This is a genomic window from Ruegeria sp. O6, assembly GCF_056535045.1.
In genome coordinates this window covers 112544-158880 of the sequence record NZ_JBQERM010000010.1, presented here as the reverse complement: position 1 = coordinate 158880, position 46337 = coordinate 112544, and the positions used below count along the sequence as shown (strand labels likewise).

Annotated in this window: 34 protein-coding genes and 1 pseudogene (1 of these 35 cut by a window edge); 27 read left to right on the top strand and 8 right to left on the bottom strand. The window is 59.4% G+C overall.

Annotated elements, in window-relative coordinates:
- Positions 1-94 precede the first annotated feature (94 nt).
- From ACR0DY_RS14125 to ACR0DY_RS14100, 6 genes and pseudogenes are all read left to right on the top strand, one after another.
- Positions 95-817, top strand: a pseudogene (locus tag ACR0DY_RS14125) (type IV secretory system conjugative DNA transfer family protein); the annotation flags it as partial.
- A gap of 10 nt (positions 818-827) precedes the next feature.
- Positions 828-1262, top strand: coding sequence for a CopG family transcriptional regulator (locus tag ACR0DY_RS14120; protein ID WP_480545322.1), 435 nt, complete (start codon positions 828-830; stop codon positions 1260-1262).
- Positions 1263-1466: 204 nt separating this feature from the next.
- Complete coding sequence (locus tag ACR0DY_RS14115) at positions 1467-3959, top strand: N-6 DNA methylase (RefSeq protein WP_480898527.1); 2493 nt, start codon at positions 1467-1469, stop codon at positions 3957-3959.
- Entirely contained in the window at positions 3950-5254 is a 1305-nt protein-coding gene (locus ACR0DY_RS14110; RefSeq protein WP_480898525.1) for a restriction endonuclease subunit S, read from the top strand. The genes ACR0DY_RS14115 and ACR0DY_RS14110 overlap by 10 nt, the downstream gene beginning before the upstream one ends.
- A complete protein-coding gene (locus tag ACR0DY_RS14105) occupies positions 5247-8342 on the top strand; it encodes a type I restriction endonuclease subunit R (protein WP_480898522.1) in 3096 nt (1031 codons plus the stop codon). The genes ACR0DY_RS14110 and ACR0DY_RS14105 overlap by 8 nt, the downstream gene beginning before the upstream one ends.
- Complete coding sequence (locus ACR0DY_RS14100) at positions 8342-9046, top strand: M48 family metallopeptidase (protein ID WP_480545330.1); 705 nt, start codon at positions 8342-8344, stop codon at positions 9044-9046. The genes ACR0DY_RS14105 and ACR0DY_RS14100 overlap by 1 nt, the downstream gene beginning before the upstream one ends.
- Before the next feature lie 8 nt (positions 9047-9054).
- Here ACR0DY_RS14100 and ACR0DY_RS14095 read toward each other — a convergent pair whose 3' ends face one another.
- Together ACR0DY_RS14095 and ACR0DY_RS14090 are read right to left on the bottom strand one after the other, a co-directional pair.
- Entirely contained in the window at positions 9055-9744 is a 690-nt protein-coding gene (locus tag ACR0DY_RS14095; protein WP_480545332.1) for an RES family NAD+ phosphorylase, read from the bottom strand.
- Positions 9741-10154, bottom strand: a complete 414-nt coding sequence (locus ACR0DY_RS14090) for an antitoxin Xre/MbcA/ParS toxin-binding domain-containing protein (protein ID WP_480545334.1) — start codon at positions 10152-10154, stop codon at positions 9741-9743. Before ACR0DY_RS14090 ends, ACR0DY_RS14095 begins: the two co-directional genes overlap by 4 nt.
- 262 nt (positions 10155-10416) lie before the next feature.
- Between ACR0DY_RS14090 and trbB the strand changes: the two genes are divergently transcribed.
- From trbB to ACR0DY_RS14030, 12 genes are all read left to right on the top strand, one after another.
- Positions 10417-11367: a P-type conjugative transfer ATPase TrbB gene (trbB, locus tag ACR0DY_RS14085; protein WP_480545801.1), complete on the top strand. Its 951-nt coding sequence runs from the start codon at positions 10417-10419 to the stop codon at positions 11365-11367.
- A complete protein-coding gene (locus tag ACR0DY_RS14080; protein WP_480545336.1) occupies positions 11364-11696 on the top strand; it encodes a TrbC/VirB2 family type IV secretion system protein in 333 nt (110 codons plus the stop codon). The genes trbB and ACR0DY_RS14080 overlap by 4 nt, the downstream gene beginning before the upstream one ends.
- Positions 11696-11977 (top strand): VirB3 family type IV secretion system protein, encoded by a 282-nt coding sequence (locus ACR0DY_RS14075; protein ID WP_480545338.1) that lies wholly within the window; start codon positions 11696-11698, stop codon positions 11975-11977. Before ACR0DY_RS14080 ends, ACR0DY_RS14075 begins: the two co-directional genes overlap by 1 nt.
- A 9-nt stretch (positions 11978-11986) precedes the next feature.
- The gene (gene trbE, locus ACR0DY_RS14070) at positions 11987-14482 is read left to right on the top strand and encodes a conjugal transfer protein TrbE (RefSeq protein ID WP_480898516.1); all 2496 of its coding nucleotides are present in this window, start codon (positions 11987-11989) and stop codon (positions 14480-14482) included.
- Positions 14479-15267 carry a P-type conjugative transfer protein TrbJ gene (gene trbJ, locus ACR0DY_RS14065; protein WP_480545342.1) on the top strand — a complete coding sequence of 263 codons (789 nt, stop codon included), beginning with the start codon at positions 14479-14481 and terminating at the stop codon, positions 15265-15267. Before trbE ends, trbJ begins: the two co-directional genes overlap by 4 nt.
- A 13-nt stretch (positions 15268-15280) precedes the next feature.
- On the top strand, positions 15281-15553 hold the full coding sequence (trbK-alt, locus tag ACR0DY_RS14060) for a putative entry exclusion protein TrbK-alt (RefSeq protein ID WP_480545344.1): 273 nt from the start codon (positions 15281-15283) through the stop codon (positions 15551-15553).
- A gap of 3 nt (positions 15554-15556) precedes the next feature.
- Positions 15557-16906 (top strand): P-type conjugative transfer protein TrbL, encoded by a 1350-nt coding sequence (trbL, locus tag ACR0DY_RS14055; RefSeq protein ID WP_480898512.1) that lies wholly within the window; start codon positions 15557-15559, stop codon positions 16904-16906.
- A complete protein-coding gene (trbF, locus tag ACR0DY_RS14050) occupies positions 16903-17592 on the top strand; it encodes a conjugal transfer protein TrbF (protein ID WP_480545348.1) in 690 nt (229 codons plus the stop codon). Before trbL ends, trbF begins: the two co-directional genes overlap by 4 nt.
- Positions 17589-18563 (top strand): P-type conjugative transfer protein TrbG, encoded by a 975-nt coding sequence (trbG, locus tag ACR0DY_RS14045; RefSeq protein ID WP_480898510.1) that lies wholly within the window; start codon positions 17589-17591, stop codon positions 18561-18563. Before trbF ends, trbG begins: the two co-directional genes overlap by 4 nt.
- A complete protein-coding gene (locus tag ACR0DY_RS14040) occupies positions 18560-19696 on the top strand; it encodes a TraB/TrbI/VirB10 family type IV secretion system protein (RefSeq protein WP_480480261.1) in 1137 nt (378 codons plus the stop codon). Before trbG ends, ACR0DY_RS14040 begins: the two co-directional genes overlap by 4 nt.
- A gap of 1 nt (position 19697) precedes the next feature.
- On the top strand, positions 19698-19922 hold the full coding sequence (locus ACR0DY_RS14035) for a DUF2274 domain-containing protein (protein WP_480898508.1): 225 nt from the start codon (positions 19698-19700) through the stop codon (positions 19920-19922).
- 426 nt (positions 19923-20348) lie between these two features.
- A complete protein-coding gene (locus ACR0DY_RS14030) occupies positions 20349-22346 on the top strand; it encodes an ankyrin repeat domain-containing protein (RefSeq protein ID WP_480480265.1) in 1998 nt (665 codons plus the stop codon).
- A 109-nt stretch (positions 22347-22455) separates the two neighbouring features.
- Here the strand turns inward: ACR0DY_RS14030 and ACR0DY_RS14025 are convergent, their stop codons facing one another.
- On the bottom strand, positions 22456-24657 hold the full coding sequence (locus ACR0DY_RS14025; RefSeq protein ID WP_480514487.1) for a toll/interleukin-1 receptor domain-containing protein: 2202 nt from the start codon (positions 24655-24657) through the stop codon (positions 22456-22458).
- Between the two features lie 135 nt (positions 24658-24792).
- On the opposite strand from ACR0DY_RS14025, the gene ACR0DY_RS14020 reads away from it, so the two are divergent.
- The 4 genes from ACR0DY_RS14020 (at position 24793) to ACR0DY_RS14005 (ending at position 31176) form a co-directional block, all read left to right on the top strand.
- Positions 24793-27486, top strand: a complete 2694-nt coding sequence (locus tag ACR0DY_RS14020; protein WP_480514488.1) for a S8 family serine peptidase — start codon at positions 24793-24795, stop codon at positions 27484-27486.
- A gap of 20 nt (positions 27487-27506) precedes the next feature.
- Complete coding sequence (locus ACR0DY_RS14015; RefSeq protein ID WP_480480271.1) at positions 27507-29171, top strand: trypsin-like peptidase domain-containing protein; 1665 nt, start codon at positions 27507-27509, stop codon at positions 29169-29171.
- 120 nt (positions 29172-29291) lie between these two features.
- Complete coding sequence (locus ACR0DY_RS14010) at positions 29292-30383, top strand: hypothetical protein (protein ID WP_480480273.1); 1092 nt, start codon at positions 29292-29294, stop codon at positions 30381-30383.
- Positions 30384-30486: 103 nt separating this feature from the next.
- Complete coding sequence (locus tag ACR0DY_RS14005; RefSeq protein ID WP_480480275.1) at positions 30487-31176, top strand: toll/interleukin-1 receptor domain-containing protein; 690 nt, start codon at positions 30487-30489, stop codon at positions 31174-31176.
- 132 nt (positions 31177-31308) lie between these two features.
- Here the strand turns inward: ACR0DY_RS14005 and ACR0DY_RS14000 are convergent, their stop codons facing one another.
- Positions 31309-32817, bottom strand: a complete 1509-nt coding sequence (locus ACR0DY_RS14000; protein WP_480480277.1) for a DUF4062 domain-containing protein — start codon at positions 32815-32817, stop codon at positions 31309-31311.
- A 180-nt stretch (positions 32818-32997) separates the two neighbouring features.
- Here ACR0DY_RS14000 and ACR0DY_RS13995 point away from each other — a divergent pair, with 180 nt between their 5' ends.
- Positions 32998-36315: a hypothetical protein gene (locus ACR0DY_RS13995; RefSeq protein ID WP_480898506.1), complete on the top strand. Its 3318-nt coding sequence runs from the start codon at positions 32998-33000 to the stop codon at positions 36313-36315.
- Between the two features lie 100 nt (positions 36316-36415).
- On the opposite strand, the gene ACR0DY_RS13990 is transcribed toward ACR0DY_RS13995, so the two are convergent.
- Together ACR0DY_RS13990 and ACR0DY_RS13985 are read right to left on the bottom strand one after the other, a co-directional pair.
- Positions 36416-39556, bottom strand: coding sequence for a toll/interleukin-1 receptor domain-containing protein (locus ACR0DY_RS13990; RefSeq protein WP_480545356.1), 3141 nt, complete (start codon positions 39554-39556; stop codon positions 36416-36418).
- Positions 39557-40474: 918 nt separating this feature from the next.
- Positions 40475-41650 (bottom strand): tyrosine-type recombinase/integrase, encoded by a 1176-nt coding sequence (locus tag ACR0DY_RS13985; RefSeq protein WP_480480283.1) that lies wholly within the window; start codon positions 41648-41650, stop codon positions 40475-40477.
- Positions 41651-41758: 108 nt separating this feature from the next.
- Between ACR0DY_RS13985 and dusA the strand changes: the two genes are divergently transcribed.
- From dusA to ACR0DY_RS13965, 4 genes are read left to right on the top strand one after another with little or no spacing between them, the layout of a single operon-like run.
- Positions 41759-42769 (top strand): tRNA dihydrouridine(20/20a) synthase DusA, encoded by a 1011-nt coding sequence (gene dusA / locus ACR0DY_RS13980; protein ID WP_480545358.1) that lies wholly within the window; start codon positions 41759-41761, stop codon positions 42767-42769.
- A 17-nt stretch (positions 42770-42786) separates the two neighbouring features.
- Entirely contained in the window at positions 42787-43611 is an 825-nt protein-coding gene (locus tag ACR0DY_RS13975; protein WP_480545360.1) for a sulfite exporter TauE/SafE family protein, read from the top strand.
- A complete protein-coding gene (locus tag ACR0DY_RS13970; protein WP_480545361.1) occupies positions 43608-44390 on the top strand; it encodes a hypothetical protein in 783 nt (260 codons plus the stop codon). The genes ACR0DY_RS13975 and ACR0DY_RS13970 overlap by 4 nt, the downstream gene beginning before the upstream one ends.
- A 36-nt stretch (positions 44391-44426) precedes the next feature.
- On the top strand, positions 44427-45155 hold the full coding sequence (locus ACR0DY_RS13965; RefSeq protein WP_480485222.1) for a SpoIIAA family protein: 729 nt from the start codon (positions 44427-44429) through the stop codon (positions 45153-45155).
- 623 nt (positions 45156-45778) lie between these two features.
- Here ACR0DY_RS13965 and ACR0DY_RS13960 read toward each other — a convergent pair.
- Positions 45779-46012, bottom strand: a complete 234-nt coding sequence (locus ACR0DY_RS13960; RefSeq protein WP_480898503.1) for a DUF1289 domain-containing protein — start codon at positions 46010-46012, stop codon at positions 45779-45781.
- 18 nt (positions 46013-46030) lie between these two features.
- Positions 46031-46337, bottom strand: partial view of a Holliday junction resolvase RuvX gene (ruvX, locus tag ACR0DY_RS13955; protein WP_480517551.1) — the 3' portion only. 158 nt of this gene lie beyond the right edge of the window; only the last 307 of its 465 coding nucleotides appear in the window; its start codon lies off the right edge, out of view; the stop codon is at positions 46031-46033.

The window sequence follows — 46337 nt, the reverse complement described above, 5'->3', positions numbered from 1 at the left end:
AGAAACGCCGCTTGCTGCATCATCAGAACGCGGCGTAGATTGAAACTGCGGCGAGCCTGATCCTCCTAAGCCAATCAAACGCTCGTGTTCCAAATCATTCGATGACGGACACGGGATCAAGAGCTTCCTGATCGCGCAGTCGCTCAACCAGATCGAGAAGGCCTATGGCCAGAACAACGCCATCCTCGACAACTGCCATGTCCGCGTGAGCTTCGCGACCAATGACGAACGGACCGCCAAGCGTGTCTCGGATGCCCTCGGCACGGCAACCGAGATGAAGGCGATGCGCAACTACGCCGGGCACCGGCTGGCGCCTTGGCTGGGCCACCTTATGGTCTCGCGCTCTGGGACCGCGCGCCAGTTGCTGACGCCGGGCGAGATCATGCAGCTGCCACCGGACGACGAGATCGTCATGGTCGCAGGCTCCCCGCCGATCCGGGCGAAGAAGGCGCGATACTTTGAGGACAGGCGGTTCGTGGATCGTATGATGCCGCCACCAGATCCGAAGCAAGGCAAGCCGATGATGCAGGATGATCCATGGTCATCTCTCCCGGCCATCGAAGCCGATACGTCAGTGGGGGCCTTGACGCCTTTGACCAATGCGGATGAAGCGAACGCAGGCCTGCGTCGGGAACCAGACTTGCCCGAGCATCTGGCCGCCGCCGCGGTAAAGACGGCTGAACCGGCGCGTGAGTTCGAGATGATACTCGACGACGAACCGGAAGAGGCTGCACGGCAACGGCAGGCCCTGCGCAAGCAGATGGGGCAGGTGGCCCGGCAGGCCTCGATGGACCGCAATGACGGTATCGATCTTTGAGGACTGATTCATGCGCGACCGCCTCAACCTTTCTCTGCCAGCCGATCTCATCGGCCGGATCAATGACATCGCCGACCGGAAACGGGTGACCCGCTCCGCCATCGTCGAAGCGGCCGTCGAGTCCTTCCTCTCGCCCGACCATGCCGACATGCAGGAGGCCGCCCTTACGCGCCGCCTTGACCGCCTCACACGACAGGTCGCCCGTCTCGAACGTGATCAGCGGATCACGACCGAAACCCTCGCACTCTTCGTCCGCTTCTGGCTCACCATCACCCCGCCGATTGCGCCGGAGCAGCAGGCCGCATCACAAGCCAAGGGCCGCGAGCGGTTCGACGGGTTCGTCGAGACGCTGGGCAAGCGGGTGCAAAAGGGGCGGTGGTTTGCGGATGAGCTTCCTGGGGATACAGGAAACGAAACGTCACAGGACTTCCGCGAAGACCGGTGAGAGCGGCTGCGCAGCGCGAGCATCGCCCTTTTGGCGGCATTTGGGCAGGGGCCGGTCTACAGGTACGATCCCGAGCAAGCCAAACGCGAATCTTCGGCAAGTCACCCAAGCGGGCTGGTAGCATGCCGCGCTCTTGACTAGAGTAAGGTTAAGTCAGGCACCGGAACCGTCCCTAATTCAGCGGGCCAACAAGAAACGGACAAAATGGCAGTCAAGAAATCAGATCTCTATTCATCACTTTGGGCATCGTGCGATGAACTCCGTGGCGGAATGGATGCGAGTCAATACAAAGACTACGTCCTGTTCATGTTGTTCATCAAATATGTCTCCGACAAATACGGCGATAGCGATGACTTAGAGCCGCCAATCATCATTCCAAAGGGCGCGAGCTTTAATGACATGGCGGCCCTCACAGGCAACCCGAATATTGGGGATCTGATCAATACGCAGGTCATTCAGCCGCTGGTTGATGCCAACGAAATGCTGGCACGGACGGACTTTCCGGATTTCAACGATCCGAACAAACTTGGTGAAGGCAATGATCGTGTCGACAGGCTTGGTCGGCTGATTTCCATTTTCTCGAGCCCGGATCTGAATTTCGCGAAGAACCGCGCGGACCATGACGATATTCTGGGCGACGCCTATGAATACCTCATGCGCCACTTCGCGACCGAAAGCGGCAAGAGCAAAGGGCAGTTCTACACCCCGTCGGAGGTCAGCCGGATCATCGCCAAGGTGATCGGTATCTCACCCAAGAATACCGTTGCCGGAACCACCGCATACGACCCGACATGCGGATCGGGCTCTCTGCTCCTCAAGGTTGCGGCCGAGGCCGGGAAACGGATCACCCTCGAAGGCCAGGAGAAGGACGTGACCACCGCCGGTCTCGCCCGGATGAACATGATCCTGCACGACTTCCCGACCGCCAAGATCGTCGCGGGCAACACCCTCACGACTCCCAAGTTCCTTGAGGGTGAGCGCCTTCGCACATACGACTATGTCGTCGCCAATCCGCCGTTCTCGGACAAGGCGTGGAGCACCGGCTTCACCTATGACGACAAAGGCGCGATTTCGGACAAGCACAACCGGTTCGAATGGGGCGCGCCGCCCAAGAAGCAGGGCGATTATGCCTATCTGCTGCACATCATCCGCACCATGAAAAGTGCGGGCAAGGCCGCATGCATCCTTCCCCATGGCGTCCTGTTCCGCGGCAATGCCGAGGCCGATCTGCGCGAGGCACTGATCAGGTCGGGCTATCTCAAGGGGATCATCGGCCTGCCGCCGAACCTCTTTTACGGCACCGGCATTCCGGCCTGCATCGTCGTCCTCGACAAGGAAAACGCCACGGCCCGGCGCGGGATCTTCATGATCGACGCGTCCAAGGGCTTCCGCAAGGACGGCGCCAAGAACCGACTGCGCGAGCAGGACATCCACCGCATCGTGGACACTTTCCGCAAGGGCGCCGACGTGCCGGGCTATGCTCGCATGGTGCCGTTCGACGAAATCGCCGATCCGCGAAATGCCTTCAACCTGAACCTGGCCCGCTACATCGACACCTCGGAAGCCGAGGACATCCACGACATCGACGCGCACCTGCAGGGCGGCATCCCGAAACGGGACATCGACGCGCTGGACAGCTGGTGGAAGGTCATGCCGTCGCTTCGGGGTGAGCTCTTCGAAGACCTCCGGCCGGGATACCTCTCGCTGACCCGCCCGATCGCCGAGGTGAAATCGGCCATCGAGGAACATGCGGAATTCCGGACCTTCACCGCCTCCGCCGCCGCGACCTTCACGGAGTGGCGGGGCCGGGCGGATGCGGGATGCCGCGCCTTCGCTCCGGGCGACCAGCCGAAGGAACTGATCGAGGCGATTTCGGAGGACCTGCTGGCCGCCTTCCAATCCGTCCCGCTCGTCGATCCCTACGATGTGTACCAGCACCTGATGGACTACTGGGCCGAGGCGCTGCAGGACGATTCCTATGTCATCGCCGCGACCGGTTGGGTGGCGGGCTCGCAACCGCGCGAGATCGTCAAGCGCAAGGGCAAAAGCGGCAAGCTCGAGTGGCCCGAACCGGGCGACTACATGCTCGGGCGTCGCCGGTTCACCTCGGACCTGATCCCGTCGCGCCTGATCGTTGCGCGGTACTTCGCGACCGAGCAGGCCGAGATCGATGCCTTCGACGTGCGGATCGCAGAACTGGAGCAGGACCTCGCCGAGAAGCTCGAAGAGGGCGCGGGCGAGGACGGGCTGCTGGCCGAGGTGATCGAGGGCGAAGGCGACAAGCAGAAGATCACCGCGAAGGCGCTGAAGGCCCGGCTGAAGGAAATCGGCCGTGATCCGGACTTGGCCGACGAGCGGCAGGCGCTCGAAGCCTACCAGAAGGGGATGACTGCGCTCGACGCCACGAAGAAGAAGCGCAAGGCGGCGGACGAGGCCCTGTGGAAGAAGGTGCACGACCGCTATGGCAAACTGACCGAGGACGAGGCCAAGACGCTGGTGGTCGCGGACAAATGGCTCGACACCATCGAGGCCCGCGTGACCGGTGAGGTCGCGCATGTGGCGCAAGCCCTGTCCACCCGTGTCAAGGGGCTGGCGGAGCGCTATGCCATGCCGCTGCCCAAGCTGGAGGAAGAGGTCGATGTGCTGGCCGCCCGTGTCGCAACCCATCTGAGGGCGATGGGGGCCGCATGGACCTGAGGCCCGGCTACAAAAAGACTGATGGCGGCATCATCCCAGAAGACTGGGACTACCGCCCTATCGCTGAGTACGCGCGTCTTGAGAGTGGCCATACTCCCAGCAAGAAGTTCGCGACCTATTGGAATGGTTCCATCCCGTGGGTCTCGCTGCATGATACCGATCTGCTGGATCGAAATTTCATCGACGACACATCACTGAAGATCACCGAGCTCGGTCTTGCGAATTCTTCCGCGAGACTCCTTCCTGCTGGTACGGTTGTCTTTTCGCGTACAGCTACGGTCGGAAAGGCATCAATAATCACCCAGCCGATGGCAACCAGCCAGGACTTTGCAAATTACATTTGCGGCCCCCGATTGTTCAATGAGTACTTGGGCTATTTGTTCAGGGCTATGCAACCAGTCTGGAAGAGCTTGATGGCTGGGAGCACCCACAACACAATTTATATGCCCGCGTTCGAGCGGCTAAAGATTGTTGTGCCACCGATAGGTGAGCAATATTCGATTGTAGAAGCACTTACAGACGTCGACGAAGAAATTGACGGCATCTCTCGCCTCATATTCAAGAAGCGAGACTTGAGAATTGGCACGATGCGTCGTTTGCTTGCAGGCGGCACTCGCCTTCCAGGTTTTTCAATACCGTGGAATGAAACGCTGCTAGGCAACCATGTTTCATTCCTCAAGAACGGTATCCACTCCCGTGCACAGCTCACCGTCGATGACCCAATTCGCTACCTGCACTATGGCGACATTCACGTCGCAACCGGCTTGCGACTCGATCTTCGCAAAGTAGAGATGCCACGTTTGCCGGAGTTGGAAGCCGCTCGACTAACGCGCTTAGAAGACGGCGACTTGGTCTTTGTCGATGCATCAGAAGACCTTGCAGGCGTCGGCAAATCGCTGGAGATCGCGGGTGCCAAGGGCATCGAAGCCGTCGCAGGCCAACACACCATTGCGGCCCGCTTCGACAAGGACGTTCTCGCGGACGGCTTCAAGTGCTACCTGCAGCACATTCCGGCTTTCACGACCCATCTTCGCAGGCTGGCCGCTGGCACGAAGGTCTACGCCACCAATCGCAAACACATTGCCAGCGCGGAAATCCTGCTACCGGAACCAGACGAGCAGCGGGCCATCGTCCGCGTCCTTTCTGACATGGATGCTGAAATCACCGCGCTCGAGGCCCGTCTTGAGAAGACCCGGGCGCTCAAGCAGGGGATGATGCAGGCCTTGCTTACCGGCCGCGTGCGCCTGCCGGTCCAGGGCGAGCCGTTGGACGCGTTGGAGGTGGCCCATGCCTGAACGTCCCCGCAGCGAGCGCGTCACGCAGGACCGCCTCGCGGCCCACATCACCACGCCGGAGGACAAGGGCGGCCTCGGCTACCGGAACCTCGGCGACTGGTCGGGCCGCCCGAGCAACCGTTGCGTCGAGCCCGACCTGCTGCGCGCCAACCTCTCCGCCCGCGGCTATTCCGACGACGAGATCAACGCCGCCCTGACGCGCCTGATGCAGGCGATCGAGGTGACCGGCACCACGCTCTATCAGGCCAACCTGCGCACCTACACGCTTCTGCGCTACGGCGTTGACGTGCAGACCTCGGTCGCCACCCCGCACAAGACGGTGCACCTGATCGACTGGGACAACCCCGCCGCCAACGACTTCGCCCTCGCCGAGGAGGTGACCCTGAAGGGCGGCCACGAACGGCGCCCCGATCTGGTCGTCTACCTCAACGGCCTCGCCGTCGCGGTGATCGAACTGAAACGCTCCTCCGTCGAGATCGGCGACGGCATCCGGCAGTTGATTTCCAACCAGGACGAGATTTTTAACGCCCCGTTCTTCGCCACCGCGCAGCTTCTGCTGGCAGGCAGCGATGCGCAGCGCCTGCGCTATGGCACGGTTGGAACGCCCGAAACGCTGTTCGTGGATTGGCGGGATGAAGACCCGCCCGCCGGAGACCTGCCCGCCGGCGCTCTTCTCGACCGTCCGGTCGGGCAGATGCTGCGTAAGGATCGGCTGCTCGACCTGATCCGGAACTTCGTGATCTTCGACGCGGGCATCAAGAAGGTTCCCCGGCAACACCAGTTCGTTGGCGTAAAGCTGGCGCAGGAGCGGCTTGCGAAGCGCGAGGGCGGCGTCATCTGGCACACCCAAGGGTCCGGCAAGAGCATCCTGATGGTGCTGCTGGCCAAATGGATCCTCGAACGCGAACCGGATGCCCGCGTGCTGGTCATCACCGACCGCGACGAGCTCGACAAGCAGATCGAGGGCGTGATGCGCAACGCGGGCGTCGTCGCGGCCGATGCGCCATCGCCTCGGGTGACGCGCCGCGATGAGTTCGTGAGCTGGCTGGGCGCACCATCGCCCCGGCTGATCTGCGCACTGATTCACAAGTTCGACACGACCGATCTGTCCGGGCCACCTCCGAACGTCACCGGCCGCTTCTACGTGTTCGTGGACGAGTGCCATCGCACCCAGGGCGGCGACATGAACAAGCAGATGAAGCGCTGGCTCGAGGGCGCCATCTTCGTCGGCTTCACCGGAACCCCGTTGCTGCGGAAGGACCGGCAAACCACGCGCGAGGTCTTCGGCACCTACATCCACACCTACAAGTTCCAGGAAGCGGTCCGGGACAAGGTCGTGCTCGACCTGAAATACGAAGCGCGCGACGTGCCGCAACGCATGACGAGCCCGGTTGCAATTGACGCCTGGTTTGAGAAGAAGACGAAGAACCTCAACAACTTCCAGAAGGCCGTTCTGCGGAAGCGCTGGGCCAACATGGAGGAGCTGCTCAGCGCGACCGAACGAAAACGCCGGATCGTTGCCGAGATCGTGCAGGACTTCGATCTGAAGCCGCGGCTGAGCGACGACAGAGGCACCGCGATCCTGGTCGCGGCCTCGATCCGCGACGCCTGCGAGTTCTACCGCGAGTTCCAGAGCACCAGGCTCGGGCCGCATGTGGGTATCGTCACGTCCTTCGAGCCGAACCACAATGCAATCTCGCGCGAGCCCGCCAACAGCGACGAACGGTACAAGTACGACACGTATACGAAGTTCGTGCTGAAAGGCGGCCAGAGCACGACAGCCTATGAGACCGAGGTCAAGCGGCGCTTCATCGAAGAGCCGGCCAACATGAAACTGCTGATCGTGGTGTCGAAGCTACTCACCGGCTTCGACGCGCCGAGCTGCAGCTACATCTACCTTGACGACAAGCTTCGGGACCACACGCTGTTCCAGGCGATCTGCCGGACCAACCGGATCGACGGCGATGACAAGGATTACGGTCACATCGTCGATTTCAAGGAGCTCTTCGGCGACGTCCAGCACGCGATAGCAGTCTACAGCTCGGATGAACTCGATCTGGATGCGGGCAGCGGCGGCGACAACAATGTCGAGATCAAGAACTGGATCGAAGAGGGGAAGGCGCGCCTCGACGCGGCGCGCGAAGCGCTCCACTATCTCGGCGCCCCGGTGCCCCCGCCGAGAGAGGTTGAGCAGTTCCTGCGGTACTTCTGCGGTGATGCCGCCGATCCGAATGCCCTGACCGAGACCGAGGCGCTGAGGATCTCGTTTTACAAATCCGTGGCGTCGTTCGTTCGGGCCTATGCCGCCATCGCGCAGAACTTGGACGACGCAGGGTATTCCTCCTCCGAACAGAACGACATCCAGCGGGATGTCGATTTCTACAGTGATCTCAGGGCCGCCATCAAAAAGCATTCGGGCGAAGAACTCGATATCAAGCCTTATGAAGCCGACATGCGGCATCTCCTGAACACCTACATTCAGGCAGATCCTGCCCAAGCATTGGGTGCGTTGTCCAACGTGTCGCTTACCCAGGCCATCATCGAAACCGGAATCCACAATGCGATCGCCAAGCAGCTGAACGAAAAAGGGAAGCTGTCGAAGAACGCGGTGGCCGAAGGCATCATCAATAATATCCGGAAAACCATCATACGCGATCAGCTGACAGACCCTCGCTTCTATGACGAGATGTCCAAGCTCCTTGAGGATCTGATCCAGCAAAGCCGCGACAGTGCGAAGGCCTATGAGGACTTCCTGAAGAAGGCCGAGGACCTGGTCCGCAAGATGGCGGCGCGGGATGCGGGTCCTGACCTGCCTGCGAGCCTTTCGGGCAATCGCGAAGCCGTCGTGATCTACAACAACCTTCCAGACCTACCTGCGACAGGGTTCGTTGTCCCCGCCGACGACGACCAAAGAGCGGATCTGGCGCTGGAAATCGACCGCACCGTACGAGAACACGCCCCTGCGGGCTGGAAGGGTGACCCAGTCCGCGAACGGGAGGTCAAGAACGTCCTTTTCCCGCTCTTCAATCGAGATCGCGACGCGACGCTTGCTATGTTCGAAATCATCAAGAACCAATCGGGGTATTGATGGTAGAAGTGATCGAAATTGGCGATCTGGCCATCGACGTGACCCGGAAGGACGTCAAGAACGTCCATCTGTCGGTCCATCCCCCCGATGGGCGCGTTACACTCGTTGCTCCGACGTCCACCAGGATCGACGTCGCCCGCGCCTATGCGATCACCAAGATCGGCTGGATTCGTCAGCAGCAAGGAAAGCTCGCACAGCAGGCTCGCGAGGCACCACGACAATTCGTCGGGCGCGAAACTCACTATCTATGGGGCCGCCGACATCTTCTTCGGGTGACGGAATGTGAGGGCAAGCCTGCAGTGCGCCTGGATCATCGAACGATTCATCTTCAAGTGCGCCCTGAAAGCACTCTAGAGACCCGTGCGAAGGTGGTACACAATTGGCACCTCAAGCTTCTTCACGCCGCGGTTCCCCCCTTGATCAAGAAGTGGGAAAGCCGGATTGGTGTCGAAGTCCAAGGCTATTTCCTTCAGCGCATGAAGACCAAATGGGGAAGCTGCAACGCGGAACAGCGGACCATTCGTCTGAATTCGGAGTTAGTCAAGAAACCCCGAGATTTGCTGGATTACGTCGTGGTTCACGAGATGATCCACATACTCGCACCGACCCATAGCCCAAGCTTCTTCGGTCTCCTGTCAACGCACTATCCGAGCTGGTCCGAGGCGCGCACTGAATTGAACGAGTTGCCTATCCCGGCACTTTGAGCGGTCCGTTACGACACCCGCCACACCTCTCCATCGTCTAAACGCTTGACGTAGTCGACGCGCTCCCCATTCCAGTGATACGCGAAATGAGCCCCTTGGCTCGGGATCGGGACCACGTCGGGCCAGAAGACGGCGATGCATTGACCCTCGGGAAAGCGCACGCTGGGCCAGGTGAGGCCGTTCGATCCGGCCGCACGCCGCTCCGCTCCGAAGAGTTGCGAGGGACGGTAGTCGTCCGGATCCAGCAGATCGGCGCGGCCCGTGGCGTCGTCGAGATCGGCGTCGATCGATCCGATCAGCTCGCGGAACTGCGAGGTCCAGCCCGGGGCCTCGTCCGTGGCGCGCATGAAGCGGGCGTGGTGATGGATGGTCTCGGCGATCGCCACCTCGGTGCGGTCGCCCGCATAGTAAAGGCCGAAACTGCCATCCGAGAACCGCCCGGGCCTGAGCGGCGAGCAATGCACGAAGGGCGCCATGACCCAGCTGGCGCCGGGACCGGTCACGCGGCGGGCGACCGGGACCTTGGAGAGATCGCCGATGCTTTCGCGGATGCGCGGGTTGAACTTGGCCTCGGCCGAGGCCAGCGCCTCCCAGTCGGCCGGATCGGCGATGTCCTCGAAGAGGTCGATGGGCGGGTGGATCGAGCGGATGATGCGAACCGTGCGCGACCAGGTCACGCGCCGGATAGGCACATTCACCAGGCACCCCGTTCGGCATCGAGATAGGCGCGCAGATCGATCAAATCGGTGATCTCTCCCCGGAGCATGACGTCCAGCGCGCTCCGGCCCGCGAAAGCGGCGTTCGGCTTGCGGATCCAGGCATAGCCCCGGGTCGGGTCGGTGAAGAGGTAGCGCAGCGCCTTGTGGATCCCCATCAGGATCGCCATGCGCGCGCGCAGGTCGCGGTCGATCCGGCCGATATCGCCGGCCTTCCAGCGGGCCCAGGTGCGTTGCGCCATGTCGCCCAGCAACGTGCGGGCTTCGGCATCCGTCAGCTCCCAGGCCCGGAACAGGTTGATCGTTGTGCGTGCCAGCGCCGCCGCTTCCTCGTCGGTGATGACGGGAAGATCGATGCGGGCGAGGACAGGCTGGACCGGGGCGAACTGCATGGTCATCTCCTTTGGCATCAATATAGAGAATGCGTGCCAAAAGGCAAGATGGGTCGTGCGGTGCAGGTTTGGTCGCCTCCGGCCTTTTTCCCTGTCTTTGTGCGCCAGAGCCCTACGCCCCTTGAAGACCTGTTGAGCGCCGCCGGGTTCTGGTTTTCTTGATGGACCCGATCCAGGGCCGCCCGTCGGTGGCCACTCACGGAACGGGGACAGCATGGCAGAGGCAGCTCGGAAACCGGAAGCGATGGCCCGCGGCGCGCGGATGCTGCGCACGGCGCTAGGACCCGCCATCGCCGGGTTTCTGGAAGACCCGATGACCGTCGAGGTCATGCTCAATCCCGACGGGCGGCTCTGGATCGACCGGCTCTCCGAGGGGCTCTCCGATACCGGTGCCACCCTGTCGCCCGCCGATGGTGAGCGGATCGTGCGGCTCGTCGCCCATCACGTCGGGGCCGAAGTGCATGCCGCGCGGCCGCGCGTCTCGGCCGAGTTGCCAGAAACCGGGGAACGCTTCGAAGGACTCCTGCCGCCCGTGGTCACCGCACCCTGTTTCGCGATCCGCAAGCCCGCCGTCGCGGTCTTCACGCTCGCCGACTATGTCGCTTCCGGGATCATGTCCGAGACCCAGGCGGCGTTGTTGCGCGAGGGCGTTGCCGCGAGGGCCAATATCCTCGTGGCGGGAGGCACCTCGACCGGCAAGACGACGCTGACCAACGCGCTCCTGGCGGAAGTGGCCGGATCGTCCGACCGCGTCGTGATCATCGAGGACACGCGCGAGCTGCAATGCACAGCACCCAACCTCGTCGCCCTGCGCACCAAGGACGGCGTCGCCTCGCTCTCCGATCTCGTCCGCTCCTCGCTCCGCTTGCGCCCGGACCGCATTCCCATCGGCGAGGTGCGCGGGGCCGAGGCGCTGGACCTCTTGAAGGCCTGGGGCACCGGCCATCCGGGCGGGATCGGCACCATCCATGCAGGCTCTGCCCTCGGGGCTCTGCGCCGGATGGAACAACTCATCCAGGAGGCGGTGGTCACCGTGCCGCGCGCCCTCATCGCCGAGACCATCGATCTCATCGCCGTCCTCTCCGGACGCGGGGCCAGCCGTCACCTCGCCGAACTCGCCCGCGTCGACGGGCTGGGACCGGACGGCGATTACCGCATTACCCCGGCGGCGCTGCCGACCGGGATGGATACCAAGACAGGAGACCCTTCATGACCCGAAACCTGCACCGTCTGCGCGCGCAGGTCGCGCATGCCGTCATCTACGCCACCGTCACCCTGATGCTGGCCGGACCCGCCCGGGCCGCAGGCTCCTCCATGCCCTGGGAGGCGCCGCTACAATCGATCCTCGAGTCGATCGAGGGGCCGGTCGCCAAGATCATCGCCGTGATCATCATCATCGTCACCGGCCTGACGCTGGCCTTCGGCGACACCTCCGGGGGCTTTCGCCGCCTGATCCAGATCGTCTTCGGCATCTCCATCGCCTTCGCGGCGAGTTCCTTCTTCCTGAGCTTCTTCAGCTTCGGCGGCGGGGCATTGATCTGATGGACGGCATGTTCGAGCAGCTGGCGGACGTGCCGGGCTTCACCGTCCCGGTGCATCGTGCGCTGACCGAGCCGATCCTGCTGGCCGGTGCGCCGCGGGCCTTCGCGATCCTGAACGGCACGCTGGCCGGGGCCATCGGGCTCGGGCTGCAGCTCTGGGTCGCCGGGATCGTCATCGGCCTTCTGGGTCACCTGGTCGCGGTCTGGGCCGCCCGACGCGATCCGCTCTTCGTCGAGGTCGGGCGTCGGCATTTGCGGCTTCCCGGTCATCTCGAGGTCTGAGGCGCGCCCATGATGAACCTCGCGGAATATCGCCGGAAAGGGACGCGGCTCGCGGATTACCTGCCCTGGGCGGCGCTGGTGGCCCCCGGCGTGGTGCTGAACAAGGATGGCAGCCTGCAACGCTCGGCCCGGTTCCGCGGCCCCGATCTCGATAGCGCCGTCGCGGCGGAACTCGTGGCCGTGGCAGGCCGCATCAACAACGCCTTCCGTCACCTCGGCTCCGGCTGGGCGATCTTCGTCGAGGCGCAGCGTTTCCCGGCGGCGGAGTATCCCGACAGCCTTTTTCCTGATCCGGCCTCGGCGCTTGTCGATGCCGAGCGCCGCGCGGGGTTCGCCGAGCAGGGGGCGCACTTCCAGTCCGAGTACTTTCTGTCCTTCCTCTACCTGCCGCCCGCCGAGGAGGCCGCGCGGGCCGAGACCTGGCTCTACGAAGGCCGCGACAAGACCGGCGTCGATGCGGGCGAGGTGCTGCGCGGGTTTATCGACCGGACCGACCGGGTGCTGGCGCTCTTCGACGGCATCATGCCCGAATGCCGCTGGATGGATGACAGCGAGACGCTGACTTATCTGCATTCCACGATCTCGACGCAGGCCCACCGGGTCCGCGTACCGGAAACCTCGGCCTATCTCGACGCGCTTCTCGCTGATCAGCCGCTGACCGGCGGGCTCGAGCCCCGGCTGGGGACCGCCCATCTGCGCGTCGCGACCCTCTCGGGCTTCCCGACCGCCACCACGCCCGGGATCCTCGACGATCTCAACCGGCTGGCCTTTCCCTATCGCTGGGCGACCCGCGCGATCCTGATGGACAAGATGGAGGCCGCGCGGATGGTCGCGCGAATCCGCCGCCAATGGTTCGCCAAGCGCAAATCCATCGCCGCGATCCTGAAGGAGGTGATGACCAACGAGCAATCGGCGCTGCTCGACACGGATGCCGCCAACAAGGCCGCCGATGCCGACATGGCCCTGCAGGAGCTCGGCGCCGATATCGCGGGCGAGGCCTATGTCACGGCGACGCTCATCGTCTGGGACGAGGACCCGCGCCGCGCCGACGAGAAACTACGCCTTGTCGAGAAGGTCGTGCAGGGCCGGGACTTCACCGCCATGGTCGAGACGGCCAACGCCGTCGATGCCTGGCTCGGCTCCCTGCCGGGGCAAGCCTACGCCAATGTCCGCCAGCCGCCGATCTCCACCCTGAACCTCGCCCATATGAACCCCCTCTCCGCCGTCTGGGCGGGGGAGGAGCGGGACACGCATTTCGACGGCCCGCCGCTGCTCTACGGCAAGACCGAGGGCGCGACGCCGTTCCGGCTCTCGCTCCATGTCGGCGATGTCGGCCATACGCTTGTCGTGGGTCCCACCGGAGCGGGCAAATCCGTGCTGCTCGCGCTCATGGCGCTGCAGTTCCGCCGCTACCCGGGCGCACAGGTCTTCGCCTTCGATCTCGGGGGATCGATCCGGGCTGCCACGCTCGCCATGGGCGGCGACTGGCATGATCTCGGCGGCGAGCTGACCGAGGGTGCGGATGCGACGGTCTCCCTCCAGCCGCTCGCCCGGATCGACGATCCGGCCGAACGCAGCTGGGCCGCGGGCTGGATCGGTGCGATCCTCGCCCGCGAGGGCATCGCGTTCACCCCGGAGATGAAGGAGCATCTCTGGTCCGCTCTGACCTCGCTGGCCTCGGCCCCGGTGGGCGAGCGCACAATCACCGGTCTCGTAGTCTTGCTGCAATCCGCCGACCTGAAACAGGCCCTGCGCCCCTATTGCCTGGGCGGTTCCCATGGAAGGCTGCTCGATGCCGAGATCGAAGAGCTTGGTGCGGCCTCGGTCCAGGCTTTCGAGATCGAAGGGCTCGTCGGCACCGCCGCGGCGCCCGCGGTCCTTTCCTATCTCTTCCACCGCATCGGCGACCGGCTCGACGGGCGGCCGACGCTCCTGATTATCGACGAGGGTTGGCTCGCGCTCGATGACGAGGGCTTCGCGGGACAGCTCCGCGAATGGCTGAAGACGCTGCGCAAAAAAAACGCCTCGGTGATCTTCGCGACCCAGTCGCTCAGCGACATCGACGCCTCGGCCATCGCGCCCGCGATCATCGAAAGCTGCCCGACCCGGCTGCTCCTGCCCAACGAACGCGCCATCGAGCCCCAGATCACCGCGATCTACCGCCGTTTCGGCCTCAATGACCGGCAGATCGAGATCCTCGCGCGCGCCACGCCCAAGCGCGACTACTATTGCCAGTCGCGGCGCGGCAACCGGCTTTTCGAACTGGGCCTCTCCGAGGTCGGTCTTGCCCTCTGCGCCGCCTCGGCCAAGTCCGACCAGGCTCTGATCTCGGAGATCCTCGCCGAACGCGGGCGCGAGGGCTTCCTCGCCGCCTGGCTCGAGGCCCGCGGTGTCGGCTGGGCCGCCGAGCTGATCCCGGAGCTGACCAATCTCGCGCCGGAGCCTGAGGCGCCGGACGCCCCGATCCCCCAAGCGCCTGAACCCGAAAAGGAGACCGCCCCATGACCTTTGCCGCCCATCAACTGTCTCGTCTCGCCAGCGCCTCCGCCTTGGCCTTGGCGCTCGCCGCCCCCATCGGCCTTTCGCCGATCCTCGCCACGCCCGCCCAGGCCTTCCTCTTCGGTGGGGGCGGGCGCATCGTCTACGACCCGCGCAATCACGCCGAGAACATCCTTTCCGCAGCCCGGGCGCTCGAGCAGATCAACAACCAGATCACCCAGCTGCAGAACGAAGCGCAGATGCTGATGAACCAGGCCCGCAACCTCGCGAGCCTGCCCTATTCCTCGCTGCAGGCGCTGCAGCAGAATGTCGACCGGACCCGGCAGCTCCTGTCCCAGGCGCAGAATATCGCCTTCGACGTCGCCCAGATCGACCAGGTCTTCCAGCAGGACTACGCCAATATCCCCATGTCCGCGCCCGAGGCGCAACTTCTGGCCGATGCGCGCTCCCGCTGGGAAAACACCGTCGGCGGGCTGCAGGACGCCCTGCGCGTGCAGGCCGGCGTCGTCGGCAATCTCGACGGCCAGCGCGCCGAGCTCTCCGCCCTCGTCGGCGAAAGCCAATCCGCCGTGGGCGCCCTGCAGGCGACCCAGGCCGGCAACCAGCTCCTGGCGCTGCAAGCCCAGCAGATCGCCGACCTAATCGCGGTCGTCGCCGCCAATGGCCGCGCGACCGCGCTGGTCGAGGCCGAGCGGTCCGCGGCAGCCGAACAGGGCCGGGTCCAGCGCGAGCGCTTCCTCACGCCGAGCGCGGGCTACCAGCCCGGCAATGCCCGGATGTTCAACAACTGAAGGAGCCAGGCCCATGGAGGGATCGGTCCTCGCGCGCATCGCTGCCGTCGTCTTCGTCGCCATCGCGGTCACCGCGGCGGTGGTGGAGATGGGCCGGGACGAGGCGGGGCAGGCGGTGCCTCCGGCGGCGCCCCTCATGCCGGAGACCGATCCCTTGCGGGCTGAACAGAGGAGCTGCCAGGAACTGGGCGAGGCCGCGGCCTCCGATCCCGACTGCCTCGCCGTCTGGGCCGAGACCCGCGACCGCTTTCTCGGGCGGGCGCGCTACCGGGCCGGGGGTGAGTGAGCCATGGGCGGCACCGGCGTCATCGACACCTTCCTCGGGGTCTTCACCTCCTATATCGACAGCGGTTTCGGGCTGCTGGGCGGCGAGGTCGCCTTCATCGCCAGCACGCTCATCGTGATCGACGTGACGCTGGCGGCCCTCTTCTGGGCCTGGGGCGCCGATGATGACATCATCGCCCGCCTCGTGAAAAAGACCCTCTTCGTCGGCGTCTTCGCCTGGCTCATCTCCAACTGGAACAGCCTCGCCGCCATCGTCTTCGACAGTTTCGCGGGGCTGGGTCTCCTGGCCTCCGGCACCGGCTTTTCGCCTGCCGATCTCCTGCGCCCCGGCCGGGTGGCCCAGACCGGTCTCGATGCCGGGCGCCCGCTTCTGGAATCGACCGCCGATCTCATGGGCTTCGTCGCCTTCTTCGAGAACTTCATCCAGATCGCCTGCCTGCTCTTCGCCTGGGCGCTCGTGCTTCTGGCCTTCTTCCTCCTCGCCGTGCAGCTCTTCGTGACGCTGATCGAGTTCAAGCTGACGACGCTCGCGGGCTTCGTGCTGATCCCCTTCGGCCTCTTCGGCAAGACCGCCTTCATGGCCGAGCGGGTGCTGGGCAATGTCGTCTCCTCGGGCATCAAGGTGCTGGTGCTGGCGGTGATCATCGGCATCGGCTCAACGCTCTTCGGCCAGTTCACCGCCGGTTTTGGCGGCGTGACGCCCACCATCGACGAGGCCATGGCGATCGTGCTGGCCGCGCTCTCGCTGCTCGGTCTCGGCATCTTCGGCCCCGGCATCGCCACCGGCCTCGTCTCGGGCGGCCCACAATTGGGCGCGGGGGCCGCCGTTGGCACCGGGCTGGCGGTCGGTGGGGCTGCCGTCGCGGCGGGTGGCGGGGCCCTGCTCGGCGCCCGCGGAGCCGGGGCGCTCGCCTCGGGCGGGGCAGCCGCGACGCGTGGGGCTGCTGCCGCCACCGGGGCCGCGTCCACCGCCTACAGCCTCGGGTCGATAGGCCAGACCGGGGCCGCCGGCGTGGCCTCCGGACTTGGCGGCGTGGCCCGAGCCGCGGGATCCGTTGCTACATCGCCCCTGCGCCGCGCCGCCGCCTCGGCTTCCGACGCCGTCAAGGCAAGCCATGCAGACGGTGCCCGCGCTGGCTTCGCCGCCACCGGCGGCTTGTCCTCGCTCGGCAGCGGGACAGGCACGTCGACCGCCATGTCCGCCCCCGCAGGCAGCCCCCCGGCCTGGGCACGCTCCATGCGCCGCAGCCAGGCCATGAGCCATGGCGTTTCCGTCGCCTCCCATGCGCTGCGCGCCGGGGACAGCCCCGGCTCCGGTACCTCCGTTTCCCTCTCCGAAAGCGACCGCCCATGAGCCTCTTCAAACGCGCCGCCGCGCATTACGGCAAGACCCCGGAACCCGAGACCCCTTACCAGAAGGCCGCCCAGGTCTGGGACGAGCGCATCGGCTCCGCCCGGGTGCAGGCGAAGAGCTGGCGTTTCATGGCCTTCGGCTGCCTGATCCTCGCGGGCGGCTTCGCGACCGCGCTGGTCTGGCAATCGGCGCGCGGCACCGTGGTGCCCTATGTCGTCGAAATCGATCGCCATGGCGAGGCGCGCGCCGTCGAAGCGGCCAACGCCGGCTATCGCCCGAGCGATCCGCAGATCGCCTGGCATCTCGCCCGGTTCATCGAGGAGATTCGGGGGTTGCCCGCCGACCCGATCGTCGTCCGCCAGAATTGGCTCCGCGCCTATGAGTTCACCACCGACCGCGGCGCGCTGGCGCTGAACGATCATGCCCGGGCCAACGATCCCTTCACGCGGGTCGGCGAGGACCAGGTCTCGGTCGAGGTCTCGAGCGTGATCCGCGCCTCGCCGGACAGTTTCCGGGTGGCCTGGTCCGAGCGGCACTACGAGAACGGCCAACTCGCGCGCTCCGAACGCTGGACCGCGATCCTCACCATCGTGATCGACCCGCCGCGCACGGCGGACCGCCTGCGCGCCAACCCTCTCGGAATCTATGTGAACGCGATCAACTGGTCGCGGGAGATGAGCCAATGACCCGACCGATCCTGCCCACCGTTCTCCTGGCCACCACGCTTCTGGCCGGCTGCGCCAACGACCGCCCGCCCGACTTCGCCTATGACGACGCGGTTCCGCCCTTGCCGTCACCCCCCGTGACCGCTCCCGATGACCGGCCGCGTCCGCTCCATGTCCCGCCCGCCTGGACCCCGAGCCGGGGCGGGGAGGCCGCCGCGACACCCGTCGCTCAGGTCGGCAATGCCAATCAGGCCGCGCGTGTCGAACCGCGGCAGGCGGGGTATTTCAACGCGATCCAGATCTATCCCTGGTCCGAGGGCGCGCTCTATCAGGTCTACGCCGCCCCGGGTCAGATCACGACCATCGCGCTCGAACCCGGCGAACGCCTGGCCGGCAGCGGCCCGATCGCGGCGGGCGACACCGCGCGCTGGATCATCGGCGACACCGAGAGCGGCGCGGGCCGCGACACCCGCGTCCTCGTTCTCGTGAAACCCACCCGCCCAGATATCAGCACGAACCTCTTGATCTCGACCGACCGGCGCACCTACCTGATCGAGCTCAACGCCAGCGAAGAGACCTGGATGCCGGCCATCTCTTGGGCCTATCCGCGCGCGCCCGACGCCCCACGCGTCGCGCCGACCACGCCGCGCATCCCGCCGGCGCAGGCCCGCAACCACCGCTACGGCTTGCAGGGCGACAGCCCACCCTGGCGGCCGGTCTCGGTCTTCGATGACGGGCGCCGGGTCTATGTTGTCTTTCCGCGCGGCATTGCCCAGGGCGAGATGCCGCCGCTTTTCGTGCTGGGCTCCGATGGCGAACTGGAAATCGTCAACTCCCGCATCCACGGCAATGTGCTGATCGTCGACCGGCTCTTCGGTGCGGCAGAGCTGCGCCTTGGGCGAGGTCCCCGGCAGGAGGTGGTCCGCATCCTGCGGATCGAGCCCCAGACCGAAGCGACCGTGGTGCGGCACGATGCGGAGCGCGGGACATGAGCGCAACGCCGACTGATACCGCCGCCGCCATGCGCCTGCGCGCCGATCCGCCCCGGGTGACGCGGATTTCCCGAAAGGTGATCGTTGGGCTTGGCGTCGTTGCGGGCCTCGGCATCGGTGCCGCGCTGATCTACGGCCTGCAACGCCCAGACCAAACGGCTGCGCCGGCGGAACCGATCACGACGGATCGCCGCCAACCCGCCGATGGTCTCCGCGATCTGCCGGGCAGCTATGACGCCATTCCCCGGCTCGGGCCGCCCCTGCCGGGCGACCTCGGTGGCGGTATTCTCGACGCGCAGCAACGGGGCCAGCCCGTCGCCGCCCCAAGCCTCGCGCCGCCTACTATGGACGCGGCCGAGCAGCAGCGGCTGGCGGAACTGGAGGCCGCCCGGGTTAGTGACCTGTTCTTCCAGACACGGCCCGGAGCGCCCGTATCCACCGGGTTACAGATGCCAGCAGCTGCCCCGGGGAGCGGTTTGGTCACTACCCCCGAAACCGATCCTCGTCAGGCCTTTCTGACCGGGCCGATCGACCGGCGCACGGTCGCCCCCGACCGCTTGCAGCCACCGGCCTCGCCCTGGCTCCTGCAGGCCGGCTCCGTTATCCCGGCCGCGCTGATCACCGGCATTCGCTCCGACCTGCCAGGCCAGATCACCGCGCAGGTCACCCAGAATGTCTATGACAGCTCCACGGGCAGCCTGCTCCTTATCCCGCAAGGCACGCGTCTGATCGGCGCTTATGACGACAGCGTCACCGTCGGCCAGCGTCGCGTGCTCCTCGTCTGGACCCGGCTGATCTTCCCCGATGGGCGATCTCTCGTGCTAGAACGCCAGCCTGGCGCGGATGCCGCGGGCTATGCCGGTCTCGAGGACCGCGTCGACAATCATTGGGTCAGCTTCCTGCGCGCGGCGGGGCTTTCGACCTTGCTCGCCGTCGGCGCGGAACTCTCCCTCGACGAGGAAGACCGCCTCGCCCGTGCCCTCCGCGACGGCGCCTTCGACACGATCAACGAGGCCGGGCAGCGCATCGTTCAACGCCAGCTGGAGGTCCCGCCGACGTTGATGATCCGTCCGGGCTTCCCCGTCCGCGTGATCGTCACGCGCGATCTCGTCTTCGCGCCGTATGGAGGCTGACATGACCAAGTTGAAACTTGGACCGATCCCGGACGACAAACCGGTGAAGTTGACCGTGCAACTGCCCGCAGAGCTGCATCGCGACTTGATCGCCTATGGTGAAATACTGGGCCGAGAGGCCGGACGGGGGCCGATCGAACCGAAGAAGCTGATTGTTCCCATGCTGGAGCGGTTCATCGCGACGGATCGCGGGTTTGCGAAGGCGCGGCGATCGCCAAGTCGCTAAATGGTCCAGAGATGGCGAAGCATAGATCTTTGTTGGTGGCTCCACGCTCCTAACCGAAACGAGCTGGGGCGCCCGAAGGACGAAAACATCGGTCTGGTGGTGGATGTTGAATCTTCAAATAGGGGTCAAAGGCTTTGCGAAATTCATATGTAGCGCACTTTTGTATTTCGATCAGATGACATGATAGAGCTTCGCGACGTTCTCTATGTTAGCTGATATTTTAGGCAAATTCGCTTCAGTCGAAATTAGAAATTGCGAGCAGAACCGTTGCGAGATCCCAAGGTGCGTATTTGCATAGTTATGCACGTAGCGCCTGCGGGAGAACATTGGCCGAAATACGTATACTTCCGCGGATGGCGAGTTCATGGTATGCATACTCCAGACAATGGAAATTGACTGGCATCTGCAGCCATAAGTGTTAATGCAATGAAGTTGTTAGAACTTTCGAACTGTTGCGGTACGGGCCATATGCCGCCGAGCAGCGTTCCGGGGGATCGCCTCAATCTACCTTGCTGCGACGGTCAAACGCTGTTGGGGAATGCCGCCGATCGCGGGGATGTTGCACGGATAAGAGAACTCATCGCCCGGGGAGCTGATCCTAACGGCATTGATCTTCATGGCCAGCCACCTTTGATTGTCGCAACCTTGAACGCAAAAGGCGCGAGCGTGCGTGAGTTGCTTGAGCATGGGGCCAGCCCCGATGCGCCGGATAACAACGGTAGAACGGCTCTTATGTATGCACTGTACTTTGGACATCTCGACGTTGCCGAAACGCTAAAATCGAGCGGAGCTAGTCAGTCGGCCCACGACTTGGATGGTCGAACGGCTGCGGACTATGCCGGCCATAAAGCTGCCGGCAAGGACATGAAGTCCACAATCGAGTTCGTCAAAGGCCTAGGCGTCGATCCCAAGACGGTCAAAGCTAAACTTTCGCCGATGAGATCGGATCCTGATTTTGTAACCTTGGAGTATGTTAAGCGATTGAGCTTTCTGCAATTACTACGCTTGGCTATTTTCATGTGGATCGGTTTGGCGGGACTTGCGCAGATAGGCGGGTTGTTGCGGTACGGAGAATTTCATTACGTCTTGGTTTCTATCCTAGAAACTTTTCCGCAGTGGACTTTGTATCCAGTTTTCTATTCGGCGCCGTTTCCGTTTGGATACAGCGGTTTCGGCTGGGCAGAAAGATTTCCGCTTTTTGTTGCGATTTTCGGATGGACAATACCGTTTGCCTTGCTGGTTTGGCCAATTCTCCGGCGGCGTAGAATTGCGCGTAGCACAAGAGTCGGTCAAGTTGGCGTGGCCGATCTCGAGCGTGCTTATTCCTCGATCGCGACGTCGGACAGCGCGGCACGCGGCGTTGCGAATATCCTGAAGCACGGGGGGCGAGAAGCATTCGCCAAGCTAAAGGAACAGCCACTTCCAAGATCGGACAAAAGGATGGTCTGGTTTCTATTGGTGGTTGCGCTTCTTGTGCCTTATCTGTTTGGGCTAGTGCAGAAATTGCTACCTTATCTGGACCTGCGCCTTCGCTTCTTTTGGCTCTATGAGTTGTACGTTTGGGTGCCGCTTAGCATCGTCATACTTCTTGCTCTGCTATTCGGCTTGAAAGTGATTGCGTCTTCTGTCTTCTCTCGAACTTTGATCGCAAAGCAGAACAGTCGAAACATTCTTATGTCCGAACGCCTCGATGGATTGTCGGAAGGGAAAACTGAAGCCGGGGACTACATTCTATACTTACGGGCCTTCTCGCAGGATGGGGCGGTGCAGGTCGGTAACTTCGACCTGGAGGCGGTACTAGCATATTCGTTTTCTGAGGTGACCGATGTTGTCGCTTTAGGAGATGAGACAGGGCGCCTAGGGCCGGTTGAGTTGCGGACCGATGACGATGAATGGGAAGAGCGCGTTCTTGAATTGGCGAAGAGAGCGCGTTTCATCGTTATCGTTCCTGCGGCGACGGAAAGCGTAGCCCGGGAAGTTGAAATATTGAAAGCAAATGGGCTGCTGGCGAAATGCGTTTTTGTAGCCCCACCTGAGAATAAGACAACGGGTGCCAATCTTCAGTCTAGCAATTGGGCCGCCATGATGAGCTTCGGGATCTTTGCGACGCTGGAAGTTCCTTCTTACGTGCCTTCGGGCTTCCTTTTTCGCCTGTCCGATGACGGGAGACTGGAAAGCTGGGACGCACTTGGGTTGCAGCTTGAACCGCCACCGATCGTCGCGGGGGTCGAATTCAATGATGGATCGGACTCCGACTTCTCTTCGGATTTCGATCCAAGTATCTCTGACGGAGGTTGGGAGAACGGCTCATTGTCCGACATGACAGCGGCTGTCATGGCGCAAGAACAAGCTGCGATGGATCAGAGCCATGCGCACAATATGCACATGCAAAACAATGATTGGGATGATCACCATCATTTGTAAATTGCAGGACTGTGGAAATGGAAGGCATGAATGCTAAATCGGGACCGCATTTCTTGATCCGCCAATTGGCCGAACCAGAGCAATTCAGGTCACTCAGTTTTTTTGTTGCTTATTGTGGAGGTCGCACGCCCAGAAAGAAGCCGATCGTCTCGACGAATTGCTTCCACAGATTGGAAGGGGCGCATACATCCTCAGCCTGACGGTCGGCGAGCAGCGGAGCGACTTCAGTGTCACTTACGTCAAGCACGGCGAGTGTTCCACCAAGGCGATCGCGACATACCCTTTGAATTAGTTCGGGCCCGGAAAGATTGACCGCAACCTCAACAGGAAAATCCAAGCCGGTGTACAGTCCTTCGCCATCGAGAATCTGAAGCAACGTTCCGTCTTCAGAGAAAGCTATGCCGTACTGAGGGTTGTGGGATGCATCGATCAGAGCCAGTTCCCTGTCGGTCGCTTTGTCACGTATCGTCACGATACCGTATACGTCTCCAATGGCGATGCGCAGTCCGTTAGGAGAGATTGCCGGTTGAGCGTTGAAACGGGTGTGGCCGTCCGTGAAGTCCTCGACATTTCCAACAAGGCCGATGCCTTGTGTTACCTTCAGGAATGACCGCCAGTCTTGCGCGGCCGCTGGCCCCCATATTTGCACAACCGGGTTATTATTGCCGCCGGTCGCGAAAACGGTACCGTCCGGCGAAACCGCGAGCGATCGGGCGTGGCGCTCCTGCGATCCAAATGTCTCAGCTGTCGTCCAGTTCGCATCCGCAGTCTCAATCCAGAGACGCGCGGTACTGTTGTTTCCATTCGTCAGGACCTGCGTCCCATCGACATCCAGAAACGCGGCATTGGTGATATCGGTAGCAGAGGCAACCCGAGCGCCCGCAACCCAGCCCCGCTCGTCCTCAAAGGAGGCGATGCTCATTGCCCCCAACGAGACTGCAAGCGCACGTTTCCCTGAAGTGGAGAAGTGTAGTCGGCGTACTTCACTGGGCATGAGTTCGATCAGAGGGGAGGGTGCAAATTTGCCATCGGCGCCTAGTTCGTACATCGTCAAATTGCCATCAATATCACCAACAGCAAAGCGGTCGCCATCTTCGGAGACCGCTGCGGCTGTGGGAACAGTCGGAGTTGCTTCATCCGTATAAATGAGGCGCCAGGTCCCGTCCTCATAGTTCCAAAGCTCAACCCGAGCGGATTGATACCCGAGCACCACAGTCATTCCACTTTGAGAAGAACCGAAGGCGCGGATCATGCCCGATCCACTTTCAAAAGGACTGTGGTTGTTCCAGCCGCTTCTACCCAGCTGCCAGTACGTAAGTCTCGATCCGGAAAGCGGAAGTGACAGTATTCCGTCATTGTCGCCGACGAAACGGGCTGTCGCGAGCTGCTCGTCGATATCTATGAAGTCGGTGTCTTCCCGCCAGCCGTCGCCATCGCGGGTGTAGAAGCGGACCGTTCCATCCTGAGATGCACTGAGCAAGCGACGCGATTGCCCGTCGAAGGACACATCGTAAATTGAAAAGTCGTGCCCGCGAAACTCCGCAAGAAGTGGCGTTGCGTAGTAGGCTTTGATCAGTGTGGGTTCTGCATCGGGAGCAACTGGAGATATCGGCGATTCCTGCGCGCTCAGGATTGCGAAGCGAAGCGCTCTACCGGCATCACCGTTTTCCAAAGCGCTGCTTGAGAGGGCGGCGAGAACGGAGGAGGCCTGCAAGTTCACTGCCCGGGCCTGGATGAGCAGAGATACGGCATATGCGGTCAGAATAGATACCACCACCGAAATGGCTATTGCGCCCCTCCAAGTAGCCCTTCTTCGATCACGGCGTTTCAGTTGATCGAATTCGAGCCCTCGGATGCCTGCCACCAACTTCAGTAGGGCATCCTGTTTACCCACTGCTCGAACATCCACAGCAAATGGCTCGGCTCGTTTGCCGTCGGCTCTGAACGCGGGTGGCAAGCACTCTGCTTGTGGATCGCCCGGTACACCATCGACGATCATGCCGAAAATCTTGTCGCCACGACCGAGCGACCTGAACTCTTGGACTTCATCGTCGACGTAGCTGCTCTTTGCGCTTTGAGGGCTACAGATCACAATTAGTGTGTCCGATCGCTTCAAGGTATCGACGATCTCGGCCCAAAGATCAGGACGAGCGGCCATATCGTCATCGTCTCGGAAGACCGGGTGCAGCCGTCGATCGCCCGGTTGCAGACCTTTGGGCATCCGATAGGTTTCAAGCTTTCTTCCCAACCACTTGCCCCAAGTTTTGTCGGCGTGGCTATAGCTTATGAACGCTCGATACTGTCTCTTCACAAGGCGGCTTATCTTGTTGTTCCTTTGAACGTACCGAGGGAGGGACTCCTCGACCGACGTTGGCAATCCGCTGTTTTTCTATCGAGTGAATCCCAAAAATGGTCTACTCTTGCGGTATATGTACGAGGTTTTTTCATGCTCGACTTTCTAAAAGATGCGGCACGCGTGGCGGTACAAACAGGTCAACAATCGCTTCCACCTGACATTTTGAGTTTTACACTGGAGTACGCCAACAGACCAGAGCTTGATACTGAGCGTCAGCGCTTGGAACAACTCCTAGAGGGAAGCGGTTTCGATCTTTTCGCCTATTCTGAAGAAGATGATCCGGACCTGCTTATCCTTCAATTTCAAGGCATTCAAATCCGTCAATCGCCGGGATTCTTATTCAAGGTTGCGGATGAATTGGCCTCGGAGCTTGACCTTGTGTCGGCCGTTCCCGAGGTGGGACCCGGGTGGATCGAGATCGAGACTGTATCGGATCAACCTGAGGCCGTCGGTGGCATAGTCTGGGCCGCTTGCCGTTCGGATGCACCGCCGCCAAGTGATCCCGATTGGGCAAGGAGGATGATCCAGGCTGACAAAGCGGAAAGTGAATTTTCCGTAACAGGGCATGGCGTCCTGATTGGCCAACCGGATACAGGTGTTGCGGAGCATGAGGAGCTCAAAGAAGGGGTCGACAAGGCACGCGGGTTTAACTTCGTGGACAACTCTACCGACCCGACCGATCCTCTCTCTGCGAGCATGTCCTCGCCCGGTCATGGGACTAGCACATCCAGTTTGGTCATTAGTCGAAGCGGCGGTTCAGTGAACGGAAGCGCGCCCGGTGCAACACTGGTACCTATCCGCTGCATCAACGGTGTGGTGATCGGATTAGGTGTCGCTGTTGCCAAGGCGATTGATCATGCACGAAAGCAAGGGTGCAATATCGTGACAATGAGCTTGGGCGGCGGGCTCCAAGGACTGGCTCTGAAGCGGGCAATCCGGAGGGCCGTTGACGCGGATATGATTGTTCTAGCCGCGGCAGGGAACTGTGTCGGCTTTATCGTCTATCCGGCTTGGGACGAAAACGTAATCGCCGTTGCAGGCATTGATGAACATGAAACCCGTTGGAAGGGATCAAGCCGCGGCAGGAAGGTTGATGTCTCTGCGCCCGGAGAGAACGTGACGGTGGCTCGGCGCAAGCCTGGGTCTTCAGATACGTCGGATATCAATCCCGAAGGACAGGGAACTTCTTTCGCCGTGGCCCTAACGGCTGGTTGTGCGGCGCTCTGGATCGAACGGTGTGGACTCGACGCAATTATCGCCGAGGCTAGACAGCGCGATTCCAGTGTACAGGAGCTTTTTCGTGCTGCGATCCGCTCATCGGCAAGGCGCCCGGAGAAATGGAATACGAATAAAATGGGTGCCGGAATCGTCGATGCCCATAATCTATTGAATACGCCACTGGACAAGATACCCGAACCAGAGGCCGTCACGTCGCAAGCGACAAGTGAGCTCGTTTTCGGAACGTCATCTTTTGGTAGATTTGAATCGGAAGCGACCTTTCTCGCAAGCGATCAACTCATTCGGAAGAGTGGTTCTTCGGTTCTGCTGGAAGGTGCGGACATGCCAAGACCGTCGCCTGGATTCGAAAGGCTACTTCGCGAACGGCACCCGGAAGCGCTCGGGCAACCATTTGTTGCAACCGGACCTGCAACCCCTGTCGAACTGCCCGAAGAAGTTATCGGCCGCATCTCGACCCGTAGTGGTGCCTTCCTTGAGTCACTAGGCAACTCGAACCAGGTCCTTGTCCAAGCCGAAGCCGTTCTAGCCTATCATGAAGGTATTCAATCGGAGTCCTTAGGCTCCGGTGCAAGGGGCGAGTTTCTTGCTGGAATAGAAAGCACGCTGGCCGACATCGGACGAAATGGGGCACAGGCGTTGGAGGGCGTCGACCATGACCGAGATGTGCGCCTTGAGGCCTTAGTTGAATTGGTGGGTCGACCCGCGCTGAGGCTGAGCAATGGAGAGACGCCGTTCGATACACAGCACCCTGGCATTGGCAAATTTGCTGAAGGCTTGTGGAACTCGCTCGACGATATCCGTGAACTATCCAGAACAGTCGGCAGGGTCGATATCGATACAGCCAGCGGGTGGCAGCATGTTGGCACCGGATTCGTCTCAGGCCCAAATCAGATAATAACAAACCGGCATGTGCTCGATGCATTTGCTGAGCCGTTTCCGATCGCGTCCGGCACATTCGAGATGCGGCTCACCGCCAATGCCTCCATCAACTTTGATGCAGACGCAGCCGACGACAAAATGCGCTACAGGATCAAGAGCGTGATATCAAGCGGTCGGGACCGCATCGGACGTTTTGTCGATCTATCAAAGCTCGATATGGCCATTCTGGAAATTGAAACCGAAAATGGGCATTCTAGCCATCCCAATACCTTTAGCACAAAATGGCTGCCGACCTCTGGCATTACTGAAGTTGCAGTCTTCGGTTTTCCCGCACGACCGGGACAATCGGCAGCGCCGCAGGGTCAAAGTGCTGCGCTCGAGTATTGGCGGAGGATCCGAGAAATCTATCAGCGAGACTTTGGAACGAAATACCTGAGTCCCGGGGAGATCAAATTCCGTCCAGGTGAGATGGAGGGGGACAAGCGAGGCTGGGCATTCAGCCACGATGCGACCACGATGGGCGGCAATTCTGGGTCGGTTGTGGTTTCAATTGGCGATCAGTTCGGTCCATGCGGTCTCCATTTCGGCGGGCGCACACTTGCGCGAAACATGGCCCACGATCTGACAAAGATCGATACCAGTCGAGACTTGGTTACGCAATTCTGATCCAAAAAGGATGATGACTTATGCTTGAGGACCTTGTCAGTTTAGTCTGCGAAGCAGCCAAAGACGACGATCTTGAGCGCTTGAATGAGGCTTGTTCTGTTTTGATCGCGCGACTTCCTGAGGAACCCGGAACCATCGATGATGAGCTAGCACGAAAGGCCTTAAAGTGTCTGCGTTCAAACCGTCGTTTCGAGCAAATGCGCCGCGTTGCGAACGCGTTCTTGGTTGATGGGAGTGAAGACGCACTGGTGGTACATTTCCTCGCTCAGGGCATGATCGAGGCCGGCGAACTTCTACCTGCCATCAGGCTGTTGGAGAACGAGGTCGCCAATGAAAACCTCGCAGAGGACGATTGGGGAGAGTTGAAGGGGGCGCTTGGCCGGGCCTGGAAGGACCTGGCAATGCAGACGCGGGACCGGCGACCTGAGATCGCAAAAAACGCCATTCAGAATTCTTTCCGTCATTACAGCCAAGCTTGGATGCAGAATGGAGCAAAGTTCACCTACCAGGGAATTAACATGGTTGCCGTTGGAAATTGGGATGAACGCCAGGGGAAAGGGCAGCACCTGCTGACGACGGCCGATCATGAAGGAGCCCGAGCGGCTGCACTGAGTATCGTCGAAGACCTCACAAGCCGATCCTGTTACGAGCTTGAAAATTGGGACTACGCCATATTGGGCGAAGCACATCTGGGTGCCGGTAACCATGACGAAGCTCTGAAGTGGTATGGTGCATACACCAAACGCGAGGACTCGGCATTTGCGCTCGCAGGGTCGGCCCGCCAATTGCAGCAACTTTGGGATGCGGACAAGCACGATTGGGGCGAGAAGATCCTCGCTCCGATGATTGGCAAGCTCGGGATGGAGGCAGGAGGCGGCTTTACCGTATCGCCTAAAGCTCTCGAACGCCTTGCGTCCGTCACTAAACAACAGCATCAGGCCGTCTTGGGCGACGTAGGCACGAGAACTTACAGTTGGCTCCAGGAAGGATTGCGCGCCGCCAAGTCCGTCGCGATCATATTCAAAGACGGCGCGCCCCACGGCACAGGGTTTGCCGTAGTTGGGAAAGAGCTGGATCCAAAACTTGGAGATGAGATTGTTGTACTGACCAACGCACACGTTGTGAGTGGGACTGGCTATCCTGACGCTGCTAAACCGGCGGAAGCAACAGTAAGGTTCGAACTGATCCACCAAGAAGGTCTTGGACCGTACAGCTACAATGTGGACAAGAAGTTGATTTGGGAATCGCATCCCGACGAGCACGATGTTGCCGTGCTTCGTCTCGATCCGGCGGTGCCGAGCGAACAAATTTCAGAACGCATCTACCACGAGTTGCCGGAGCTCTCAGGGGACAAAAAGAGGGTCTATATTATTGGTCATCCAAGCGGTCGAGAGATCAGCGTTTCGTTTCAAGACAACGAATTGATTGCCTATGAGCGCGAAGTCTACGAGTCGCCGAACAGCATTGTACCCTGCCGAATTCAGTACCGCGCGCCCACTGAACCTGGAAGTTCAGGGAGCCCTGTTTACGATCAGAGTTGGCGCATCATCGGGATCCATCACGCGGGCGGGCGCTATGTGCAAAAGCTTGACGGTTCGCGCAACACTCATGCAGCGAACGAGGGTCTTTGGATCGAATCAATGCGCCGCGCGCTCAGGCAACGAAGTGACGGGCAAGATCACTGATGCCTTACTGACGACAGATCATTTCAATTATTTGCTTGCTAGGAAAGTCCAAAGGGGGGAAATACCGTGAGATTAATAGATCCATACTCACCATCTGAGCTGCCACCTGACGTTCTCGTGATGTCTTCTTCACATTACGAAGTGACGGAAACTGCACTAGCTGGAGTGGGCGGCGGAGCCCCCGTCCTTGATCGTTGGGATGTACTTACCCACAAATACCGGTTCACGGCTGATGCAAAACTTGGCTTTCTCGGAAAGCTGTTTAGTGGCAGTGGTAAGTCGGTAAGGGCTGGCGTTACGCAAGAGGCCAAGCAGTACCGCCTTGATCAAACGGACGACGGACGGGTGGTCGAAACGGGTGTGGCCGTCCGCCTCGCTGTCGCCACAACGAGCTTCGACGCACAAACCGAACTATCGGTGCCTAATCTCGCCGCTGCAGCCCAGTTGGGATTGGCGGAGACGCGGATTGGTATCTATGTGATGGGGTTCCGCGGCCCAATCGGTGACATCATGCCGGCACCCGCCGACCTGAATGTCGAAAACTTTGGCAGTTTCATGGACGCCTTCGAGGCGATTCAGAAGCGAGTCTTTAGTATCGAAAGTGTGCCGCTTTTGTCGCCAACGGTTCTTGGCTACCAGGACACGTCTGAGGACGCCACTGGGACCTTCACAACCGAGGCCGCTTTTGAGGTGAGTGACCAAACGGATCGCGAGAAAGAAATCGACTTGAGTGAGGACGCTCACCTCGATCCCGACGACGACGCCCGTTTATCGTTTCCGGAATACGAAACAGAAGCGCTGCGTCCATGGCGAGTGGCGGAGAGCCTTTTGCAGCTGCGTGACCAAGTGAACAAGCAAGCGCCGAACCGAAGCAAAAAGAGCGACGGTTCAATTGGCGACGCTGCCCATGCAACACGGGCATCTGACCACAACCCATGGGTGGTGGATGGGTCGCATGGCGTCGTAACTGCGATCGATATTACGCACGACCCAGACAACGGGTTTGATGCAGAGAAACTAGCAAAGGCATTGCAGTCGACCCAAGATCCAAGGCTCAAGTACATTATCTGGAATCGTCGGATTTTGAGTTCGACGAAAAAACCATGGAAGTGGAGGAATTATAGCGGAAGTAATCCTCACACGAAGCATATTCATATTTCTGTTCATTCCGAGAAGTCAAAATACGATGGGACTGGAGCCTGGACAATTTGAGGCTTTCGCGTTCTGGCTCCCTGCATGGTAGGACGATAACGGAGCGCCATCTCTCAAATAGTATTGGCTAGCATCTCTGACTAAAGAAAAGTGGGTTAAGACAATGAGCTTTCATTGGAAATTTGCGAGTTCCGAGATTGACGAAAGATATTCCGAGGACGCTATCGGGTTCTCGGCTTGGAAAGAGAGCATAGCGTATCTCGACAATCTGGATGACTATCAAAGAGATGCTTCCGACTACAGCGAGGAGCAGCGCCTAAGAGCTACACAGGCACTATCGATGTTCACTCAACCGAGTTCCGCACAGCAAGTAGCGCCGACGATTTTCATTTCACACCAAAGCAAGGACGTGGCCTACGCGGAGCGTGCGGCTTGGCTGGCTTGTCAGGAGGGGATTGGCTACTGGCTGGACGTGCACGATCCAACCCTGACTCATGCAAACAAAACGATACCTAGAAACAGCGCGGTGTATCCGGTGTTGATTGCTGCCATTATTGAAATGGCATTGTTGAACAGTTCGCATCTCATTGCGATTCACACTAAGAATAGCCAGAAATCATGTTGGGTTCCATATGAGTTCGGTCGGGTCCGTGATCAACGGATTCAGTCGAAGGATTGCGGTAGCTGGTTTCATCCGATGACACGCCAAGCGGATCATGGAGATTACTTGCAACTGGCTCGAGCAACGCAGGGGGGCGAAAGCGACATTACAAGATGGCTGCGCCAATGGTCTTCAAGCGGTTTGAGAATAAAATGGCCCTATCCTTACACGCCGCCCAAGCTCCCCATTTAGCTGCCATCTCGTTTGGCGATTCAAATATTGGATCCGTTGATTCGTTCAAACCTCCGGATTAGCTTTCGATTGTTGGATCGGGCAGAGCCGCTTTCGCACAGGAGAGGATATCCTTCGCGTTGTAATTATTGATCAACCTCTTCTAAGTTGATCAAACGCGCCAACGGCGGTCGCCGCAGCGATCTGGGCTTCCTCGCCATCTATTCGAAGACGTGTGTCCAAGAGCAGTCGGCCGGCTCGTGCAACCATTTTCCCGCCTTTTGCATAAAATGATCGACCGTTAGGTGTCGGATTTTGCGAAAGCAAGCGTAGACCATGGCGCATATCGGCCTTTCCTGTGCGAAGGCGGCCCGTGATGGCCTTGCAGAAGCCAAGACTTACCAGTGCTTCGCCGCGTCCGGTCAGATCACCAACGCCCATATCGTAGATTTCTAGCGCCTTGCGTGCATCGGCAAGGGCATCGGAAATGAGCAGCGGAGATCCGAGACCGGCCAACCGAATGTTGGCGTGACAACGGATCATCAAGCTGCCCACCGCGGCGTTGCCAAGCTGGTCGTAGGCGCGTGTTGCAAGAGCCCGTGACTGTTGGAAACCACGTCTTGTTTGTGCTCTCGTATGCATTCTCTGAGCCAATGAGTAGTATGCACTTGCGCGACTGGTTGTCAGTTCTTCCAGATTGCCGAATTTCTCTGAGTTTTGCTCCCAAAGAGCCTGTCGTGTGTTAATGACAGCCAAAGGACTGAGATAGATGCAACCGTGAAGCCCGAACCAAGAGGCGGCCTTCTGCCAGTGCGTTAAAAGGGTATCCCAAGCTTCTGGTCGTTCTGGTTTGCTCGCAATGAAATTATCAGATGCTGCCAGGTCTCGCATGGCGGCCCATACCCTAAACAGCATAGCTCCTTGTGTGACGGGAACCAAGCCTTCGCCGTCGCCGGTGCTTCTCGCATCGATTGCTGCAAGTGTTCGCTCAATATCTATAGCGCTAGCCCCAGGTGTTTTCGGGACGGACGAGCCATTGAGAAATCTAAGACGCGGATCGCGCATTTCGCGAACAAGGTCGTTCTGCAATCGCGTGGCGGCAAGGAAGTCGGGCACGCCACGTAGTGATCCAGCCCGCCTCAGGTCGCCCGCTTCTCCCAGGACCTTGGCGGCCTCAGCCAAACTTTCGCATAGGTCCACTACACTGCCGCTTCGGTATGCAACCGACGAAAACCGATCTTTGAAGAGCGTCAGAAGATCACGGAGCAGCGCGTTCGGCTCGACACCGGCTTCGTGCAAAACGAGTATCGGTTTCTTGAGGATCGCAGCAGTGAAAATCTCCATCTCAAGATAGCTCGCCGAAGAGGTACCTTGATCGAGCCTCACGCCGCTGCCGTGGCGCTTGCCGAGCAGAAGCACGAACAAGCTACAGGTTTCGATGGCCTGACGGCACAGCGTCAGGATGTCTTCGTCTTTCTGAAATCGCTCATTCAACGCCTCCCATGTCACCAAAGGCGCTGATAGGCTTGGGGCAAAGTCGAGCATCGCCTCCCGCAGTGGATAGCGTGCATCAAGAATACCTTCATTCTCCAACAAATTGGACGACAGAAAGATGGTTCCTTTACCTTCTGGGTTTGGGATCGTTCCCCGATGCGAATCCATGTCAAAGCCTACGAGGGTTGCCTGGGCGATGCGAATTGATGCTACAGTTTCAAAGCTAAGGTTCAAATTTGTGATTGGCGTTTATCCACACTTCGAAACGCAGTCCTACTGTTCTTCATTATGACGAACCTTGGCTGGTCAGGGCAGGCCGAACACGCCGAGATGAGACCAGGAGAAGGCATGAGCGATATCGAACGAAGTGGTGACCTATCGCCCCAAGGGATCGAGGGAAATCTTGTCCCCGCGGACACTTTTGTGGCTGATCCAGGGTACGATCTCTTTATAAGCTACAAGCGGTCTGATGCGGCTTCTCACGCGTCCGCTCTAAGGAAATGGCTGAAGAGATACCGGCTGCCCAGATCTCTTCAGACGGAAGAAAGAAAACGAAACCTCGAGGTATATCTCGACGAGATCAATGTTCGAGCAAAAAGCGACTTCCTCCAAGAGATTGTACCGGCTCTCGGACAATCACGGTTCTTCCTGGTCGTGAACTCAAAAGACGCAGCAAAGGCCGCTCAGGACGGTACACCCAACTGGGTGGTTCGGGAGCTTCTCGTCTTTCGAAATGATGGCAATCCACGTCGTGATCAGATCGTCGCTGCGACGCTGGATGCAAATTTTGATGCGCCCTTACCGGGCGGGCTGGATAAAGAGTTGCCTCGTATCGAGCGGATCGACATTCAGGAACTCACAAGCTGGTGGCGGTGGTGGCCACCGAAACGCCTGCGCATTGAGAGCGAGCTTTTGCCTCTGATCGCAACGCTGAGGGACATCGAGCCAGACGAAATGGCCACCCTGCGGCGAGAAGCACAGCGGACGGCGATGAATCGGCTGGTTGCACTGTCTGCTTCCGCGATCGTTGCGACGTTCATACTTTTTTTCGCAATGATTTGGAAAGTCGAAGCAACGCGGTCAAGCTTTGAAGCGATTTTCGCGCAAGCCGAGGCAAGTCTCAGCGGATCGGAGGCGCACACCATCACCGCTGCTAACGCTGCGAGAGACGGAGATTACCTTGGCTCGATTCGATTGCTAGCGGAGGCTCAGAAACTTGCCTGGACGACACGCGCTCAGGCGGCTGCTTTGTCGCTCGAGGAACCACTCGCAGTTTTCGATCATACCGTGGAATTCCAGGCTTGGAGGACGGCGTTTTCGTCGGAAGGAAAGCTCGCCTTGGGCGGCTTCGATGGCGAAGTTGTCCTCTATGATCCGCTGCAAATGACGCAAGTCACAGTCCGACAATCTGATGGCATTCCCGTTGTCGATTTGGCCTTCGAACCAAGCGGAGATCTTCTAGTTGTTCTGCGAAAACCGGCGAATGCCGCGTGGAACAGATCTGGTCTTAGCGAAATCGCAAGCCGTCTCGAGAGGATTTCGCCTTCAGGTGATACTGTTGACCTGGGCTCGCCTCCAAGCGGCGCAGCTTGGCTCTCCGTCGCGAGAAGCCAGAACTCTGCTGTGCTTCTCGCAGGTGCAGACGACGGTGTCTGGCTGCTGGATTACGAAGCCCAAGCTTGGCTAAAGCTTGACAATGGAGATAGCCGTGGGGGACCACATGGTCCAGTTTCTTTAGCTGCGTCATCAATGGGCGACTTTGTCGCTGCGTCAACCATCCAAGGTGCGATCACGGTTTGGCGTGTCGCAGACCGTCAGCTGGTCGATCGGTGGCTTGTCCCAAGGCCAGAGGGCACCTTTCCCTACAACCCGTTTGATCTTGTGTTCCTAGAGTCGGGCCCAGACCTTGTATTTGGCTCTTTCGACGGCTCCGTTCACCGCTGGGATTTCACCTCGGGTGCAGATCCGATGGTCTTGGCCATGCCTCATGAGCAAGCAGTTACGAGTGTCGCGCTGACACCAGACGGCCGTCGACTTGCGACTGGCGGATGGGATGCGGTTGCCACTGTGATGGGCGTTGGCTCAACGCAGACTGCTCAAGAACTGAGTGTCGGGCATGAGGGTTTACGTGCCGGTGTGATGGACATCTCATTGTCGCGGGATGGAGTGTGGCTGGCCACGAGCGAGGCCGTTCCGCTCAATCGAGGGGGTGTTGATGACCCGGGTGCATGGCTTTTCGGAATTGTGCGAGTGTGGCGGCTTCGTGCACCTGAGGAGCCAGATCCGACATGGCAGAGGCCTTGGTGGACGGTGGGCTTCGACTCTTCCGGCGCAATCCTGTCGGCAAGAGTCGAGAACCCTGTGAGATTCGTTAAAGAAGGGCAGTCACCAATATCCATACCCGCGGCGGTCAATGTTTGGGACGCAGTCGCGGAGAGTCAACGAGAGGGGGATTCAATCAGGGCGCTGAGGGTCGATGACAGTTTCGGCCGAGAGGGTGATTACGTTTCCGTTCAATTTGATCACCGGCCTGGCTCAACCCTCGTCGGCTCAGTTTCCTTGTCTCCAAGCGGCCAACGGGCTGCGTTTCTGAGCGCTAAGGTGAATATGGACGGAGCTTCGCTGGTTAATCCGGAGGTTGTCCTCGTCGACCTTACAACTGGTGAAGTTGTTCAAAGAAGAGAAATATCCCTGGCACCGATCCGAGCATTCGGACCTTTGGAATTCTTTGACGACGAAACGGTGATTGCTTCATTGATCGCAACTGTCGGCGCGCCCGAAGAGCAGCGCGGCTCCCATGTGTGGTGTTGGAATGTAAGTTCGAATTCACTGGAGTTGATTGTCAGCATAGAAGAGCAATCGATATTTGACATGGCTGTTTCAAGCTCAAATGGAATGATTGCCATAAGTGACGACTTCCGGACCATCATAGTCCTTGATCTGGCTGGACAAGAAATTTGGCGCGCCGACGCGGATCGCCGGTATGCAAACTCGCCAGCACAGCTGTCGTTTTCACCGGACGGAAGGACGTTGTTTGCGGCGACTACTTCTCAGCTGCATCGATGGGAAATCCGCGATGGATGGAAAGAAGTCCAGGGTTCCGTAGATACCGAGTTCAAGCCGCAGGACATGGCAGTCGATCCCTCTGGACGGCTATTGATTATCGCAGATCGGAATGGTTCGCTCAGATATGTTGATGTTTCCTCTTTCGAACAGCTGTTGGTCAAGGAGATGGGTATCGGACCGCTTCTAGAACTCTCTATCAGCCCCGATGGAAGGCGGATTGCCGCAATAGGCGTGAGTGGGCAGCGAGTTCTCGGAGGCATTCTTCCGAGTTCGGTTGAGGAAGCTGAGCGCATGTCCCGATTGACAATAATTGGCGGCAGTCTTGCCCGGCTTAGTTCAGAGGAAGAGTCGCGGCTGGTGGTTCAGTTCACGGAGCCAAATCTCGGCAGTTTGGCGAGCGCCGAAGATGCGGAGTTTTACAAGATTCTCCGATCTAGTGGAATTGCACTTCGGATCCCTGAAATGTGGCTAGAATGGCTTATTGCGACAGAACCACTCAAAATTTCGGAAGACATGGAGATATGGCTGAGCAAGCACCGTGACCACCCATTTGCATCTAACCTCGTGCATTGGATAATTCCGCAACAGCGTCAGAACTAGCTTGTTTCTGCGCATTGCGCTTAAGTAATCTGTCACCTTGAAATGCACCTGTGGTTGGATTTATCCGAAGGCGATTTTGGTTGAGATTCCTTATCCGGCCTCATCTCCGAGGCCCTGGTAGCTCAAGAGATTCGCAATCGACTTTGGGAGGCGAAAAAACGCCAGCTGTCAGTCGGACTTCCACCATGTCCAATGTGGCTTTGCGATGGCGCTCAGGAAGGGAACGGCACGCATGCCGAAACAGATTGTAATCACTTAGGCCGACGTTCCAATGCCGAAGTACGTCGTATGATGAAGCTATCGTCGTTAACGTTAGACCGAGACTGTCGAACTCAATGCTACCGGTCCCGAACCCATGCCCTCCCACAACGAAGACAGGCTCTTCGGTTTCGACATCGTGAAGCAGAACGGGGCCAGTGTCTTCGCGTGTTGCCACATGAAAACCAGAGTTGGAAATGCCGGCTTCAAGGATGCTGAGGCCCCGCCCACTTGAAAGGCGGCTGTAAAGCAGACCACTACGCAGATCATAAACCGCCGCGCCCTGGCTCACCGCAACGGCAAATCGCGGCAACTCGGCGGCGAAGGCAGAGCGTGATAGCGCGAAAACACCAAACAGACTTAGTATGGGTTCATCTGGTCTTTCGACATCCCATACCCGCACTGATTTGGACGTACTATCGTCATCTTGACTAAAGAGTGCAGCGAGGTAGCGGGCGTCGGGAGACAGGACAACTCGCTGCACTTCACCCTCGACGCTATATTCTAACCGTCTGTCCGCGTCGATGACCATGATCTCACCATCGCGGTTGCCGACTGCGATGACCTCTGCCCGGCGCGCGATGTGCACATCCGTCGGGCGAGGCGGTATGTCGACGATCTCGTTCAGTGCTTCGAAGGACGAATAACGGTAGAGATGCACCCGGTCAGCATCCCGAAGGATGACCGCGACCAAATCCTGCTCGTCAGAAACCACAGCTTCAAGCAAATCAGATTGTTGTACCGGCAATCGTCGTAACTCTCTGCCGCCCGGCAAATCATACACAACAAACAGCCTTTCGTGTCCCGGACCAAAAAGATCCCAGGAATCAATGTCGAATGTTGCGCGATCACCATGCAAAACATACGTCTCGTTTAACTGAGATGAATAGCCTCCGGAAATCACAGACAAACCTGTATCTCGGCGTCCCGAAAGGTCGAGTTCTTCGCGCATCGCCCCGAAGCCTACATCCCAGCGGCTTACAATACCGCCGCCACCTTCTGCCGTGAGCACACGCCCTTCGTCCGATATTTCGATGCCGCCGATTCCTCCAACTCGGCCACTTCGGTAGAACGCGCGGCCAACTGTGTCAAAGATCACTAGTGAATGATCTAAACCACCAACTATGTTGTTGTTTTGTGAGGAAATCGCTATGTAACGACTGTTTGGGGAGTAGGTCAGATCCATGATCCATCCGCCAGCGGTGGTGCTAATGACGTCAATTGTCCCGCTTTCAACGTCGAAGATCCTCAGCAAGTCTTCCCTATCAGTGTAAGCTAGTTGAGTGCTATCGGGTGAAAAGACCATGGGCCCGATGGTTGCGTTATAAAACGGTGTACTGCCCGTGAAAGAAGGATCGAGCAGGCTGCAGATCACTTCCACACCGGTGGATGCGTTGAAGATGCAGACCCTGGATCCTGCAGGGCCACCTATGTCATAGTCCACTGTCCCCGCCAGAAATCGTCCATCAGGTGAAAAGACAGTCGGCGACACAAACACAATTTTGCCCTCTTTTGGAGTCGAGGGGCGGATCGCAGTGTCAACACCTCCGACCAGATCGCGGATAACAGGTCCATCTTCGGTTTGAGCAATAACGCGTTGACCACGATGATCGAGCGCCGTGATGGTGCCAGATCTGCTCTCAGCGGCCGCTAGGTACGTTGCTTCGCCATTTGCGGGACGATAGACGAACAATTTCCCGTCTTTCATAGGCCAGACTAGTGCGGAGCCGTCGCCCGACATGACCACCGGACCCGAAAAACCGTCGGCTTCTTCAAACCCGGCTATAGGATCCGTGACCGTGGGTGCCTCAGGCATGGTCAATTCATTGCCCAAGTCTACAATCCTAGCTTGCCAAATGATGTCGTCCTCGTCTGTGAAAAGTTCGGGCGACACTACAACCAGATCCTCAAAGTTACCCTGATTGTCTTCGTGTGTCGTTGGTAGTGTCGGAGCGGTCGTTGGCTGATCTTGCCATTGAATAACAGCATAACGGCCACCGGGGGTCAGGCGTGTATTGAAGACATATTCGCCAAGCCCGTTCGGCAGTTGGGAGGCCTCTAGGATTGAACGCAACCGTTGATGGGAGAATGCTTCCGCCATGACCTCGACCGATTGGCTCCGCGGCATGCCTTCGGTGAACTTGTCGGGGTCGAGAAGCCAGGAAGCGATCGCGGTACGAACAATTTCCACAGGCGCCATGCCGTTATCAAGCATTGTCGCGGCATCCCTTGCCAGGATATCAGAATAACTGCGACGATTATCTAAAGAAATTTGGTAGAGCACAAACGCCCCAGCAATGCCCAACGCAGTGACGCTCACCATCGAAGTGCGAATGATCCGGCGCATGTTTCGACTCGCGCGTATGAACTGCGCGTGAAGCGGGAGTACCTCTGGTGCTTTTGGGGGTTGCTTAGTGACCCACTTTTTCGCGCTATCGACGTCGCGACCCCGCAACAATCGCCGCGCTCTTCGACCCGAGGCTAGCCAGTCTTGTGCGGCAACAAGATAGCGGGTGTGCTCGCGTATCCAATCCGCGTTGGTTACAATGGCAGTGTGCAATGCGTCGATATCAAGCGCACCATCTCCGTCTGCAAAAAACCACTGTATACCGCCTACGATCTCCGGCATTTGGTCGTCCAAATTGCGTTCTAATGCGATCGGAAAAATGCGCTTGCCTAGTGAGGCAGCATATTCAAGCTCCTCCTCACAAGCATCTGACGTCACTGATGAAGACGACGCGAAGTAGAGCAACAAGTCGCTCTGTGATATCAACGACCGCACACGTTCCGCCCACGGCTCCGACGGAAGGATGTCGTTCAGATCTTGCAGGAACTCAATATCTTTTCTGACAAGCTCACGAAGCGTGTGTAGGACAACGTCGAGGTCTTCTCTGGCGTAGCAGACGAAAGCCTTGAGGGGCGGCACGAAATCGTTTTGTTTTTGCGTTTCAGATTTCTCGATGTTCGGCAAAATGTTATTCATATTGCCGCGCCTAGGCTAGTAAGTTCTCGCGAACACTTTGTCGCGCCTGCTTTTCCAACGGGCATAAAGAAGGCCCATGGTTTGCCCAATACAAGACATCTGGAACAAATAGTCGTTGCTTGGATCAGCGCAATTAAATGTCGTTCAAAAGTCATTAGGTATTCGCAACCCAGGAAATTACGCGTGGTCTAGTAGTCAAACTCAGATGTCTATCATCTGGGAACGCTACGACCTTAGCACAAAGGTGATGAAGCTCGAAGGAGCTTGTTGGTTGCTCCTTTGAAATCTGCCACATCAGAAACGGGAGGAGTGCGGTCCCACTGGTCGATTGTTGCTGCCTGCGAAGCTAAGCATACCAGTTTGTCGAGGGTCAGGGTTGGCACTCAAGACAGCAGCATTCGGCATGCTGTAGCCGACTTCGAATATGCCAGAGACAGTGTTTGGGCCCAGTTTGTGGTGCCGAAGTCCTTGGCGGCCAAGGGGCTTTGTGATCTGTGTGCTTGCGATGGACTAGTTTTTCGTTTCGGTGAAGGATCGGACCGAAGCAGTAGTGATGCGAGGCGGTTGGGCAGCTCGCATGTGCGGCCCATGTGCACGGGATGACTTTCGCACTTTTCGGGCGCCAAGTCTGGATAGACGCCGATGGCACTTTGCACGCCACGCCTTCCAATTCTACGCCGCAACCCGCGGCACCACGCTCTCGACCAATCGCAGAAATCGTGAGTTTGCAAGCCCCTACAACCAACGATAATTTCGACCCCTGCGAACTGCTCCAGCGCAGTCGACATCTGTGTTTTCCCATAGCAAGTTGCCAACTTCTTGGTCACTTCTGGCGACGCATCTCCAGGCTAGGCAGTGCGCCAGCTCTTTATGAGACTAATTTGGGTTCAGAGCAGATGAACTAAATGATTTTGGGGTTCAGCCGGAGCGTCGAATAGGTTTAGTTCTAACCCGGGCCGCGGAAAGAGGCCGCGCCGGTCGTCTCATGCGTTGTCTTGGGTCTGGTGTGGTGACTTCCGCGATCCATGACCAAGCCTCGAATTTGTCTCCGGTCTGGCGCAGATGGGTATAGCGCTTCAGAGACGTCCAGGACCGATGACCTGAAACGGCAGCCGCGTGTGGGACGTTGTATCCGATCTCGAACAGGCGTGAGACGCCTTCGTGCCGCAGGTCATGGAAGCGCAGATCCTCGATCCCGAGAAACTGCGTTGCCCGAGTGAACGCAGCGCTGATCGCATCGGTGGAGTAGGGGAAGATCTGGCTCGTGTGTTTGGGCATCGCTTCGATGATCGCCAGCGCCGGATCGGGCAGGTCGCACCAGACGTCGTTGCCAATCTTGTCTCCGGGGTTCTTCATGTCGCGTACTAGGACCCGTTTGCCGTCCTTGTCGAGGTCCGCCCACGTGATCCGGGTGATCTCTTCCTGCCGCCGGGTCGAGAAGATCGCAAAGGCGATAACGCGATGCATCGGGACGGAGGAGGGGCGGCGGATCGAGCGGTCGAGGAAATGCGCCATCAACTGGTCGAGTTCGTCCAGCGTAGGTCGCCGGTCGCGGTGGCGGCTCTTCTGCGTCAGCCCTAGCTTCTTGGCGACGATCATCGCATTACGCATCGCGCGTTCGTCCAGCGGATAGTTCCAGGCCGGACCGGCCACCGTGAAGACCGCGCTAAGATGGGAGAGGTAGTTGGCCACGGTTTGCGGTGAGACACCCGACTTTAGCTTCTCCTGAGCGAAGGCCACGATGTCGGCGCTGTCGATCTGGGCGCAAGGCTTGTCCGCGATGTCGAACTCCTTGATGCTCTTGAGAACCTGCGCCTTGGTCCGACCGATTGCCTTCGCACTGTCTTCGACATATTTGTCGATTGCGTCGCTTAGGGTCACTTCGCGGCCGCGGGTCTCTCCGATGGGCAGGTTTTCGAGTGCGCCGGGCTTGGTGAGGTCCTTCTCGCGCTTCTCGATCCAGGCCGCGGCGGTCGAGCGCAGTTCGAAGGTCCGGTTCTCGCGCCAGACAGTTTTTCCAGCCCGCCGAACTGCGATTTGGGCAAGCCAGGCGGCAGAGCCGTCTTTGCGCTTTCGCTTGATAATGGTACCCATGGGGTTACAACATTTGGCCAAAGTTACAACATTTGTTGTAAACCTTGCCCAAAATGGACGAGAATTACAACATATGAGACAGTAATGGGGCGGATAGATGAGCGGTAAATGGCTGATAAAAATATAAAATATAATGTTCTCAATGCGTCCCGCTTATCGGTCGCGCCTATGATGGATTGGACCGACCGCCACTGTCGGTATTTTCATCGGCTGCTTAGCTCGGAAACCCTGCTGTATACCGAGATGGTAACCGCACCGGCGCTTGTTCGGGGTGGGGCGCTGCATCTGTTGGATCATTCACCGCAGGAACATCCCGTGGCTTTGCAGTTGGGTGGGTCCGATCCGGAGGAGCTGGCGCAAGCGGCGCGTTTGGGTGCTGATGCAGGATATGATGAGATCAATCTGAACTGTGGGTGCCCGTCGGACAGGGTGCAGTCTGGTACTTTCGGGGCGGTTCTGATGAAAGATCCGGCACGGGTTGCAGAATGCGTCGCAGCAATGCGCGAAGCGGCGAATGTAGATGTCACGGTCAAATGCCGCATCGGTGTGGATGACCAAGAGCCCGAAGAAGTTCTGCCTGCGTTTCTTGAGCAGATCAGTGCGGCGGGCTGTCAAAGAGTAACGATCCATGCGCGCAAGGCGTGGTTGCAGGGGCTGAGCCCTAAGGAAAACCGCGATGTTCCACCGCTTGATTATGACCTTGTGCATCGGATGAAAGCCGCGTTTGCGGATCTGCATATATCGATCAATGGTGGTATCGCCAGCTTGGATGAAGCAGCAGCACATCTGGACGCGGGTCTTGACGGTGTCATGATTGGTCGGGCGGCCTATCATCAGCCCGGTGATATCCTGGCAGATGCCGACCGGCGCATCTTTGGCGTTGGAACCGTTCGCGATCCGCTGACGGTTGTTCAAGAAATGGTGCCCTATATTGAAAGGCACCTTGCCAATGGCGGGCGTTTGCACCAGATCACGCGGCATATGCTGGGTCTCTTCGCGGGGCGCCCCGGTGCGCGGGCATGGCGGCGCGCCTTGTCCGAAGGGGCCGTGCATGAAGGGGCCGGGCCAGAAGTCATGCTACAGGCCCTGGACCATATTGCGCCGATGGTCGAGGTTTAAACGGCAAGGGGGGGACGATGCCCGAGACAGTGTTGCTGGCCCAGATGATGGGCCTTTTGCTTGTGATCGGCGCGCTGGCCGGTGTGCTTGCCGGGCTGTTGGGAGTGGGCGGCGGTATCGTTCTGGTCCCCGCGTTCTTCTATGCGTTTCAAACGCTTGGCTATGGTGGTCCGCAATTGATGCAGCTCTGTCTGGCGACGTCGCTGGCCACGATCATTGTAACGTCGATGCGGTCAGTTCTTGCTCACAACAAGAAGGGTGCGGTGGATTGGGATATCCTGCGCGGTTGGGGGCCGGGTATTGTCGTCGGCGCAATTGTCGGAGTGCTGGTCGCATCGGCGCTGCGGACCGAGGCTTTGCAGGCACTGTTCGGAATTCTGGGCATGGTGATCGGTGCCTATCTTGGGTTGGGTCGCGCAGAATGGCGGTTGGGAGACGCAATGCCCGGCGGTATCAAACGGGCCGTCCTGTCCCCTCTGGTCGGGTTTCTTTCCGTTCTGATGGGCATCGGCGGCGGCAGTTTCGGTGTGCCGCTGATGAGCCTCTATAACACCCCTATCCACCGCGCGGTCGCGACCGCGGCCGGGTTTGGGGTGATCATCGCCGTGCCCTCGGTCATTGGGTTCTTGTTTGTGGATATCGCGCCCGAGCATCGCCCCCCGTTGACCATTGGCGCGGTAAATCTTGTGGCCTTCGGGATCGTTGTCGCAATGACAATGATCACCGCGCCATGGGGGGTAAAGCTGGCCCATGCAATGGACCCAAAACCGTTGAAACGTGTCTTCGCCGTGTTCCTGACGCTGGTCGCGCTGAATATGCTGCGCAAGGCCGTGGGCTTATGAGCGATTTTTCGGCCCGGGGCTGGGTGAAATTCCCGTATGATCCGGTGCTGGCCGAATGGGTGGACCACGCCTTGCCTGCCGCACAGACGTCTACAACGGACCCGGCCCATGCGGAATGGTTGGATTGTGAAGGGACGTGGTTCATCGGTGTCGACGCACTGCCCAATGACACGAAGGGCAGGGTCGGGCAGTCCGGGCCTCTGACCGGAAAGGCCATGGCGTTCATCGACAAGCACTTTGAAGATTTACCGCTGCACAAGGGGCAGGTTTCGGTTGTTTATCCGGGTTATCCGCGCCCGCGCCGGGGCGAGAATGAAGCGGCCACCCGGTACCGTCGAAACAGGGATGCGGCCCATGTGGACGGTTTGCGCCCGACAGGACCGGATCGCCGCCGCCGGGTTGATGAACCTCATGCCTGGATTCTGGGCATTCCACTGACCGAGGCCAGCGCAGACGCGTCTCCGATGGTGGTGTGGGACGGCAGTCATCACATTCTGCGGTCCGCGTTCAGGCAGGCGCTTGAAGGGATGCCGCCTGAGGTCCTGCACGACGTTGACATAACGGACATCTACCAATCCGCCCGTCGCGAGGTGTTTGCGACCTGCCCAAGGATCGAGTTGCCTGCAAAGCCGGGAGAGGCCTATCTGCTGCACCGCCATTGCCTGCACGGGGTTGCTCCCTGGGCCGCAGGGGCGACGGCGGGGCAGGATGGTCGAATGATCGCCTATTTCCGCCCCGAATGCTCCGGTGGAGTAGCCGAATGGATCGAATCCGCCTAACGTCCTGTCATTATTTGGCTTTGGAGGTTTTGACCGATGATGACGGTTCATACGAATTCTGACGGTGCACTCATAGAAGTCGAGTTGTCGGGGCAAGTGACCAGCGCCGATTACGCCAATACTCTGGTACCCGCGATCGAGGCTGCGCTAACCGAACATGACACGGTTAGGTTACTGGCGATAATACAACCGGAATTTCAGGGGTACGATCTGGGCGCGGCCTGGTCTGACACCAAGCTGGGGTTAAGCCATTGGCGCGGGTTCGACCGGATCGCTGTTGTGGCGGATCAGGGCTGGGTGCAGACAAGCGTTCGTCTGGCGGCCCCCATTCTGCCCTGTCCGGTTCAGGTGTTCGATCTGACCGAGCTTGAGGCGGCCCGACGCTGGATGCGTGAGTCCCTGGGATCGATCCACGTGACTGACCTGAGCGGCCCATGTGTTCAGATCAGCCTTTTGGGAAAGCTGGACCCTGAAAGGTACAAACAGGCAGAACGTGATTTGGATTCGCTTTTGCAGGACCGGCCAGGCTTTCGCCTGCTGATAGACCTCAGGGAATTTGATGGCTGGCAAGGGCTGTCAGCGCTTGCGGCGCATTTCCGGTTGGCCAGCCGACATATCGGACAACTGGACCGAGCTGCCATCGTTGGGGACAAAAGCTGGCAGCGCATGGCGCAGAAGGTCGCCAGCCATGTGTTAGGAACCCGGACTCAGTTTTTCCCGTCTGAAGAATACGACAACGCCAGGGCTTGGCTTGCCGCCGGATAAAACCCTCGACTGTGAAACGCCTGAGCAGGCAATACCCAATCGGTCAAGGTTCGTGATGCAGCCTCAAATCCGGTCGTGCGATGTCAGGCATGATTCGACTGCTGACGGCGGGTTTCCCGCAGCTTCGGCCCCAGCTTTCCCAGTCTCGGCAAAGTCGGGTCGAAAAGTGACGTTAGGAAATTATGTGCTTTTGAGAGTTTTTCTTGATTGAGGCGTCAAAAACGATCAAAGGCCGCGTGTTTTCCCCCTACTTGTGACGGGAAATACCTTTAGCCACACCCTGTCGCTGCGGGTTACCACTCACGTTGAACCTCAATGTTCAAGAGCTAGACCCCCTCGGAGCTCGAACTCGACCCGCAGTGGCACGGTTACTGGAAACGGGACGTCCCTAATGCCACTTAAGACTTTGATCGGAAGACTCACTAATACCAGAAAGACCAAACGTGCGGCTGACGTGCTGCAATCGGAATGCGCGCGCAATGATGATCGGCGGCCCAAAACCAGCCAATCCGAGATTGCGCTTCTGTTTCAGAAAGAACTGCGTGGCACCGCGCCGAACACACCTATCCCGAGACGGGTCACACAGCCGCCAGAAATGTCATCAAAACGTATTCACTGATCGGTCAGGAGCCATTCATGCGAGCGGCACGCCCGCCGCGCCGCTTGCTGAGCCGCGGTTTACGAGACGGCAGGTCGTTCATGATTTCAGCGCGTTCGCTGCTGTTCATCCTGGACCAGCGAGAAATCTCGTCAATCGTGCGGTAACATCCGGTGCAGATACGCTCGGCCGGATGGACAACACAAATCTGGACACAAGGGCTTTCGACCTCATTGCGCTTCCAAACCATATTCGTCATCGATCGGTCTCCGACCTGTTACAAAAAGCGCAGCCTGTCCAGTGCTCCCTGCAAGATATAACCTGCTGCAACGTGATCAATAACCTGTCCGCGACGTTTTCGTGACGTATCCGCCTCAAGCAGTGCTTTTTCTGCCGCAACCGTACTCAGCCGTTCATCCCAGAATCCGATTGGCAAATCCGTCAGACGGGACAGGTTTCGCGCAAATGCCCGCGTAGACTGGCAGCGCGGACCCTCTGTGCCGTCCATGTTTTTGGGAAGACCCAACAGAATGCCGCCAATATCGCGATCCGTAGCAATTTCGATCAACCGGGCGGAATCGAGT

What these genes read in the sequence shown, in the direction of transcription:
- ACR0DY_RS14100 (WP_480545330.1), top strand. Translation starts at nt 8,342, where the DNA reads ATGGTAGAAGTGATCGAAATTGGCGATCTGGCCATCGACGTGACCCGG.
- trbE (WP_480898516.1), top strand. Translation starts at nt 11,987, where the DNA reads ATGATGAACCTCGCGGAATATCGCCGGAAAGGGACGCGGCTCGCGGAT.
- ACR0DY_RS14080 (WP_480545336.1), top strand. Translation starts at nt 11,364, where the DNA reads ATGACCCGAAACCTGCACCGTCTGCGCGCGCAGGTCGCGCATGCCGTC.
- trbF (WP_480545348.1), top strand. Translation starts at nt 16,903, where the DNA reads ATGAGCCTCTTCAAACGCGCCGCCGCGCATTACGGCAAGACCCCGGAA.
- ACR0DY_RS14035 (WP_480898508.1), top strand. Translation starts at nt 19,698, where the DNA reads ATGACCAAGTTGAAACTTGGACCGATCCCGGACGACAAACCGGTGAAG.
- ACR0DY_RS14115 (WP_480898527.1), top strand. Translation starts at nt 1,467, where the DNA reads ATGGCAGTCAAGAAATCAGATCTCTATTCATCACTTTGGGCATCGTGC.
- ACR0DY_RS14010 (WP_480480273.1), top strand. Translation starts at nt 29,292, where the DNA reads ATGTCTTCTTCACATTACGAAGTGACGGAAACTGCACTAGCTGGAGTG.
- ACR0DY_RS14000 (WP_480480277.1), bottom strand. Translation starts at nt 32,817, where the DNA reads ATGGATTCGCATCGGGGAACGATCCCAAACCCAGAAGGTAAAGGAACC.
- ACR0DY_RS14120 (WP_480545322.1), top strand. Translation starts at nt 828, where the DNA reads ATGCGCGACCGCCTCAACCTTTCTCTGCCAGCCGATCTCATCGGCCGG.
- trbG (WP_480898510.1), top strand. Translation starts at nt 17,589, where the DNA reads ATGACCCGACCGATCCTGCCCACCGTTCTCCTGGCCACCACGCTTCTG.
- ACR0DY_RS13960 (WP_480898503.1), bottom strand. Translation starts at nt 46,012, where the DNA reads ATGACGAATATGGTTTGGAAGCGCAATGAGGTCGAAAGCCCTTGTGTC.
- trbB (WP_480545801.1), top strand. Translation starts at nt 10,417, where the DNA reads ATGCTGCGCACGGCGCTAGGACCCGCCATCGCCGGGTTTCTGGAAGAC.
- ACR0DY_RS14040 (WP_480480261.1), top strand. Translation starts at nt 18,560, where the DNA reads ATGAGCGCAACGCCGACTGATACCGCCGCCGCCATGCGCCTGCGCGCC.
- trbJ (WP_480545342.1), top strand. Translation starts at nt 14,479, where the DNA reads ATGACCTTTGCCGCCCATCAACTGTCTCGTCTCGCCAGCGCCTCCGCC.
- ACR0DY_RS13970 (WP_480545361.1), top strand. Translation starts at nt 43,608, where the DNA reads ATGAGCGATTTTTCGGCCCGGGGCTGGGTGAAATTCCCGTATGATCCG.
- ACR0DY_RS14015 (WP_480480271.1), top strand. Translation starts at nt 27,507, where the DNA reads ATGCTTGAGGACCTTGTCAGTTTAGTCTGCGAAGCAGCCAAAGACGAC.
- ACR0DY_RS13965 (WP_480485222.1), top strand. Translation starts at nt 44,427, where the DNA reads ATGATGACGGTTCATACGAATTCTGACGGTGCACTCATAGAAGTCGAG.
- ACR0DY_RS14110 (WP_480898525.1), top strand. Translation starts at nt 3,950, where the DNA reads ATGGACCTGAGGCCCGGCTACAAAAAGACTGATGGCGGCATCATCCCA.
- ACR0DY_RS14090 (WP_480545334.1), bottom strand. Translation starts at nt 10,154, where the DNA reads ATGCAGTTCGCCCCGGTCCAGCCTGTCCTCGCCCGCATCGATCTTCCC.
- ACR0DY_RS13985 (WP_480480283.1), bottom strand. Translation starts at nt 41,650, where the DNA reads ATGGGTACCATTATCAAGCGAAAGCGCAAAGACGGCTCTGCCGCCTGG.
- ACR0DY_RS14105 (WP_480898522.1), top strand. Translation starts at nt 5,247, where the DNA reads ATGCCTGAACGTCCCCGCAGCGAGCGCGTCACGCAGGACCGCCTCGCG.
- ACR0DY_RS13995 (WP_480898506.1), top strand. Translation starts at nt 32,998, where the DNA reads ATGAGCGATATCGAACGAAGTGGTGACCTATCGCCCCAAGGGATCGAG.
- ACR0DY_RS14020 (WP_480514488.1), top strand. Translation starts at nt 24,793, where the DNA reads ATGCTCGACTTTCTAAAAGATGCGGCACGCGTGGCGGTACAAACAGGT.
- ACR0DY_RS14030 (WP_480480265.1), top strand. Translation starts at nt 20,349, where the DNA reads ATGAAGTTGTTAGAACTTTCGAACTGTTGCGGTACGGGCCATATGCCG.
- ACR0DY_RS13975 (WP_480545360.1), top strand. Translation starts at nt 42,787, where the DNA reads ATGCCCGAGACAGTGTTGCTGGCCCAGATGATGGGCCTTTTGCTTGTG.
- ACR0DY_RS14075 (WP_480545338.1), top strand. Translation starts at nt 11,696, where the DNA reads ATGGACGGCATGTTCGAGCAGCTGGCGGACGTGCCGGGCTTCACCGTC.
- trbL (WP_480898512.1), top strand. Translation starts at nt 15,557, where the DNA reads ATGGGCGGCACCGGCGTCATCGACACCTTCCTCGGGGTCTTCACCTCC.
- trbK-alt (WP_480545344.1), top strand. Translation starts at nt 15,281, where the DNA reads ATGGAGGGATCGGTCCTCGCGCGCATCGCTGCCGTCGTCTTCGTCGCC.
- ACR0DY_RS13990 (WP_480545356.1), bottom strand. Translation starts at nt 39,556, where the DNA reads ATGAATAACATTTTGCCGAACATCGAGAAATCTGAAACGCAAAAACAA.
- ACR0DY_RS14005 (WP_480480275.1), top strand. Translation starts at nt 30,487, where the DNA reads ATGAGCTTTCATTGGAAATTTGCGAGTTCCGAGATTGACGAAAGATAT.
- dusA (WP_480545358.1), top strand. Translation starts at nt 41,759, where the DNA reads ATGGCTGATAAAAATATAAAATATAATGTTCTCAATGCGTCCCGCTTA.